58 protein-coding genes and 1 tRNA gene (1 of these 59 running past the window's edge) are annotated in these 57671 nt (G+C 44.7%); 23 read left to right on the forward strand and 36 right to left on the reverse strand.

From position 1 onward, the window contains the following. The 3 genes from GTU69_RS13820 to GTU69_RS13830 form a co-directional block, all read right to left on the reverse strand. Nucleotides 1-254, reverse strand: a 254-nt coding sequence (locus GTU69_RS13820; RefSeq protein WP_166169863.1) for a transposase, incomplete at its 3' end; no start/stop codon positions are given. Between the two features lie 132 nt (nucleotides 255-386). Continuing rightward, nucleotides 387-1046, reverse strand: coding sequence for a hypothetical protein (locus GTU69_RS13825; RefSeq protein ID WP_166171335.1), 660 nt, complete (start codon nucleotides 1044-1046; stop codon nucleotides 387-389). A gap of 171 nt (nucleotides 1047-1217) precedes the next feature. Beyond that, nucleotides 1218-1304: transfer RNA gene (locus tag GTU69_RS13830), tRNA-Leu, on the reverse strand. A gap of 194 nt (nucleotides 1305-1498) precedes the next feature. Here GTU69_RS13830 and queA point away from each other — a divergent pair. The 7 genes from queA to secF all read left to right on the forward strand — a co-directional run bounded on the left by queA (nucleotide 1499) and on the right by secF (nucleotide 8933). Then, the gene (gene queA / locus GTU69_RS13835) at nucleotides 1499-2536 is read left to right on the forward strand and encodes a tRNA preQ1(34) S-adenosylmethionine ribosyltransferase-isomerase QueA (protein ID WP_166171337.1); all 1038 of its coding nucleotides are present in this window, start codon (nucleotides 1499-1501) and stop codon (nucleotides 2534-2536) included. A 26-nt stretch (nucleotides 2537-2562) separates the two neighbouring features. Next, on the forward strand, nucleotides 2563-3591 hold the full coding sequence (locus GTU69_RS13840) for a hypothetical protein (RefSeq protein ID WP_166171339.1): 1029 nt from the start codon (nucleotides 2563-2565) through the stop codon (nucleotides 3589-3591). 29 nt (nucleotides 3592-3620) lie between these two features. Continuing rightward, the gene (locus GTU69_RS13845) at nucleotides 3621-4187 is read left to right on the forward strand and encodes a LemA family protein (protein ID WP_086195835.1); all 567 of its coding nucleotides are present in this window, start codon (nucleotides 3621-3623) and stop codon (nucleotides 4185-4187) included. 248 nt (nucleotides 4188-4435) lie between these two features. Further along, complete coding sequence (gene tgt / locus GTU69_RS13850) at nucleotides 4436-5566, forward strand: tRNA guanosine(34) transglycosylase Tgt (protein ID WP_086195836.1); 1131 nt, start codon at nucleotides 4436-4438, stop codon at nucleotides 5564-5566. Between the two features lie 105 nt (nucleotides 5567-5671). Beyond that, nucleotides 5672-6001 carry a preprotein translocase subunit YajC gene (gene yajC / locus GTU69_RS13855; RefSeq protein ID WP_086195837.1) on the forward strand — a complete coding sequence of 110 codons (330 nt, stop codon included), beginning with the start codon at nucleotides 5672-5674 and terminating at the stop codon, nucleotides 5999-6001. A 51-nt stretch (nucleotides 6002-6052) separates the two neighbouring features. Beyond that, nucleotides 6053-7954: a protein translocase subunit SecD gene (gene secD, locus GTU69_RS13860; protein ID WP_166171341.1), complete on the forward strand. Its 1902-nt coding sequence runs from the start codon at nucleotides 6053-6055 to the stop codon at nucleotides 7952-7954. 10 nt (nucleotides 7955-7964) lie between these two features. Further along, complete coding sequence (gene secF / locus GTU69_RS13865; protein WP_086195839.1) at nucleotides 7965-8933, forward strand: protein translocase subunit SecF; 969 nt, start codon at nucleotides 7965-7967, stop codon at nucleotides 8931-8933. 119 nt (nucleotides 8934-9052) lie between these two features. Here secF and GTU69_RS13870 read toward each other — a convergent pair whose 3' ends face one another. The 23 genes from GTU69_RS13870 to cysM form a co-directional block, all read right to left on the reverse strand. After that, a complete protein-coding gene (locus GTU69_RS13870) occupies nucleotides 9053-9487 on the reverse strand; it encodes an excinuclease (RefSeq protein ID WP_166171343.1) in 435 nt (144 codons plus the stop codon). A 22-nt stretch (nucleotides 9488-9509) separates the two neighbouring features. Beyond that, nucleotides 9510-10730 (reverse strand): beta-ketoacyl-ACP synthase, encoded by a 1221-nt coding sequence (locus tag GTU69_RS13875; protein ID WP_166171345.1) that lies wholly within the window; start codon nucleotides 10728-10730, stop codon nucleotides 9510-9512. After that, the gene (locus tag GTU69_RS13880) at nucleotides 10730-11455 is read right to left on the reverse strand and encodes a 3-ketoacyl-ACP reductase FabG2 (RefSeq protein ID WP_166171347.1); all 726 of its coding nucleotides are present in this window, start codon (nucleotides 11453-11455) and stop codon (nucleotides 10730-10732) included. Before GTU69_RS13880 ends, GTU69_RS13875 begins: the two co-directional genes overlap by 1 nt. After that, nucleotides 11452-11889 carry a 3-hydroxylacyl-ACP dehydratase gene (locus GTU69_RS13885; RefSeq protein WP_166171349.1) on the reverse strand — a complete coding sequence of 146 codons (438 nt, stop codon included), beginning with the start codon at nucleotides 11887-11889 and terminating at the stop codon, nucleotides 11452-11454. Before GTU69_RS13885 ends, GTU69_RS13880 begins: the two co-directional genes overlap by 4 nt. Further along, on the reverse strand, nucleotides 11886-13082 hold the full coding sequence (locus GTU69_RS13890) for a beta-ketoacyl-[acyl-carrier-protein] synthase family protein (RefSeq protein WP_166171351.1): 1197 nt from the start codon (nucleotides 13080-13082) through the stop codon (nucleotides 11886-11888). The genes GTU69_RS13885 and GTU69_RS13890 overlap by 4 nt, the downstream gene beginning before the upstream one ends. An 11-nt stretch (nucleotides 13083-13093) precedes the next feature. After that, nucleotides 13094-13657 carry a DUF3261 domain-containing protein gene (locus GTU69_RS13895; RefSeq protein WP_166171353.1) on the reverse strand — a complete coding sequence of 188 codons (564 nt, stop codon included), beginning with the start codon at nucleotides 13655-13657 and terminating at the stop codon, nucleotides 13094-13096. A gap of 1 nt (nucleotide 13658) precedes the next feature. Beyond that, nucleotides 13659-14957 carry an NAD(P)/FAD-dependent oxidoreductase gene (locus GTU69_RS13900; RefSeq protein WP_166171355.1) on the reverse strand — a complete coding sequence of 433 codons (1299 nt, stop codon included), beginning with the start codon at nucleotides 14955-14957 and terminating at the stop codon, nucleotides 13659-13661. A 19-nt stretch (nucleotides 14958-14976) separates the two neighbouring features. Next, nucleotides 14977-17301 (reverse strand): hypothetical protein, encoded by a 2325-nt coding sequence (locus GTU69_RS13905; RefSeq protein WP_166171357.1) that lies wholly within the window; start codon nucleotides 17299-17301, stop codon nucleotides 14977-14979. Continuing rightward, nucleotides 17276-17923, reverse strand: coding sequence for an outer membrane lipoprotein carrier protein LolA (locus GTU69_RS13910; RefSeq protein ID WP_166171359.1), 648 nt, complete (start codon nucleotides 17921-17923; stop codon nucleotides 17276-17278). The genes GTU69_RS13905 and GTU69_RS13910 overlap by 26 nt, the downstream gene beginning before the upstream one ends. 6 nt (nucleotides 17924-17929) lie before the next feature. Then, on the reverse strand, nucleotides 17930-18349 hold the full coding sequence (locus GTU69_RS13915; protein ID WP_166171436.1) for a thioesterase family protein: 420 nt from the start codon (nucleotides 18347-18349) through the stop codon (nucleotides 17930-17932). A gap of 19 nt (nucleotides 18350-18368) precedes the next feature. After that, nucleotides 18369-19901, reverse strand: a complete 1533-nt coding sequence (locus GTU69_RS13920; protein ID WP_166171361.1) for an aromatic amino acid ammonia-lyase — start codon at nucleotides 19899-19901, stop codon at nucleotides 18369-18371. Next, nucleotides 19901-20779, reverse strand: coding sequence for an acyltransferase (locus GTU69_RS13925; protein ID WP_166171438.1), 879 nt, complete (start codon nucleotides 20777-20779; stop codon nucleotides 19901-19903). The genes GTU69_RS13920 and GTU69_RS13925 overlap by 1 nt, the downstream gene beginning before the upstream one ends. Nucleotides 20780-20834: 55 nt before the next feature. Then, entirely contained in the window at nucleotides 20835-21569 is a 735-nt protein-coding gene (locus tag GTU69_RS13930) for a glycosyltransferase family 2 protein (RefSeq protein ID WP_166171363.1), read from the reverse strand. A 12-nt stretch (nucleotides 21570-21581) separates the two neighbouring features. Next, nucleotides 21582-23252 (reverse strand): AMP-binding protein, encoded by a 1671-nt coding sequence (locus tag GTU69_RS13935; protein ID WP_166171365.1) that lies wholly within the window; start codon nucleotides 23250-23252, stop codon nucleotides 21582-21584. A 12-nt stretch (nucleotides 23253-23264) separates the two neighbouring features. After that, complete coding sequence (locus GTU69_RS13940; protein ID WP_166171367.1) at nucleotides 23265-23819, reverse strand: septation protein IspZ; 555 nt, start codon at nucleotides 23817-23819, stop codon at nucleotides 23265-23267. Next, nucleotides 23816-24064, reverse strand: coding sequence for an acyl carrier protein (locus tag GTU69_RS13945; protein WP_166171369.1), 249 nt, complete (start codon nucleotides 24062-24064; stop codon nucleotides 23816-23818). Before GTU69_RS13945 ends, GTU69_RS13940 begins: the two co-directional genes overlap by 4 nt. A gap of 9 nt (nucleotides 24065-24073) precedes the next feature. Next, entirely contained in the window at nucleotides 24074-24334 is a 261-nt protein-coding gene (locus GTU69_RS13950; RefSeq protein ID WP_086195854.1) for a phosphopantetheine-binding protein, read from the reverse strand. Then, nucleotides 24331-25131, reverse strand: coding sequence for a lysophospholipid acyltransferase family protein (locus tag GTU69_RS13955; RefSeq protein WP_166171371.1), 801 nt, complete (start codon nucleotides 25129-25131; stop codon nucleotides 24331-24333). The genes GTU69_RS13950 and GTU69_RS13955 overlap by 4 nt, the downstream gene beginning before the upstream one ends. After that, nucleotides 25125-25763: a beta-ketoacyl synthase chain length factor gene (locus GTU69_RS13960; RefSeq protein ID WP_086195856.1), complete on the reverse strand. Its 639-nt coding sequence runs from the start codon at nucleotides 25761-25763 to the stop codon at nucleotides 25125-25127. The genes GTU69_RS13955 and GTU69_RS13960 overlap by 7 nt, the downstream gene beginning before the upstream one ends. 233 nt (nucleotides 25764-25996) lie before the next feature. Continuing rightward, a complete protein-coding gene (locus GTU69_RS13965; protein WP_166171373.1) occupies nucleotides 25997-28303 on the reverse strand; it encodes a bifunctional (p)ppGpp synthetase/guanosine-3',5'-bis(diphosphate) 3'-pyrophosphohydrolase in 2307 nt (768 codons plus the stop codon). Nucleotides 28304-28332: 29 nt separating this feature from the next. Beyond that, a complete protein-coding gene (rlmD, locus tag GTU69_RS13970) occupies nucleotides 28333-29724 on the reverse strand; it encodes a 23S rRNA (uracil(1939)-C(5))-methyltransferase RlmD (RefSeq protein WP_166171375.1) in 1392 nt (463 codons plus the stop codon). Between the two features lie 6 nt (nucleotides 29725-29730). Continuing rightward, the gene (locus GTU69_RS13975) at nucleotides 29731-30552 is read right to left on the reverse strand and encodes a 3'-5' exonuclease (protein WP_166171377.1); all 822 of its coding nucleotides are present in this window, start codon (nucleotides 30550-30552) and stop codon (nucleotides 29731-29733) included. Between the two features lie 19 nt (nucleotides 30553-30571). After that, nucleotides 30572-31492, reverse strand: coding sequence for a cysteine synthase CysM (gene cysM / locus GTU69_RS13980; RefSeq protein WP_166171379.1), 921 nt, complete (start codon nucleotides 31490-31492; stop codon nucleotides 30572-30574). 153 nt (nucleotides 31493-31645) lie between these two features. Between cysM and GTU69_RS13985 the strand changes: the two genes are divergently transcribed. The 5 genes from GTU69_RS13985 (at nucleotide 31646) to rsfS (ending at nucleotide 37586) form a co-directional block, all read left to right on the forward strand. Continuing rightward, complete coding sequence (locus tag GTU69_RS13985; protein ID WP_166171381.1) at nucleotides 31646-34456, forward strand: response regulator; 2811 nt, start codon at nucleotides 31646-31648, stop codon at nucleotides 34454-34456. A 128-nt stretch (nucleotides 34457-34584) separates the two neighbouring features. Further along, on the forward strand, nucleotides 34585-35373 hold the full coding sequence (locus tag GTU69_RS13990; RefSeq protein ID WP_166171383.1) for a crotonase/enoyl-CoA hydratase family protein: 789 nt from the start codon (nucleotides 34585-34587) through the stop codon (nucleotides 35371-35373). 36 nt (nucleotides 35374-35409) lie between these two features. Further along, nucleotides 35410-36276 carry an NAD(P)-dependent oxidoreductase gene (locus GTU69_RS13995; RefSeq protein WP_166171385.1) on the forward strand — a complete coding sequence of 289 codons (867 nt, stop codon included), beginning with the start codon at nucleotides 35410-35412 and terminating at the stop codon, nucleotides 36274-36276. Nucleotides 36277-36312: 36 nt separating this feature from the next. Next, entirely contained in the window at nucleotides 36313-37107 is a 795-nt protein-coding gene (locus GTU69_RS14000) for a TIM barrel protein (RefSeq protein WP_166171387.1), read from the forward strand. Nucleotides 37108-37184: 77 nt separating this feature from the next. Next, nucleotides 37185-37586, forward strand: coding sequence for a ribosome silencing factor (gene rsfS, locus GTU69_RS14005; protein WP_166171389.1), 402 nt, complete (start codon nucleotides 37185-37187; stop codon nucleotides 37584-37586). A 106-nt stretch (nucleotides 37587-37692) separates the two neighbouring features. On the opposite strand, the gene GTU69_RS14010 is transcribed toward rsfS, so the two are convergent. The 5 genes from GTU69_RS14010 to GTU69_RS14030 form a co-directional block, all read right to left on the reverse strand. Beyond that, nucleotides 37693-38301, reverse strand: a complete 609-nt coding sequence (locus tag GTU69_RS14010; RefSeq protein WP_166171391.1) for a hypothetical protein — start codon at nucleotides 38299-38301, stop codon at nucleotides 37693-37695. 21 nt (nucleotides 38302-38322) lie between these two features. Continuing rightward, on the reverse strand, nucleotides 38323-39657 hold the full coding sequence (locus tag GTU69_RS14015; RefSeq protein WP_166171393.1) for an ammonium transporter: 1335 nt from the start codon (nucleotides 39655-39657) through the stop codon (nucleotides 38323-38325). Between the two features lie 370 nt (nucleotides 39658-40027). Continuing rightward, nucleotides 40028-41482, reverse strand: a complete 1455-nt coding sequence (locus tag GTU69_RS14020; protein ID WP_086195868.1) for an NAD(P)(+) transhydrogenase (Re/Si-specific) subunit beta — start codon at nucleotides 41480-41482, stop codon at nucleotides 40028-40030. Between the two features lie 3 nt (nucleotides 41483-41485). Continuing rightward, complete coding sequence (locus GTU69_RS14025; RefSeq protein ID WP_086195869.1) at nucleotides 41486-41806, reverse strand: proton-translocating transhydrogenase family protein; 321 nt, start codon at nucleotides 41804-41806, stop codon at nucleotides 41486-41488. Between the two features lie 11 nt (nucleotides 41807-41817). Then, a complete protein-coding gene (locus tag GTU69_RS14030) occupies nucleotides 41818-42945 on the reverse strand; it encodes a Re/Si-specific NAD(P)(+) transhydrogenase subunit alpha (RefSeq protein ID WP_166171395.1) in 1128 nt (375 codons plus the stop codon). Nucleotides 42946-43918: 973 nt separating this feature from the next. Between GTU69_RS14030 and GTU69_RS14035 the strand changes: the two genes are divergently transcribed. Continuing rightward, nucleotides 43919-44845, forward strand: a complete 927-nt coding sequence (locus GTU69_RS14035; RefSeq protein ID WP_166171397.1) for a DMT family transporter — start codon at nucleotides 43919-43921, stop codon at nucleotides 44843-44845. A 189-nt stretch (nucleotides 44846-45034) separates the two neighbouring features. After that, on the forward strand, nucleotides 45035-46231 hold the full coding sequence (locus tag GTU69_RS14040; protein WP_166171399.1) for an MFS transporter: 1197 nt from the start codon (nucleotides 45035-45037) through the stop codon (nucleotides 46229-46231). 52 nt (nucleotides 46232-46283) lie between these two features. Here the strand turns inward: GTU69_RS14040 and GTU69_RS14045 are convergent, their stop codons facing one another. Then, nucleotides 46284-46928 carry a HEPN domain-containing protein gene (locus GTU69_RS14045; RefSeq protein WP_166171401.1) on the reverse strand — a complete coding sequence of 215 codons (645 nt, stop codon included), beginning with the start codon at nucleotides 46926-46928 and terminating at the stop codon, nucleotides 46284-46286. Between the two features lie 187 nt (nucleotides 46929-47115). Here GTU69_RS14045 and dusA point away from each other — a divergent pair, with 187 nt between their 5' ends. Continuing rightward, nucleotides 47116-48135 (forward strand): tRNA dihydrouridine(20/20a) synthase DusA, encoded by a 1020-nt coding sequence (dusA, locus tag GTU69_RS14050; RefSeq protein WP_166171403.1) that lies wholly within the window; start codon nucleotides 47116-47118, stop codon nucleotides 48133-48135. A 184-nt stretch (nucleotides 48136-48319) separates the two neighbouring features. Here dusA and GTU69_RS14055 read toward each other — a convergent pair whose 3' ends face one another. Together GTU69_RS14055 and coaBC are read right to left on the reverse strand one after the other, a co-directional pair. Then, the gene (locus tag GTU69_RS14055) at nucleotides 48320-48697 is read right to left on the reverse strand and encodes a cytochrome b562 (protein ID WP_166171405.1); all 378 of its coding nucleotides are present in this window, start codon (nucleotides 48695-48697) and stop codon (nucleotides 48320-48322) included. A 155-nt stretch (nucleotides 48698-48852) separates the two neighbouring features. After that, nucleotides 48853-50118, reverse strand: coding sequence for a bifunctional phosphopantothenoylcysteine decarboxylase/phosphopantothenate--cysteine ligase CoaBC (gene coaBC, locus GTU69_RS14060; protein WP_166171407.1), 1266 nt, complete (start codon nucleotides 50116-50118; stop codon nucleotides 48853-48855). A gap of 112 nt (nucleotides 50119-50230) precedes the next feature. On the opposite strand from coaBC, the gene radC reads away from it, so the two are divergent. Together radC and GTU69_RS14070 are read left to right on the forward strand one after the other, a co-directional pair. Beyond that, nucleotides 50231-50914: a DNA repair protein RadC gene (gene radC, locus GTU69_RS14065; protein WP_166171409.1), complete on the forward strand. Its 684-nt coding sequence runs from the start codon at nucleotides 50231-50233 to the stop codon at nucleotides 50912-50914. A gap of 82 nt (nucleotides 50915-50996) precedes the next feature. Further along, entirely contained in the window at nucleotides 50997-51908 is a 912-nt protein-coding gene (locus GTU69_RS14070) for a bestrophin family protein (protein WP_086195896.1), read from the forward strand. A gap of 94 nt (nucleotides 51909-52002) precedes the next feature. Here the strand turns inward: GTU69_RS14070 and GTU69_RS14075 are convergent, their stop codons facing one another. Next, nucleotides 52003-52854 (reverse strand): PHP domain-containing protein, encoded by an 852-nt coding sequence (locus GTU69_RS14075; RefSeq protein WP_166171411.1) that lies wholly within the window; start codon nucleotides 52852-52854, stop codon nucleotides 52003-52005. Between the two features lie 45 nt (nucleotides 52855-52899). On the opposite strand from GTU69_RS14075, the gene GTU69_RS14080 reads away from it, so the two are divergent. From GTU69_RS14080 to mnmC, 4 genes are read left to right on the forward strand one after another with little or no spacing between them, the layout of a single operon-like run. Further along, nucleotides 52900-53514: a septation protein IspZ gene (locus GTU69_RS14080; protein ID WP_166171413.1), complete on the forward strand. Its 615-nt coding sequence runs from the start codon at nucleotides 52900-52902 to the stop codon at nucleotides 53512-53514. A gap of 26 nt (nucleotides 53515-53540) precedes the next feature. Beyond that, a complete protein-coding gene (locus GTU69_RS14085; RefSeq protein ID WP_166171415.1) occupies nucleotides 53541-53843 on the forward strand; it encodes a YciI family protein in 303 nt (100 codons plus the stop codon). Nucleotides 53844-53847: 4 nt separating this feature from the next. Next, nucleotides 53848-54366 (forward strand): hypothetical protein, encoded by a 519-nt coding sequence (locus GTU69_RS14090; protein ID WP_166171417.1) that lies wholly within the window; start codon nucleotides 53848-53850, stop codon nucleotides 54364-54366. Nucleotides 54367-54422: 56 nt separating this feature from the next. Continuing rightward, a complete protein-coding gene (mnmC, locus tag GTU69_RS14095) occupies nucleotides 54423-56321 on the forward strand; it encodes an FAD-dependent 5-carboxymethylaminomethyl-2-thiouridine(34) oxidoreductase MnmC (protein WP_166171419.1) in 1899 nt (632 codons plus the stop codon). 162 nt (nucleotides 56322-56483) lie between these two features. Here mnmC and GTU69_RS14100 read toward each other — a convergent pair whose 3' ends face one another. Continuing rightward, nucleotides 56484-56798: a rhodanese-like domain-containing protein gene (locus GTU69_RS14100; RefSeq protein ID WP_166171421.1), complete on the reverse strand. Its 315-nt coding sequence runs from the start codon at nucleotides 56796-56798 to the stop codon at nucleotides 56484-56486. A gap of 92 nt (nucleotides 56799-56890) precedes the next feature. On the opposite strand from GTU69_RS14100, the gene GTU69_RS14105 reads away from it, so the two are divergent. Both GTU69_RS14105 and GTU69_RS14110 read left to right on the forward strand, forming a co-directional pair. Then, entirely contained in the window at nucleotides 56891-57379 is a 489-nt protein-coding gene (locus GTU69_RS14105) for a YajQ family cyclic di-GMP-binding protein (protein ID WP_166171424.1), read from the forward strand. Between the two features lie 32 nt (nucleotides 57380-57411). After that, nucleotides 57412-57671, forward strand: the 5' portion of a protein-coding gene (locus tag GTU69_RS14110; protein WP_166171426.1) for a DUF4442 domain-containing protein. 241 nt of this gene lie beyond the right edge of the window; only the first 260 of its 501 coding nucleotides appear in the window; it begins with the start codon at nucleotides 57412-57414; the stop codon falls past the right edge of the window.

A 57671-nucleotide genomic window follows, 5' to 3' on the forward strand; every position in this document is an offset into this window, starting at 1 on the left:
CTGATCCAGAATGCCTCGTAATCTAAAAAAAATTTATCCCATAATCCCTTACTTGCCCAGCGATTAAAGCGATTGTAAGCAGTTTGCCAAGGGCAAAGTTCTTGAGGAATATCACGCCATGTCGCACCCGTACGTAGTTTCCATAAGATAGCTTCCATGATATTTCTACTGTTTTTTGAACAGTAACAACCGTGTAATCGCATAGTATCTTGAATTTGCTGCCAAATATCATCAGTGAGAAGAGTACGTGCCATTGAAAAAATGTAGAAATGAAAAGAGCTTAAAGGAGGATTTTAAGCATTTAAAACCAATTCTTCAAATGAGGACACGCCCTAGAATATTTATTAATTTTTTCCATTTCCAAGAAATTTTTTGCCGCCTCGGGTCTAAGGCAATGCCACAACACAAGCAACGAAATCACAAAAAAGATTATAAAGAAAAAAAAACATAAGATAATTTAGATCATTAGATACAGTAAAATCCTCTTTTCTATAAGCAAATTTAAGATACGTAACAACAAGATATGGCGTTGAACCCAAAATATTAATCAAAATATATAAAATAGTTCCCAAATACCCATACCACTTTATTCTTTTTAGCGTGTATTTTGTCTTTAACTTATAATTATTACTTTCCTTATCTTTTTCTAAATAATCTTTCCCAAGTTTGTATAGCCTTACTGCCTTGTCTTTATCCCGACAGGATAAAATGTACTTAAGTAAATCTATATCTTTATTTTTTATATTTAAGTAATTCGCTAATTTAGAAACCTTTAAATGATATTGCAACTCATCAGAACACTCTAACAAAGTGTCACCCACTAAGAGTTTTTCCTGTTCATTAATTTGCTTATTCCTTTTTCTTCGCCTATGTTCACTAAATTCCCTCAAACCAGTAATTACCCCTGATTTAGCGATAAAGTAAATACTCGCAACCACAACAATTAGAAAAATAATTACGCATGTAAATTCTAATCCATAAGCACTTTCTAGTATTTTTAATGCAAACTGGTTTAGATTTAATTCTGCATTTAAATTTGCCGACATATTTCCCCTTTTCTATTCATTAATACTTTGTTAAATCAAACAACAATTTTTCAAATTTTTTATATAAAGTTCAAAATATATAATGCATATCCACGATACATCAAATCAATTTATTTTCATCAGGCAATAAAAAACCCCAAGACTTAATATGCTTGGGGTTTTTCAAAATCTTGGTCCCGAGGGTCGGACTCGAACCGACACGTCATCTCTGACAGCGGATTTTGAGTCCGCCGCGTCTACCAATTTCACCACCTCGGGAAAGGTGTTGCAAGCTGATTAGCTTGTGGTGGCTATATTACTCTCAAACTTGGAATTGTCAATTATCTAAATTAATCGATCGCTCAATTTTAAATCAAAATCAAAAACTTTGTTTTAAAAAACATCACATATCATCTGTTTTGTGCTTTTCCAGCCTATAATGCGGATGTTTTTCTTATTTCAATACATTGAAGATGCAACTTTCTGACTTTAACTTTGATCTCCCTGACGAGCTGATCGCCCGTTATCCACTTGAAACCCGTAGTGCTTCACGCCTTTTGCATCTTGATGCTCAAGGTCAATATCATGACCATCAATTTACAGATATTCTAAATTTACTGAATGAAGGTGATTTGCTGGTTTTAAATGACACCAAGGTCATGAAAGCACGTCTGAAAGGTAAACGTGCCACTGGGGGTGCGGTTGAAGTTTTAGTGGAACGCATGCTGGACAAGTTCATTGCACATTGCCATATTAAAGCCAGTAACTCGCCAAAAGAAGGCGCAGAACTGTTCATTGGTCCAGATGAAGTAAAAGTCACAGTCAAAGGTCGTCATGAAAACCTGTTCATTGTCGAGTTTTCTCAGCCCATTTTAAATGTTCTAGATTTATATGGTGCTTTGCCAATTCCGCCTTATTTCAACCGTGAAGCAGAATCAATTGATACCGAGCGTTATCAGACCGTCTTTAATGACCCAACTAAACTGGCCAGTGTTGCGGCCCCGACTGCCAGCCTGCATTTTGACGAAGCCCTGTTAAAAAAACTTGAAGAAAAAGGCATCCAGAAAACCTTTGTGACCTTGCATGTCGGTGCAGGAACCTTCCTTCCGGTACGGACTAACGATATTGAAAACCATATCATGCACAGTGAATGGTGTGATGTGTCTGATGAATCTATGGCGCTGATCAAAGCCACCAAAGCGCGTGGCAATAAAGTCATTGCTGTCGGTACAACTGCAACCCGTGCCACTGAAAGCGCTGCACAGGCCAATGGCGGTGAATTAAAAGGCTGGACTGGAGATACCCAAATCTTCATTTACCCGGGTTACGAGTTTAAAGTGGTTGATCGTCTGATTACCAACTTCCATCTTCCTGAATCAACATTATTGATGCTGGTTTCGGCATTGTCGAATCGTGATAATATTTTAGCTGCCTATCATCATGCTGTAGAAGCCAAATACCGTTTCTTCAGTTATGGCGATGCCATGCTGGTTGATAAAATCACACCTTAATTATTGTTGATAATAAGAAGTACGCCATGCCGCTCGATGCTGTTAAATATTCGATTCATATTCGACGTAAAAAAAATGAACGGGTTTTTAATAATATTGCGCGGCTTTGGGAGATTGCCCGCCAGGCTCAGACGCATCAGGATATTTTAGATGCCCTGCATCCCTGGAATGCCCCAATCGTGCTCAAATTTGAAAATGTTCTCCCGCTGCTTCTGGCAGCAGCAGGACTGTTTTTTATCCTGCTGATTTTTATCCATCCCGGTAATATCTGGATTCAGATCAGTCTGATCAGCGGTTTTTTTATGATTTTCTGGGCCTATATTAGCTACGAAGAAAGCAAGCCCGTTGATGAAGTCATCGAATATCTGGAACAGCAAAGTATTGCTAAAAAATACAATCTTGCCTTCCAGCAACAGCCACAACATTTTTCTGTGCCCCTGCAACCGGTTTTATTTATTGCCCATTTAAAGCGTTTATTTCCAGTCTTTCATCAGGGCAGCATTTCCAATGACTTTCCTTATTACGCCAGCACCCAATGGACTGATGATGAAGGTAAACAGCATCAGGTGATGGTATTTCAATATCATTATGTCAATGAAATCCGGATTCGTAATAAAGACGGCAATGAAGTACAGGTGAGTGAAGTACACAAAGATTTATGGGGTGTATTTGTTTTTGATGTGGAAGTACACGGTGTGGCAGTCACTACGGCCAACAAGGAGTTTTATTATCCTTACAGTTTTCCGTGGCATACCAGTGATATTCAAGTCAACCAGAAACTGAATATTTTTGGTAGCGATGAAATGCAGATGGCAAAACTGCTCACGCCTGCATTTGTGTTGAGACTGGATGAATTTTTTGCTCAGCGTCAAGGCGATTTAATTTTCCATCCCGACAGCCATATCTTATGTTTTTTAGGAACGGCCGATTTATTTCACATTTCAAGCCGGGCAAAAAATATTCACGATATTTCTGCATTACGTGGACACTTGCGTACTTTTAAACTACCGTATCTGGAAAGTTTACAGCGTGATTTAACGCAGTTTTTAAAATAACAATCTTGTAAATGTTTGGGGACAAATAAATGGGGTTATTGATTTTTTTATTGTTGATTATTGCCGTGATTGTAGCCTGTATCATGATTCGCAATAATATTGTGCGTCATCACAATGCTTCTATTCGTTCCTGGTCAGATGTGGCAACTTATGAGCGTCAGAAGATTAAAGTTCTGGATGGCTTGCAACCTTTGGTTGAACAATATTCCAATTTTGAACAAGGCACTTTGGAAAAAGTAACCGAACTGCGGCAGAATATTTTAAATCTCAATTTAAACAATGCTGATGTTGCCCAGTTGCAACGCGTTGAAAGCCTGAATAAGGAATTAATGCAGAGTCTCAATGTCGTGGTAGAGAACTATCCTGAGCTGAAAGCCAATGAAATTTATCTAAAAATGATGAATGAAATTGAAGAGCAAAATGAAAATGTCGGGGCAGCGATTACCATTTTTAACCGCAATGTTGAACTGTTTAATAACAATATTCAGATTTTTCCCAATAACATCGTCAATACCCTGTCACTCGGTAAAAAAGCCATTCGCCCCTTCCGCGATCTGGCAGCGACACAGAGTTTTGACTATCGACCTAATTTTTAAGTCATTGATATTAGAATAAATAAAAACATCGGCATGCAGAAAACCATCTTTTCTGTATGCCTCTCAGCAGGTCAAGCACAGCCTCACTTTTAGCTTATTTTCTTCGGCAAAAAAGAATCGAGTTAAAATTCGACAACACTGGCGTTTATGTGCGTAATCAAGGAAAATAGCGGACTTTTGGCGGCGAACTGTTTTTTCGCTCTTGCACTGCAACCAAAGCAGTGCTTTGCTCTCGTCCAGGATATTTTATGAAGTTTGAAAAATTAGGTCAGTCGGGCCGTGCCCGTCGTGGTCGCTTAACGCTGGAACACGGTGTGGTGGAAACCCCCGTGTTTATGCCTGTCGGTACCTACGGTACAGTCAAAGGCATGCTCCCACGTGATGTAGAAGATATTAAAGCCCAAATTATTTTAGGTAACACCTTCCATCTCTATTTGCGTCCCGGCCTAGATGTGATTCGTGAACATGGCGGTTTGCACGAGTTCATGAAGTGGAACAAACCGATTTTAACCGATTCAGGCGGCTTCCAGGTTTTCAGCCTCGGTGCCATGCGTAAGATTAAAGAAGAAGGTGTAACCTTCCGCTCGCCAATTGATGGTTCAAAAGTCTTTTTATCACCTGAAATTTCAATGGATATTCAACATACCTTGAATTCAGACATCGTGATGATTTTTGACGAATGTACGCCTTATCCGGCGACGCGTGAAGAAGCACAAAAATCTTTGCAGCTTTCACTGCGCTGGGCAAAACGCTGTAAAACCCATCACCATGATGTATTAAAAAATAAAAATGCCCTGTTCGGTATCATTCAGGGCGGTATGTATGAAGACCTGCGTGATGAATCGCTGGCAGGCTTAAAAGAAATCGACTTCGATGGCTTTGCTATTGGCGGTCTTTCTGTCGGTGAACCGAAAGAAGAAATGATCAAGATTCTGGATCATCTTCCACCGAAAATGCCGGAAAATAAGCCACGTTACCTGATGGGTGTCGGCAAGCCTGAAGATATCGTGGAAGGCATCCGCCGTGGTGTGGATATGTTTGACTGTGTCATGCCAACCCGTAATGCACGTAATGGTCATTATTTTGTGACAGACGGTCTGGTGCGGATTCGTAATGCCAAATATCGTCATGACCAAAGTCCACTCGATCCAGACTGTGACTGCTATACCTGCCAAAACTTCACCCGTGCTTATCTGTTCCATCTAGAAAAATGCGGTGAAATGCTGGGTTCCATGCTGGGTACTATTCATAACCTGCGTTATTACCAAAGGTTTACACAAGACATCCGTGATGCATTAGATAATGGTACTTTTGATGAATATGTACAGGATTTTTATGCGCGTCGTGGTCTAGAAGTCCCACCTTGTCCTGAAGATTAATCTTTCAGTATTTGCGCTGAAGAAAAAGACAAGGTAAATTGCTGAACAAGTTATCTTATTTATCATCATATTGTTGATATACATTTTTTAGTTTAGGAAATTGAAATGAGCCTTTTTATTTCTACTGCTCACGCAGCAGGTGAAGCTGCACAACAACCAAGTTTGGTAACCAACCTTTTGATGATTGCGGTATTTGTCGCAATTTTCTATTTCCTGATCTGGCGTCCTCAAGCGAAACGCGCGAAAGAACACCGTACCCTGGTTGAAAGCCTGGGTGTAGGTAGCGAAGTAGTTTTTGCAGGCGGCCTGATGGGCAAAATCACTAAAATTGAAGGCGATTTTGCAGTGGTTGAACTCAGCCGTGGCGTAGAAGTAAAAATTCAGCGCGCAAGTGTGATTTCAGTTCTTCCTGAAGGCACATTAAATAATCTCTAATCAAAATTAGTCGTGCCCTAGCACGACTTTTTCATTTTAAGAAGAAAACAGATGCGTTACCCAGCATGGAAATATCTGCTGATCCTTGTGGTTTTGGTGATCAGCACATTATACGCGCTGCCTAGTTTGTACCCCGATGAACCTGCTGTTCAAATTTCCGGTGCCAAAGCCGGCACCCAAATTGACCAGAGCATCGTACAAAAAGCAGAGCAATTATTACAAAGTGAAAAAATTTCAAGCCATGACAACAGCTTTAGCAATAATGCTGCCCTTTTACGTCTCGACTCCTCTGAAGCACAGTTAAAAGCCAAAGAAGTATTGCGTCGCGGATTGGGTGATAATTATGTTGTTGCCTTGAACCTTGCCCCAACCACACCTGAATGGCTGCAAAAAATTGGTGCCAAACCAATGAAACTGGGTCTGGACTTACGTGGTGGTGTGCACTTCCTGCTTGAAGTGGATATGGACAAGGCCATCAGTCAGCGTATGGAAACATCGGCGACTGATCTGCGTCGTCAATTGCGTGACAACAAGCTAAAATTCAACAGCCTGTCATTGAATAACAATACCATTACCGTTCAGTTTGCCAATAACGGTGACCGTGAAGCCGTGATGGATTTCTTGCGTCGTAATGGCAATGAATTCAACCAGCAAGCAATTGCCTCGGAGTCCGGTTCAACTTTACGTCTGAACTATACAGACGTGCGCAAGCAGGAAATTCAGTCTTATGCCGTTAACCAGAACTTAACCACTTTACGTAACCGTATTAACGAGTTAGGTGTAGCGGAAGCATTGGTTCAAACTCAAGGCAGCAACCGTATTGTAGTTGAACTTCCGGGTGTTCAGGACACTGCTGAAGCGAAACGCGTCTTGGGCCGTACAGCCAACCTGGAATTCCGTCTGGTTTCCGATTTGAATGACCAGTACATCGATCCGTATACCGGAAAGTCTACAGCTCAGGCTCTACCTCCGGGTACTGAAGCTTTTGCTTATGAATCGTTGGATAGCGGTCGTGAGTTATTACTGAACCGTAACCGCATTCTGACCGGTGAACGTGTTCAGAATGCCTCTAGCGGCTTTAGCCAGGATACTGGTGGTGCTGAAGTAAACATTACTTTGGACAGCGCTGGCGGTAAGTTAATGGCAGATGCTACCCGTAATGCGGTTGGTAAACGCATGGCGGTATTGTTCATCGAGAACAAGCAGAAAATCAGCTATGTTCCAGATCCTGTAACTGGTGCGCAAACTGAAGTTCGTACTCCTTATGCAGAGTCTGTGATTATCAATGCTGCAACCATTCAAGCGGTGTTAGGCTCTCAATTCCGTATTACCGGTCTGGATTCACCACAGGAAGCGGCTGAACTTGCCTTGATGCTTCGTGCCGGTGCACTTGCAGCGCCGATGTACTTCGTTGAAGAACGTGTGGTTGGTCCGAGCCTGGGTCAGGAAAATATTGACAAAGGCGTGTTATCGACTCAAATCGGCTTCCTTCTGGTTGCGATCTGGATGGTGGTGTTCTTCCGTCTGTTCGGTGTAATTGCCAACTTTGCACTGGTGTTTAACCTGGCTATGATCCTGACCGTCATGTCATGGATTGGCGCTTCCCTCACCCTTCCGGGTATTGCCGGTATCGTGATTACCATTGGTATGGCGGTCGATGCCAACGTACTGATCTGTGAGCGAATACGGGAAGAAATGAAATGGGGCGCCTCGCCCAAACAGGCGATTGTCGCCGGTTATGATCGGGCCTATAACACCATTTTTGACTCGAACTTAACCACCTTCCTGGTTGCATTCATTCTGTTTGCCATTGGTACAGGTCCGATTAAGGGCTTCGCGGTGACATTAATGATCGGTATTGTCTGCTCGATGTTTACAGCCATTACGGTAACACGTGCCATCGTACAGCTTATTTATGGCAAAAAACGTAACTTGAAAAAGTTGAGCATTTAGGAGATCGAAGATGACTGATATGACTCAACCGAAAAAGAAATACGGTCGCCCGGATGATGAGCGCATCATTGACTTTATGAAGATTGCCAAACCTGCGGCAATCATCTCTATTCTTTTAACCCTGGCCAGTATTTTCTTTATTGCCACCAAAGGTCTAAACCTCGGTCTGGACTTTACTGGCGGTGTTTCTGCCGAGCTGAACTATAAACAACCGGCCAATCAGGTCGAAGTTATTCAAGCTTTGAACCAGGCCGGTTTTAAAGATGCTGTGGTACAAACCCTCGGCAGTAACAAAGACCTCTTGGTTCGTATGCCTGTTCAGAACATTGAAGTAGAAGATCTGAATAACGCCATCACCAAAGCAGCACAATTACCGAATAACCCTGCTGAGGTCCACAAAGTGGATTCTGTCGGTGGACAGGTCGGTAACGAGCTGTATATTCGTTCGGCAGGTGCTGTAGCCTTGGCGTTACTGCTCATGCTGGTTTACGTGACCATTCGTTTTGAATTCAAGCTGGCGGTAGGTGCGGTACTTTCGTTATTCCATGACATCATTGTCACCATTGGTATTTTTGCCATGATGCAATGGCCGTTTGATTTAACCGTACTGGCAGCTATTCTTGCGCTGTTAGGTTTCTCGTTAAACGATAACATTGTGGTATCCGACCGTATCCGTGAAAATTTCCGCAAGATTCGCGGTGCCTCACCAGTTGAAATCGTCAATATCGCGTTGACTGAAACCTTACGTCGTACCATCCACACCTCCATGACCTTATTGCTGGTCGTTGTCGCGATGATGTTCCTGGGCGGTGAAGGTCTACACTGGTTCTCGATTGCAATGTTTATTGGTGTATTTGTCGGTACCTATTCTTCAATTTATATTGGTACTGCATTTGCCTTATGGCGCGGTCTGAACCGTCAAGACTTTATTGTACAGGTGAAACCTGAATTTGATGAAGAACAGGAAATTCCAAAGTAATTTCTGTGCTTTCTTTAAATTCGATAAAAAAGCCCATCATCTGATGGGCTTTTTTATGCAGGTCAAAAATATAAAATGCTGTACGAGATCTGAAATTTTATCCGTATGAATGCACAAGCTTATAGTTTTGCAAGATCCCCTTTTAAGGCTACACCGGCAACCGCAGTTCCTTTGGCACATTGATAAGTGGTGGTACTGCGGGTTTCATTGGACTTATAGAAACTCACGATATTGGTCACAGCGTTGGCCCCTTTGGCTTTTGCCGTGTTCTGAAATTGAATCAAGGCTGAACGCAAAACATGATCGCATGAGCTTTCAGCAGACTTGGCAAAGCCATTAGTTTTCTTGTTGCTTACCAAACCTTTTTGAATGACTTTTCCACCCGCACGTGTACCCGCCAAGTAAAACTTAACCGAACCATCCAGCGTACCGTCACCAACGGCACGACTCACCGCTTCCTGAAAGTTGAAGTCATGCATTTGGTCTGCAGCTTGAGCTGAAACCACTCCACCCAAACACAATGCAGCTGTAAGTGTTAATTTCTTCATCAACATGATGTATACCCTCTAGTTGTTGTTAGACACGTTTAAAGATCAGGGAGGTATTAATTCCTCCAAAAGCAAAATTGTTACTCATAACTATGTCGGCATGCATATTTCTTGACTGTTTGACAATGTAATCCAGATCGCCACAGACCGCATCAATTTCATCCAGATTTAATGTCGGTATAAACTGGCTACGCTGCATCATTTCAATACTGAGCCAGGCTTCAATTGCCCCACATGCGCCCAGCGTATGCCCGAAATAGCTTTTTAAAGAGCTGATCGGTTTTTTACCCAGTACGCGAGCAGTAGCTTGCGTTTCGGCAATATCACCCTGATCGGTGGAGGTTCCATGCGCATTGACATAGTCCACTTGGTCTGCTGCAATTTGCGCATCTGACAGAGCCAACTGGATACAGCGTCCCATCATTTCAGCATCTGGACGGGTGACATGCTGACCATCGGTGTTGCTGCCGTAACCGATGATTTCTGCATAAATTTTGGCACCACGTGCTTGGGCATGTTGATATTCTTCCAGAATTAAACAGCCAGCGCCTTCACCGACCACCAGACCATCACGTTTGCTATCGAATGGACGCGGCGTTTTTTCCGGATGCTCATTTTGACTACTGGTCGCCATCAGCACATCAAACACCGCGGAACCTGCGGCACTAAGCTCCTCGGCACCCCCTGCCAGCATTACAGTCTGCTTGCCATATTTAATGGCTTCATAGGCCTGACCAATCGCCATGGAACCTGAAGTACAGGCACTGGATGTCGGTAAAGTTAAACCTTTCAAGCCAAAATAAACGGTCATGTTGACGGCACTGGTATGCGACATCATGCGGATATACGTGGTGGCATTCAGCTTGTTCATGTTGTTATCAATCAACATGCTGCCAAACTCGCCAATTGCATCGACACTGCCGGCAGATGAACCGAAGGCCACACCAGTCTGGCCACTGTTTAAAATCGGGTTATTTAACAGACCTGCATCTTCCAAGGCTTTTTCAGCACAGACCGTGGACATTAAAGCCACCCGACCCATGCCGCGTGTCACTTTACGGTTAAAATGTTTAGGAATAGTATAGGATTCGACCGGACCACCCAGTTTGCTGCGCAAGTCGGTATACACTTCCCAGTCCGGCATATAGCGGATACCACTTTTTCCCTGTTCAAATTGACTAAAAATCTGATCTGCGGTTTCACCTAAAGAGGTGATTCCGGCCATGCCTGTCACTACAACACGTTTCATCAAATCAAGCCCCCATTGACAGAAATCACCTGTCGGGTGATATAACTGGCATCATCACTGCATAAAAATTTCACCACTTTGGCGACTTCATCGACATGCCCCATGCGTTGTAATGGAATCATTTTCAGGGCATGTTCTTTCACTTCTTCAGTGACCATTTCGGTTTCAATCAGACCCGGTGCCACACAGTTCACAGTAATCTTGCGTTTCGCCAGTTCCAGTGCCAAAGCCTTGGTCGCGCCAATCAGGCCGGCTTTGGCGGCACTGTAATTGACCTGTCCCCGATTACCCATCAAACCTGAAACCGAAGATAAAGTCACAATGCGGCCGCCCTGTTTCAACCGAATCATCGGCATCACCAAAGGTTTGAGTACATTGTAAAAACCGTCCAGTGAGGTCGAAACCACCTCATCCCAGTCACTGTCGGTTAAGGCCGGAAATGCCGCGTCACGGGTTAAGCCTGCGTTCAATACCACACCATAAAATGCGCCATGCTCGGCAACATCCTGTTCCAGCAATTGCAGCACTTTTTCACGTTCATTTACATCAAATAACAGTGCATGGCTGGCTTGGCCTAAAGCACGGATTTCTTCAACCACCTGTTCGGCTTCTTGTTGTCTGGAGCGTGCATGGACGGTTACATCAAATCCTGCCTGTGCCAGTTGCAAGGCAATGGCTTTACCAATTCCACGGCTTGAGCCTGTTACTAAAATTCGTCTACTCACACTGTATCCTTAAGTTTTTCTTTCATTTCTGGCGGCTCAAATACACTCAACATGGCACTAAAGCGATGTTCCCGGTATTCAATTTCACATTGAAACTGCCCCAGCCCCTCATGTAAATAACCTTGTTCCGCTTTAATCCTGACGGTTTCCCCTAAAGCAAAATAAGGCACAGGCAATTGCATTTTACGCGTGCCCAATAAAAAACCAATTTTAGGCGGCAAACCTGACATTTTCCCTTTATATCCTGCATAAGCACTAATGGTCTGCGCCATCAGTTCAATACTGCTCCAGGTCGGCAAGCCTTCCGCTTCACAAAACATCAATTCGGGACGAATCACCAGTTCGGCAATGGCAAACACGTCACTGGCTTCAATCAGATGATCGACAAACACCATCGGCTGTTCATGCGGGATAAACTGTACTACATCCATCATTTCAGTTTTGTTCCAAAAATTAGGCTGATATTGCTGCCGCCAAAGGCAAAAGAATTACTCATGACATATTCTATCGGTTGTTGCAACTGCGCATTCAGCACATAGTTGGCTTCATCCAGTTCCGGATCAATACTGCCTGAATGATGCAGCGGCAGCCAGGACTGATCGGCTAACACCTGCTGGCAAATTACGGCTTCAATAGCTCCTGCTGCACCCAGACAATGCCCGGTTTTATGTTTGCTGCTGCTGATCGGTACTTCATATTGCTGGAATACCGTCTGCACGGCTTTGATTTCCATGGCATCATTTTGCGGCGTTGCCGTTCCGTGCATATTTAAATAGCCAATCTCGCTGGCGCTAATGCCGGCCATATCCAGCGCCTTTTGCATGGCTTCGGCAGCCCCTTTGCCTTCCGGATGCGGTGCAGAAATATGCCAGGCATCCATCGACTCACCGGCGGACATCAGCATCACAGGGGCGGTTTCTTTGGACAATAAAAACAGTCCCGCCGCTTCGCCAATATTGATGCCGTCACGCTGTGCACCACAGGGCTGACAGAGACCATTGGACAGGCTTTCCAGACTGTGAAAACCATTTAAGGTCAAGCGGCACAAGGTATCAACACCACCGACCAGCACCGCATCTGCCAGACCAGCATTAATCAATCGCTGTCCTGCCGCCATAGCTTTGGCACTGGAAGAACAAGCCGTGGAAATGGTATATGCTGGACCTTCCCAGCCCAGATACATCCGTAGGCCTTTGGCCAGACTACCCATTTCCTGTTTATAGTGATTAATTTCAATTTTGCTGTGATGGTTAAAATACTGTTTCAACAATATTTCATTGTCAGCAATGCCGGAGGTCGATGTGCCGAGAATAATTGCCAGACGTTTGCGATCAAACTGCGCAGTATAATCTCGGATTTCGCTTTCAATCGAGCTTAACGCCGTTAAAGCAAAACGTAGATTACGCGAATCAACATCCTGCAAAAATGAGGGAACAGTTTCGATTAAAGGCTGCTGATAGGCGCCTACCCAGACCTGTTTTTCCGAAATAAATCCTGAACGAAGGCTCAAGGTATTTTGCTGCTTGGTCAGCGCCTGTCTGATCTGTTCAGCGGTATTTCCGAGTGCAGATAGACCGGCACTCAACTGAATGCCGACTGCAGGATATTGTGTGATTTTATCGCCCATGCTCATCCCCCTTATTCAGTGCTTTGCACATCCGGGTTTTCCCCCTCTGTGCTGGTCAGGCCTTCGCTGATAGGACTGATGACCATCTGGTACGGCACCTGCAGATTGTTCAGCTCAATGGCCCCGTCCTGCTGTTGAATATTCAGTACATACTGCTGATTGATCCATACTTTCCGGGTCTGAGCCGAAGTTTCAATGTGGACATTCTGCTGCAAGCGGGCAAAATCCGGATAGGTGGCATAGAGAATGTCGCGCACCACAAATTCAAATGGCAACAGCTTCATTGGTGCAATGCGCTGTTCGACATCAACCTTGCGGCCATCAAAACTGAGCTTGAATAACTGCTGCCCGGTCAGGGTCAAAGCCAACATTTCCAGCTTTTGACCTTTTTGTTGCTGATACAGTAAAAAGCTGAAACTGTGCGCTTTCCATTGAATTTCTAACTGATCCTGACGCTGGTAGTTTTGTGCAGTCCAGGTAGCCGTTGCCAGACCTGGTGCTTGAGGCAGCATGGACTGGCAGCCACTGCATAGCAGGACTGCACCAAGCAAAATCCCCGTCCATTTCAGTTTCATTCTAGGCACCGTTCATCTCGATGTGTTGTAACTGCGGATCACAGCAATATTCTGCCAGCGTGCTTAAACGCTTTTTGGCATTTTTATAAATTGGATTGCTGCTGTCCCAGGCATAGCCGGCCAGTAAGGAAGAGACCATGCGGCGGATTTTATCATCCTGATTTTTCGAGAACACCACATCCTGAAATTCACCGCTGTACCATGATTCCACATAGGCACGGAACACCTGAATACCGGCACGTAGCGGTTTTTCATATTGCTCCGTCCAGTCGACCGGCTGTCCTTGCAGCTGCTGATCAACCAGCGGAATGGCCAGACTGGCAGATTTCAGGGCAATGGTCACACCGGAAGAAAATACCGGGTCGAGGAATTCACCGGCATTACCCAATAAAGCATAGTTACGCTTGGCCAGATGTTTGACATCGGCAGAGTAGCCCACCAGGGTACGCACCGGCATGTCAAATTTGACATTGCGCAGCACATGCGACAGGCTTTCTTCATCTGCCAGAATCCGCGGCAACAAGGCATTCAGATCATAATCGGCACTGCCATCAAAGCCATAGCGTTCAAAGAAATCCTGCTCGGCTACGACCCCGAAAGAGGAACGGCCATCAGCAAATGGAATCAGCCAGTACCAGGCACGTGGGTCTTTGGCATGTACCGTAATCAGGATTTTTTCCCGGTCAAATTCCGGGTCATCCAGAATGCCATCTTCAATATGAGTAAACACGGCACGACGTACCGGAAAATCGGATGGGCTTTCCAGATCGAGGAATTTCGGTAAAATCCGGCCAAAACCGCTGGCATCGAGTAAAAATTTACCCTGAATCTGATAGACCTGCTGCTGTTCGTCTTTAACCGTGAGTACGGGATGTTCTGGTACCACATCAACATCAATCACTTCATGACCGAAACGGATGTCGGCACCGTATTTTTCTGCCTGCTGTGCCAGCAAATGGTCAAAATTGGCACGGCGCACCTGCCAGGTGGTGCCGGGACCATCACTAAATTTCTCTCGGAAATCATAAAAACTGCGCTGCTGCCCCTTTAAAAAAGCCGCGCCATTTTTAAACTGGAAGGCAAACTGTTCGACATGCTCACGCACCGTATCCAGCAATCCGGCTTCCTCTAAAAAAACCATCGATTGCGGCAGTAATGATTCGCCAATGGAAAAGCGTGGAAAATGCTGTTTTTCGATGATCGTGACCTGATAGCCTTTCTGGCGCAGTAATGCTGCTGCCGAACTCCCCGATGGCCCTGCGCCAATAATCAATACATCTGTGTGTTGCATGGTGCTCATTGCACTGTACCTTATTTTTTCAGCTCTTTGGCTGATACTGTTGAAGCACAACATGTTTGGCATCGGATGATGTAAACAATGTTGCATAGATAAATGAAAAAATAACCCCAAATAAAACCGTCAAACCAAAGCAGTGAATGGCATAAGTCTGGCTAAAGGATAATAACCCGAAACCTAATAAGGTCGACATCATACATAGGAATAAGGCCATGCCAACTACTTGTGGATGATCATGTCCATGGCGGTAAAAAATGGCATAGTCCACCCCAATCCCGATAATCAGGAAAGTGCCCATAATGCTGAACAGATTGATTTCCACTCCGAGCCAGGCCTGAATGGCGAAGGTGGTCATTAAAGCCAGACTGACCGGTAACACTAAAGGCAAAATCGACTTCAGCCCATACAGGATACCTAGACCAATCATCAGGCAGACTAAAGCAGATAACAGCAACCACTGTGCCTGAATACGGTGTTGCTGGAACAGCTCAGACAGCTGGTTCACCGGGCGCAATAACTGTACCTGTGGACTATTCAGCTGTTGCAGGGCAGATACATCATGTACATTTTGCAGCAGCACCAGACGCTCGGTTGGGCTCATTTGTAAAAAGGCCAAAGGATGCTGGCTCATTTCAGCTGGACTGAGTAAAGGCTGCCGGGCCAACTGTTTTTGCCAAGCCAGTACCTCTGCAGGATTCAGCTGCAATGCAGCAGCGTATTCATTTAAGGCGCTGGCTGGAATGGCTTGCAACAATTGAATATTGTGTTGCTGCTGCGCTTTGGAGGGCAGCCATTGACCTAAAGCCTGAACACCCTCCAGCTTGTTTTGCGCCTGTAACAGTTGCAGTTTTTGCAGCAATTGCTGTTCATTCTGTTCTAGCTGCTGCAGCGTATCGCCATGCACCACAAAGTATTCACTGCTTTGCTGCTGCATAAAGCGTTCACGCACATACTGGTCTTCCTGTTTCAGCTTTTGATCCATACTTTGCAGGTTACGGATATCATCATTGCTTTGCAGCAACATCAGGCTGCTGCCGGTGACGACCGTAATCACAGCGATCAAGCCATAACGCAGCCCCTTTCTGGTCTGAATAAAGGTTCGGGCTTGGCCAATAAAACTCAAGCGGCGAATTGCCGGTTCGGCATTTAATGCCGGCAGTCTTGGCAACAATAAAATGCTGGTAATCCATGCCGCAGCCAGCCCCACCATTGAGAAAACAGCAATCTGCCTAAAGCCTGGAAATGGGGTAAAGCTGAGGAAAATATAAGCGACCAAGGTGGTCATCAGCCCCATAAACAGGCTAGGCAACAGCGGTTTAAGTACGGCAAAACCATCAATATGCCGATGCTGTGATTGCATCGCCATAAAGTAAAAGGAAAAGTCGACACAGACTCCGACCAGACTGGCACCAAACACCAGGGTCATCAGGTGAATTTCCCCAAATACTGCATGGGTGATAGCAAAGGCCACCAGACAGCCGGTGCCTACAGCAATCATTTCCGTGAGCATGGGACGAACCGAGCGGAAACCAAACAGTACCAGGAAGAAAATTCCGATGGTCGAACCCACCCCAATGGTGGAAATTTCTTTTTCTGCCGAGGTGGTACCGAACTGGGCAAACAGCAAGGTGCCGGTCCAGTGCGGCTCAACTCGCATCTGTTTCAATTTTAAATTTAACTGCGCAATCCATGCGGCAGTTTTTTCCTGATAATCAATATTGTAAGGGCTATTTTTAAGCTGCAAGACAATAAGACGGGAAATGCCCTGCTCATCGCGAATGGTGGCAAAGCCATCTTCCAGCACAATATCTGGATTCGTCTGTAAACCGGATAAGCCGACAGCATAACGTGGAAATAATAAGAGCGGGTCTTGTTGTAACAGCTCTGCTGTGACCGGCATACCCGGACTCATGATCTGCAACAGGCCCTGTTCGTTCAGCGCGACATAATCCTGTTGCTCCAGCAGCTTTTGATCTGTAGATAACAGCAGACCGGCACGATGCTGATACAACACTTGGGCAAACTTCTCGCTGTCCAGCTGTGCATGTAACGGTTGCCATAAATCCGTTGCCGCCACGCTTTGTTTAAAAGTCGCTGTAGCTTTGTCTAAAGAGGCATCATCTTTAGCATCCAGCACCACAAAGACCTTGTCATTCAGCTGCTGACTGACATATTGCTGTGCCTGTTCCAACCGCGGGTCATGGTGGGCTTCCGGCAATAAGGCAAAGATATTGGTTTGAATATGAATGTCTTTTTTCAGCCATGCGCTACCCAGCGCAATGGCAATCACGCTGAGTACAATCAGCCACAGTGCGGTAAATTTATTTTGCCAGTTGGAAAAGTGCATTTTCCTCAGCCGTTAAGGTTTGGAGTTGGGTGGTTTGCTGGCTAAAGCGAATGCTGGTGCTGTTATTGGCTTTCTCGCGAATCACAATACGGTCCACATAACGCTGCCCTTGTGCATCGACCCGGACAAACAGTTTTTTAAATAAACTGCTTTTCGGGGTTAAGGCCACATTCCACTGTGCCGGACTATAACTGGCCGAAACAATATTGAAGTTTTTGGCCAAAGCCGCTTCATTCCCCGACATCAGCTGCAGGAACATAGTCGCGACCGAACCATAAGGAGATTTATCAATTTCAATCTGGCTATAGGTCCGCTGGGTTTTTTGCACCAGTTTCCGTGGGGTCACAATCAGGTCAGCCTTGACCGGATTCTGGATTTTCCAGATCACGCCCTGCGATTTGGAAAATAACACCGTGCCTTTAGAGACAAAGGTTTTGTTCATGCTCGCCAGTTTTTTTTGCTGTTCAAAATTGGCCCGCACCGTTGGTGTTTCGGAAAGTTGAGCAAAGATCTGTCGGAGCTGCGGATTTTGCGCATGTACTGCTTGTGACAGCAACGTGATCAGCAACAGTAGTCCAGCCAGGAATAATCCTACTGCTCGTGGTAGATTGAAAGATGTCATCTTGCTTTACTCCGGCTTAAATTCAGACCAGGCATTTAAACGCTGCAATAAAACTTGCGGCGACTGGAAACACATTTCCCGACTGGCAATATGGACCGCCACTTGCGTGGTATAGCCTTTGGTGAGCCTTTTTCCACTTTCCACATCAAAAATCTGGTATTCAATTTTCAGGCGGTTTTCCCATTCTTTTAAAATGGCGCGCACCCGAATTTTCTGCTCAAACAGGATGCCATGCGCATAACGCACATGACTTTCAATCACCGGCCAGGCATAGCCGGAATCACGCATCTGCTTATAGTTATACTGAAACTGGTCCAGCAACTTGCAGCGGGCAATTTCAAAATACTTTAAATAATGCCCATGCCAGACCACATCCATGGTATCTACATCATGAAAGGGCACTTCTATAATCACATCGGCATGCATCGTCTGTTTCCCATCACGTTTAGCGAACAAGTCCACTGTTCAATAATTGCAGATTTTCCAGTCGGTCGACCAGTTGCTGCAACTCCTGCTGCAATGGCCGGTCTTCAACCACATAATCAAAAGTCTCTAATACCCAGGCCTTAAATGTGGCGAGGACTTCAGACAATTTTCCATCCAGAGTTTTTAAATGAATGGCCTGTACACTGGCACAGCACAGGGCCGCAATGACCTGTTCGGTCAATACAATCACACGGCTGGCATCGCGTGCGGCAATGGTGCCCATACTGACCTTGTCCTGGTTATGACATTCGGTCGAGCGCGAGAAAATCGAAGCCGAAAGTGTCTGTTTCAAGGCTTCCGCGGTCCATGCCGACACGCCAATCTGCACCGCCTTAAAGCCATGATTCAGCGGTAGGCGCTCATCTGTTGCTCCGGTTAAGTTACGCGGCAAACCATTATTCATTTTATAGTCCACCAGTTGCGCCAATTGACGGTCCATTAAATCAGCAATATTGGCGATCATGATTTTCAGACTGTCCATGGCCTGGGCAATATGGCCACCATAGAAATGCCCGCCGTGCAATACACGCAAGTTCACAGGATCAATCAGCGGATTGTCATTACTGGAATTCAGTTCATTTTCAATAAACTGGCGCAGCCATACTTTAGAATCTTCAAACACGCCAATAATATGCGGTGCACAGCGTAGCGAATAACGGTCCTGCAAGCGTGAACTTTGATGTTCAGTCTGTACTTCACTGTTCAGCCAGTCACGCAGCTGTGCGGCAATATTTTGCTGGCCCGGATGCGGTTTTTGCGCAAAAAGCACTTCATCAAAATGGCTCGGATTACCTTCTAAAGCCAATACATTCAGCGCGGTAATACAGGTACTGGCCAAGCTGATCTGTTCGGCTTTTTTATAGTTCAGGCAGGCAATTGCGGTCATCACCGCCGTACCGTTCATCAGTGCCAACCCCTCTTTGGGACGCATCACCAAAGGTTCTAGGTCTTTTTCTGCATAGACCTGACTGACCGGAACAATCTGTCCCTGATCATACACATCGCGTTCACCGACCAAAGCCCCGGCAATATAGGACAATGGCGTTAAATCGCCACTGGCCCCCACCGAACCTTCAGAGGGAATCACCGGAATCACGTTTTCATTTAACATCCACACCAGACGTTCCAGCAGCGCATGCGAAACCCCGGAATAGCCACGTGCCAGCGAGCACAGGCGTGTCACCACTACTGCACGTGCGGTAATTAAATCCAGATTTTGTCCCAGACCACAGCCATGGAAACGCGATAAATGCAAAGGCAGTTCATTGACCTGATGTGCAGGAATTTCCACCAGACAGGAATCGCCATAACCGGTGGTCACGCCATAAATCACGCCTTCATCCTGCAACAGTTGATCCAGAAAATCAGCACCGCGCTGAATCAAATTGCGCCATTCATTCGAGTCCGGTAAAGCCACGCGTTTTTCCTGACGTGCGACTGCCACCACATCTTCAATTGAAAGTGGATGTTCCCCAATAACTAAAACTTGCATTAATCTTTGTTCCAAAAATTATAAAAATTAAACCATTGATACGGCGCACGAATACAGTGCTGCTCAAGGAGTGATACATATTCACGGATGGTCGTTTGCATGGCTTGCAGACGGTTGTTACGCGGAAAATTCAGTTGTTCAGCAATCGAATGGATATGTACTTCAAAATGAGTACCGACCCGATAACAGAACACGGCCAGCACTGGCACTTTCAGCAAACTGGCCAAAATCCAGGCCCCTTGCGGCCAGTTCGCCTGTTCAGCTAAAAATGAAACGGATTGAACCCGGTCTGACTGCACCGGTACGCGGTCTGCTGCCACAATCACCCATTCACCCTGATCAAGTTTTTCCTGCAAAATCAGGGCAGTTTCAATACCCAGTTCATCCACCGAGATCAAATTGACATCGGCATGATGATTGAGTTTTTTCAGGAACTGGTTAAATTTGGTGGCATGTTTTTGATAGACCAGCACATTAATTTTTTGTGGATATTCCGACTTGATCGCCCGCAGCAACTCGATATTGCCAAAATGCGACACCACAATGACAGCCCCCTTTTGATAGCGGGCACGAAAATGCTCATGACCATGCAACTGTAATTGCTGCTCGGGAATATTGCCCAGCCAGCCTTCAATTTTATCCAGAATACATTCACCAAACTGCATAAAATGCTGATAGCTATGGGTCAGACTCGGCGTATGCGGAAATGGAGAATTTTTACCTGCAAAATGGTGCAATCGGGTCAAATATTGCAGTGAAGCCTGACGTGCTGCGATCGCAAACAGCCAATACCACAAGATAATAAAATACAGCAATATGCGACACAGCCATCGCCCGCCTACGCGATAGAAAGCCAACATCAAAGTCAACGGTAACATACCGCCACGTTCTTTGATGTTATTCCATTGGGTCGGGTTCAGATCAGCCACAGTATCAACCTTGCATTTTTTGTCGCAATAATTGCGGCAAACGAATCAGCATCCCACCCAGCAATTTGGCATGGGTCTGACTCATTCCCCAGTTGTCACGCCAGGCGTTGAAATGGGAAATGCCATCTTCCGGATAAATGACTTTGGTCGGCACATTGATAAAAGATACATTGGCCCATTTCAGACGCACCAGAATCTCGCTATCAAAGCCCATACGTGGCTGAAATTTTGCAGAGTCTAGTACTTGAATCGTCTTGGCTAAAGGATAAACTCGGAAACCGCACATGCTGTCCTTGATCTCCAAGGACAGGCTGTTAATCCAGACCCAGATATGCGTGGCATAACGGCCATAAAGGCGTTTTTTCGGCACTGATGCATCAAAAACCGGCTGACCGATAACCATCGCGTCCGGGTGTTGCTGGGAAATTTGCAGGAATTTTTCCACATCCTGCCAGTCATGCTGACCGTCAGCATCGAGCTGCAAGGCATGACTGAAACCTAAAGCATACGAATGGCGCAATCCGGTGATGACAGCCTGTCCTTTGCCCTGATTATGCGTGTGTTCAACCAGATCCACCCGGGAATGTTTCAGCGCAAGATCATGTAAAAGCTGGGTACATGCGGCATCACTGCCATCATTCACCAGAATGATCGGCATTTGAAACTGATCCAGATGGGCGACCAAAGCTTCAATATAATGAGGATGGTTATATACCGGAATGACAAAACAATGCTGCATAAATCGTCCTTTTTAAGCCGATTCAGTAGGTATATGAAACAGCAATCGACCAGAGGCCAAAGTCTGCTCTGCATGGCAAAGCTCAAAACTGACTTTGTGCAATTTTCTGGTCAATTTCAGTTGCAACACCATATACGGTTGAATCAGGTCCTGAAATTTTAATTGCTCAAAACCGTTACACCATTCCAGCTCTGCCCAGCTCTGACGAGCAAAATGCTGGATAAAACCGATTTGTCCTACTCCCGGGAAAATAGGTTTGCCCGGGAAATGCCCTTTAAAGCATTCCAGTTCAGGTGAAAACTCCAAACGATAGCTGACCTGCTCTGACTCATGCTGCTGTTCCAGTACTATAGGCAACAACATCGGTTGAAATAAGGATTTCATGTAGTGTTTATTCAGCTTGGATTGGGCATTTTGCGGTAATTGTGTCAAAAAACGCCACTGTCTGGGAATGGCAATGCCTTCCAGCTTGGACTTTAACTGGTTTTTTAAGGCTGCCACGCATTGTGCCTTAGTACCTTGCTTTAACTGTAGTCTGGCTGAATCAGACAATACTGCCACACAGGCTAAAATCTGACGATGTTCCCGTTCAAGAATCAGCACATGACACTGTACGATGTCATCCAGCTCGATAATTTTCTGCTCGATGGCATCCAGACTTAAACGTTTTTCTTCCAGTTTGACGATCCGGTCCAAGCGACCCAACAAATGAAATGGACTTTTCAAATTGCCCGGCTCAATAACTTCGACCTTATCGCCAGTGAAAATCCAGTCTTCACTAAAGGCATGATTGGTTCTGACCTGGAGTTCCTGCTGCTCACTGGCCTGAATATCGACATTGGCAAAAGGCATCCACAAGGCATCATCCTGCTGGCGATGGGCAATGCCGCCAGTTTCCGAACTGCCAAACACTTCGGTAATGGGACGATTCAGATAGGGCCGTACGCTGGATTCCAGTTTCCCGCCGGATGAATAAACGGTGATGCAATCTTGCAACAAGACATCACGGGTCCAGCGCTTTAACAGGGCCGGACTGGAAATCACATAATTATCAATCTTGAAAGTGCTTAGTTTTTTCTGGATATCCGCTACATCTTCAGGAAAAGCCAGCTGTGCCTGATAAAAACAGCGACCGCTGGCTAAGGGCCAAAGCAACTTAAACAGTAGGCCATAGATATGCTGATGGCTCACTGTGGCAATCGCAATCGTCTGTTCAGGCAACTGAAAACTGGCATCCAGCCCCTGCACTTCATTCAGCAACTGGCGCAAGCTGCGCGGGATTTTCTTCGGCTGTCCAGTTGAACCCGAAGTATAAAAATAGATTTGCGCCTGATTTAAAAAGGCATCATCCAGATTGAGTTCAATCGGCTGGTTGTGGGAAATAGCTACAGGCTGACGCTGTAAAAAATAAATGTTCTGTTCAGCCAGTTCTTTTTCTAAGTCACTGACCCGGTGCGGAGGTAGTAATACCTGTTTTTTGGCCAGCAGTGCAGCGAACAGCAGTACTAAAAACTGGTAACTGTCAGGTTCCCATAAGGCCCAACTTTCTTGTTCTAGAAACTCAATTGCCTGGCTTTGTTGTATCACATCCTGCCAGAAATCCTGAAAGCGGATTTGGCTTAAATCAGGCTGAATGCACAGTGCTTTCTGTGAATGAAGATGACTTTGAAAATGACACAACATAATATTCTATTTTTATTCCTGAATTTGATTTAAGCGCTGGTGCCGCTTACGCAAGATAAATTCGCCCAGTAATAGTAGCCCCATCAACACATAGGAAATAAAGCCGTTATATAGCACCCAAGTCTGCATGGAAGCAAACAAGACTGTCGCCAAGGCAATCAAGGCATTCAATACAAAAAAACCGCACCACACCATGGTGACTTTACGGGTCCAGATCACACCTGCTTCGGGTAAATCTGGTTCAGCCAATCGGGCAAAACGCTCAATCATGGACGGTGGACGGATTAAGGTCGAGGCAAAAATCATACATGCCCCGACACTCATCAATACCGGATACAGTTTCAGCCAGGCATGATCTTTTAAAATCAGGCTCAAGCTACCACACAAAATGGCAAAGCCGGTTAAAGGCCACAGCAAGGTATTGCCCTTACTGAACAGGCGCAAGAGTCCCAAAACAATCAGCAGGCTGCTGACCCAGACATATTGTCCATGGGCCAAGCTATAGCCCACTAAAAAGGGATAAAGAAGCAAGCCAATTGCCACTATCCCTTTCAAGAGCCATTTCATGCAGCAGACATATTCTGAATTACGGTTACCACATCCTGCACCGTACGGACATTTTTAAAATCTTCAGGATTGACCTGCTTGCCGGTCAGTTCCTTGATTTTGACCACCAGATCAATCGCATCAATACTGTCGACATCCAGATCGGTGGCTAAATTGGCATCCAGCTGAACATCTTCAGGGCTAATTTCAAACAGATCTTCCATCCATTCTCTAAGTTTTTCCAGTACTTGTTCCTGAGTTAGCATGACTACCTCTTATACCTGTTGCTGTGCTTCAACCAAAGCAACCAGACTTTGAATTGATTTAAAATGTTGTTTGGTTTCTGCCGATTCAGCATTCAAATGAATGTTGTAACGCTTTTTCAAAGCCAGGCCAAGTTCCAGGGCATCAATAGAATCCAGACCCAAACCATCGCCAAATAAAGGGGCATCGGTGTCAATATCTTCTATGCTGATGTCCTCAAGGGCTAGAACATCAATAATCATTTGCTTTAACTCATCAGCAAGATTGCTCATTTTTTAGATAACTCTTGGTTAAAAAATTGGTGTAATTGATGATTGAGCTGACGCACATTTTTGGGATTTACGCTGGCATCTTCCAAAAGATCATCGACTTGAATGGCATCCAGTACCTTCACCTGAATATGAAAGGGCTGTGAAGGAATGTGATACCACTTTTCATTCTTGGTTAAGGTTGAAGGGGTACAGTTAATCAGCACCGGACGAATCGGCACATTGGCGCGAATAGCAATATTGGCCGCCCCACGCTGAAACTCATTCAGCAATTCTCCTTTGGCGGTCCGTGTTCCTTCCGGAAAAATCAGCAGCGATGCTGCCTGATCCTGCCGGAGCTTTTCCACGCAGTCATGAATAAATTGCTCAGAACCGGCATTTAAAATATAACCGGCACTCTGTACTGGACCTTTGGTAAAGGGATTCGACCACAGTGCTTGCTTGACCACACAGTTGGCCTGTTCCATCAGCCCGATCAGCACCACCACATCCACCAGTGTCGGATGATTGGCAATCACCAGTTCCTGCTGACTGTGCTGTAATTTTTCCAGACCTTCGATGTCATAGGTCATAATTCCCAGCTTGACCATCATTTCGGTAAAGCCCTTGAAACTATGCTTAATCACCTTTTGTGCACGCTGCTGACGCAAGTCTGGATTGCGGGTCGATAAATTTACCAAAGGGGCAACCAGTCCGCCAATGGCCACACCGCCAATACCAAAACTGGCAAAACTAAACCCGGTTGCGCCCACACGCCACAGGTAGTTGACTTTTTGTTTAAGTTGATATGGTTTTAACATGTTTGCCACGCCTGAGTATGCAGGGGAACTTGATTCTGTGCAGATTGCTGCCAGAAATCATGAAAATTGAGTGCGTCTTTATATTTATGGCAATGATTGCCTAGCGCTTGCATATCCAGTTGCAGGTTAGGTGCGTCAAGACCAACAATTGCCGACATGGCAAAGGCTGTAAAAGGCTCAGCTTCCTGATAAAGTGCCGGTAATGCCTCGTCATAATACACCACCAGAACGCGTGGATTTGGTTGCATTGTGGTTTTTAACCAGGCATAGGCTTCAATCAGCGCTTCACTCCACGAAGCCGCCAGACTGGTCGACGGGGTCGCATCCTGACACAAAATCGAATACAACCCGGCAATCGCATTATGCACCGACGTGGAAAACTGGGTGGGTGATGGCGTCTGATCTTGCAGCACATCGGCCAGAATGTTTAAAGTTTTATGTTCATCGCCATATTGAGAAGCCCAAACAATATAATCTGCCCGTTCAGCATTCAGCGATTGAATGGCACTGCTTAAAGCGAGTTTGGCAATCCCTGACAAACGTCTGCGCTGCATGGCTGGAATTTGTTCTAAGGCGGCAACGGTTTCATCGGCACGACTTATGCACAGTTGTGACACATTGATTTGAAGCATTGCCCTAATTTTCCATACCCAAAAATATTTTAGCTCGAGGCTATTTTAATTGGCGGGATTATAGCATTTGTAATAAAAATTACACAAAACGTATCTTGTATAATATCAATTATTTAAATTTATATTTTTGATTTCATTGTTTATTTTATTTAAAAACCCTTAAAAAATTGATCAAACATAAAAAAACCAGCAACAGGTGTTGCTGGTTTTTATTGCATCAGTGCAATGTTGAATTAATTTCCTTGTACCAAACGGCGCGCACTGATAATGCCCGGCTGTTGTTCCAAACGCGCTAACAGACGTGATAACTGGGCCAAACCTTTAACCTCAATCAACAGTTTCATGTTGGCAATACCATCCGCTTCAGAAATGGTATTTACCTGACGAATATTGATCTGATCCGAGAAAATCACTTGAGTCAGGTCTTTGAGCAGACCGCGACGGTCATAGGCTTCCACCACAATCTGTACACTTTGGCCGCGGGTCGGCTGCATTTCCCAATCCGCTTCGACGGCACGTTCAGGTTCCTGAGAAATCATGCGTACATAATCCGGACAGGCCACCTTGTGAATACTGACCCCACGATTCAGGGTAATATAACCGCCAATCGATTCGCCATGCACCGGCTGACAACATTGGGCAATATGCAGTTCCACATTGTCCAAACCATCAATTAAAATGCCATGTGCAGACAAGGTATGGCTAGCACGCGGATTCAAGGTCGGTTTGAGTACCAGTTCAGGCTCGTCCTGACCGATATGCATATGACGGTTGACCTGATTGATCAAGGAATGCAGGCTAATGTCGCCATTCACCAGACCAATCAGAATATCTTCACCCAACTTGACGTTGAAATGATTGCAATAGTCACTTAAATCAATACTTTTCGGGTGAATCGCCAGACGTGAAAGCTCTTTATTGAGAATTTCACGGCCTACTTCCAGATTTTTACTGCGGTCTTGCTGTCTAAACCAGTGACGTAACTTATCCCGTGCCCGGGCAGTTTTAATGTAGCCCAGTGAATTTACCAACCAGTCCCGGTTCGGCTCGCGATCTTTCTTGGTTAAGATTTCAACCTGCTCACCGGTTTTCAGAGTATAGGTCAGCGGCACATAGCGCTGGTTAACGCGTGCTGCATAACATTTGTTACCCACTTCGGTATGCACGTGATAGGCAAAATCTAAAACAGTCGAACCACGTGGTAACTCTTTGATATCCCCATCACGGCTAAACACATAAATTTTTTCAAAGCCTTCAAAATCTTGAATCTGTTCAAAATTCTCTAGTTCATCTTCTACTTTATGCGCGCTGGCATCATTACGTTCCTGATAATGTTCCAGTACAGCACGTAAAGAATGTAAACGATGATTGAAGGAATGATCGGTATTTTTAGCACCTTCTTTATAGTTGAAGTGCGAACATACCCCAAGCTCGGCTTCTTCATGCATATCCTTGGTGCGGATTTGCACTTCAAGCGACTTGTTCTCGGCAATCACGGCAGTATGCAATGAACGGTAGCCGTTGGCCTTCGGGTTGGTAATGTAATCATCAAACTGATGCGGAATATGGCGCCAGATTTGATGCACAATGCCCAAGGAGTGATAACACTCAGGTACAGTTTTAACCAAAACCCGCACTGCGCGAATATCATACAGCTGGTCAAAGCTTAAGTTTTTGCTTTTCATTTTTCGATAAATCGAATAAATGTGCTTCACCCGACCGCTAATTTCGGCTTCAATCCCATGGCTGGCCAGTTCAGTTTTCAGCTTATCAATCACAAACTGAATGTACTGCTCACGCTCCAGGCGCTTCTCATTCAGCAATGAGGCAATTTCTTTATAGCGCTCCGGGGCCAGATAACGGAAAGCGAGATCTTCCAGCTCCCATTTAAGCTGGGCAATTCCAAGACGGTGTGCCAAAGGCGAGTAAATGGTCAGAATTTCACGCGCAACCCGCTCCTGACGTTCTCGAGAAGCTTGAGTCAGTTCACGCAAGGCATAAGTACGTTCGGCCAGCTTGATCAGCACCACACGAACATCTTCGGTCACGGCAATCAGCATTTTATAAATGCCGCTTAAATGTTCGCGCTGGTTGTTATTAAAATGATCTTCCAGACGCTTGTTCTTTTCAATCAGCTCGGACAGCTTACCCATCGCCAGTGTCCCTTGCACCAGACTATAGACTTGCTCACCAAAATGTTGCTGTACTTCTTCCAGCGTCATCACACCTTCACGAACGCTACGATACAGCATTGCGGCAGACAAGGTCGCTTCATCGACATGCAGATGCGCCAGAATATCGGCCATTTCAATGCCGGTATAAAAGGTATTGGAACGATGGTTGACCGTACTTTGCAGTTCTTTCTGCAAAGTTAAATGCGCTACATCTTCGAGTTGTTTTAGCGCCGTATCATCTAATATGCCACGAACCCGATTTAACCATTCAGCCAAATCTTGTCGAGCTTGTTCGGCATGTTCTACAGTCGCTTCCTCCGACAACTCATTGAGACGTCCAGGAAGCTGCTCACGTACTGTGACCATACCCTACTCCTACTTTTTTACACTTCATATTATAAATCGTTTATTTCGTTGTATTTTTCGAATAAGGCAATAGATTCAACATGTCCCGTATGGGTAAACATATCCATTACCCCAGCCTTTCTTAATCGATAACCATGTTTCACCAGCACACCCGCGTCTCGCGCCAATGTGGCAGGATTACATGATACATAAACGATTCTTTTCGCACCAAATTTGGGCACATAATACATTATTTCCTCCGCCCCTGAGCGTGGAGGATCAATCAATAATGCATCAAATCCCTGATTTGCCCAAGAATGATGCGAAAAATCTTTTGTTAAATCTTGTGAATAAAATTTTACGTGATGCATACCGTTTTTCTTGGCATTTTCTGCACCGCGTCGAACCATTTCTTCACTTCCCTCCACAGCAACCACTTTTCCGGTTTCACCGACACAACGAGCCAAGGGTAAGGAAAAGTTTCCTAAACCACAAAACAGGTCGAGTACGCGTTCACCTTGCTGTAATTGAAGCAAATCACATGCCAGCTTCACCATCTGAGGATTAATGGTGGAGTTAACCTGAGTAAAATCAAGCGGATTAAAGCCAAATTTCACATCAAATTCATCTAAAGCGTAATGCAAACGCATGTCAGCTGTCGGATCATCGACACGATGCAAACTGTCGCTACCCGCAGGCTGCAAATACAGTTGCCACTGTCTGTTTAACGCAAACTGTTTTAATCGGTTGACATCATCGGATGACAATTTTTCAGTATGGCGAACCAGCAGTGCAATATCCTCATCACCCATGGCTAATTCTACATGACCAATCGCTGCTTTGCCCTTTAGACTTTCGAGTAACTCTCTCAAAACTCGAATAGAACCGAACTCACGATCTAACACCATGCAATGCTCAATCGGCGTCAGCTTATTGCTCTGGCGTTCACGAAAACCCACCACCAGCTGCCCTTTAGCCGGAATATAACGCACCCCGATACGTGCTTTACGGCGGTAGTCTTCACGTTGTGAGCGTAAGGGTGTCAACCATTGTTCAGGCTGGATGCCGGCAAAATGTTCCAGATGCGACTTCAAGACTTCCTGTTTGAGCCGAATTTGTTCATCTTCTTGAATATGCTGCATATTACAACCACCGCAGACACCAAAATGCGGGCATTGCGGCTGAACACGCAAATGTGAAGGCTCACTCAGAATCTCCACACAATCGGCTTCTTCTAAACGTTTCACTACATGGGTGATTTGCGCTCTAACCGTCTCCCCCGGCAAGGCATAGGCAATAAAAACTTTTTTACCGCACTTGTCACTCGGATGATCGGGATGCGATCCATAGTGCGCGATTCCCCGTCCTTCATGTGAAAGAGACTCAACCTGAAACGTGTAAATCGGATGCTGAGCTGGACGTGGCTTGGTTCTATGTTTCATGAATACCTAGGGTGTGGGAGAGATAAAATCTGTGGCGGTAAATTCGGTATGTTGTGAAGTTTCACGCCATACCTGAAGAAAATCTGCATGTTGCGGTTGATGCTGTAAATACTGGATAGTGGTTTGAACCCAATAACGGTGATCGTCACTAAGTAACTGCCCCTTGAGCAATAACCAGCGCAAATAGATCAGCCAAGTATTCAGCACATCACCTTCACAGTAGCTGGTCAAGTTTAACCACTGCTGTTCACGGACATATTCCGGAACATGGTAAGCACCATCACCACGCTTGCCCGGAAAACCCAGCAAATGTGCAACATCATCCAGTTTCTGGAAGTGACGACCATTGAACATCGCCATGACATCCATTAAATCGACATGACGCTGATGGTAACGGTTCTGGTAATTATTATAGCGCTTTTGCTGATCAATTTCGCCCTGATCAAACAAACTTGGTGCCGACAGACCATGATACATGGCGCGGAATAAAATCACCGGCAAATCAAACTGTGAACCATTCCAGCTCACCAGGGTCGGATGGCGCTTGTCAAAAATGGACAGGAATTTTTTTAAAATCTCTGCTTCGCCGTATTGCTCACGGCTAAATGAAAACAGTTTCATGACACCATTTTCGTCAATCCACAGTCCAGAAATACAGACAATTTCATGCAGCGGCAAACGCTGGAAATCCATGCCGGATTCCTGCCGGCGCAGTTTCATTAACGCCTGCTCAAGATCCGCTTCGGGCAAATCCAGATGATATAAATGCGCACCTGACTTTAAATCGGTCAGGGTTTCGATATCAAAAATCAAGACAGGTAGGCGCATTTCATCTCACAGTTTTTAATTATTCAGGGTCGACTACAGAGAATAAACCTGTAGATAGGTAGCGGTCACCACGGTCACAAACGATGCAGACAATTACAGCACCCGGATTTTCTTCCGCCAGTTTAATGGAAGCCCACACGGCACCGCCTGATGAGGTTCCGGCACTGATGCCTTCTTTGCGCGCCAGTTGACGTGCAGTTTTTTCCGCTTCAATTTGCGGAATATCGATAATGCGATCAACACGTTTCGGATCAAAAATGGTAGGCAGATATTCTTGTGGCCAGCGACGGATACCGGCAATATTGGAACCTTCCGAAGGTTGCAAACCGACAATCTGAATATCCGGATTCTGTTCTTTTAAGTATTTTGAAATCCCCATAATCGTACCTGTGGTTCCCATGGAACTGACGAAATGGGTAATTTTACCGCCGGTTTGTTGCCAAATTTCCGGACCAGTCGTCCGGTAATGGGCATCCACATTGTCCGGGTTGCCAAATTGGTTCAAGACCAGTCCTTGACCTTCTTTTTGCATTTGCAGTGCCATGTCTCGCGCCTGTTCCATATTCTCAGACTCGATCAGCTCGGCGCCATAAGCACGCATGGCATCTTTGCGTTCCTGACTTGAACCTGCAGGCATAATGAGTTTCATTTTATAGCCACGCATGGCCGCAACCATCGCCAAGGCAATTCCCGTATTTCCACTGGTCGCTTCAATCAATATATCGCCTGGCTTGATTTGACCACGTTTTTCAGCTTGCATAATCATATTATACGCTGGGCGGTCTTTTACCGAACCTGCAGGATTATTTCCTTCAAGTTTAGCCAATACTGTTGCTTGAGTATGACTTGCCAAACGTTGTAAACGCACCAGAGGAGTTTTTCCTACATAGTGGTCCAGTAAAAATTCGTCAGCTTGGAAATCGGGGGTAGTATTACTCATTATTTGCACCTATATCGAGGTGCGCCTATTGTATGAAAAAATGCTTCCTCCTGCACCCATTTAGCAGGCTTTTTATTGAAAGTGATTAAAGCACAGCCAGTTTTAAATAAAGCGTGCTAATATGCAAAGCATAGGGAATCAACTGCTTTAACCATGTCAAATATCAATAAAAAGTTATTTAAGCGTCTACACTTAAATCATGCTTATGGACAACTCATCGCCATGATTTTTGTCCCCATTATGGTTTTGGCATGTGTGGGGGCATTGCTGGTTTTATCCGAAACATCCAATGCCTCACGTGCACAGCAACGTCAGATGGCTATTGCGATTGTGACCCGCTATCAGCTGACCGCCGAAGCTGCATTCGATCTGCTCAATCGCTATCCCTGGCAATATGATCAGGCCCGTAATACCCTGCAAGTGATGCTGGATGAAAAACATCTCATTCGTGCCGCAATTATTGATCCCCAAGGCAGAAACCGTTTAAGTATTGGTTTTCAAGACCAGGAAGCCTGGCCCAAGATTGACGCTAAAGCCGATTTTGTCGGTCCCATCCTGCATAATCACAATCATATCTATGCCTTAAAAATTAATGAACATACCGATAACCCGGCCAGACTGGTGATTGAGCTGGATAACCAGCCCCTGGAAATTGCCCATTACCGGGTCATGATTGTACTGATTGCCACCGGCCTGCTGACTTTATTGCTACTGTTACTGTGCCTGAATTTCTATTCACGGCGCTGGATTGCGCCGATGTACGAAATCCGGATGCAGTTACAACGCCTGAATGCAGACACCCTTGATCAGCACATGGTGATTAACAGTACCGGTGAATTGCGTTTATTGCAGCGCGATATTGCCAATGTGGTGAAACGCCTGCACTTCAGCTTTCTGGAACTGAAAGAACATACCGAACAGACTGAAGATGATTTGCGCCGCACCCTAGACACCCTGGAAGTGCAAAACATTACCTATCGTCAGGCACGCGACCAGGCGATTTCTGCCAACCAGTCCAAGTCGGTGTTTCTGGCCAATATCAGTCATGAACTGCGTACTCCCTTGAACAGTATTGATGGTTTTATTCACTTATTGCTGCGTCAGGGCAATCTGAGCAACGAGCAGAACCTGTATCTGCAAACCATTCGCAAATCATCTGCCCATCTGCTGGCGCTGATTAATGATGTGTTGGATTTCTCCAAGATTGATGCCGGCAAACTGGAACTGGAAACAGCCCCCTTTGATCTGGAAGAAGCGATTTTTGATGTGATGGATATGCTTTCGCCATTGGCAGCGCAAAAGCATATCGATATGGCCTTTTATTATGCCGACAATGTGCCGACACAAGTGATTGGCGATGCCTTACGCTTCAAGCAGATTCTGACCAACCTGATCTCCAATGCCATCAAATTTACCCCGGATGGCGAAATTATTGTCCGTGCCCGCATGGAACATGATGATATCGGGCAATGTTTATTACACTTTAGCGTGCAGGACAGCGGTATTGGCTTAAGTGGTACGGACCGGAAAAAACTGTTTGAATCCTTCTCGCAAGGCGATGCGTCCGTAACCCGTCAGTTTGGTGGTACAGGGCTCGGTCTGGCCATTTCCAAACAGCTGGTGCATTTGATGCAAGGGCAAATCGGCTTTGAAGACAATCAGGAACGCGCACCGACCGAAAAAGGCTCGACCTTCTGGTTTACCGCCATGTTTGTGGTGGATGAAGAGATTGAAATTGTACATCCGCACTTTGAACAAATGCAGGTGGTTTCCTATTTGGCCCATCCTGCAACAGCCAACATTCTGCGCCATTATCTGGAAAATTATGGGGTGCATCATGTCGAAACTGGCTCGATTCTGGACCTATTCAGCCAGCTGAATAAATTCTCGAATAACGATGAAAATACCTGGCTGATTGTCGACCATAGCGGCGATGGCGAAGCCCTGCTGAAAGAAATCCGTCAACGCTACCATGGCAATATTGCCGTGTATGGCTATCAGATGGCGCTCGATCCAAGCATGCTGAATGAATACCGGGCCCGTCCACTATATCAACCTCTCAGCCGTAGTGCCTTGATTCAACTGCTCAGCAATCAGCCTGTTTTTGAACAGGATGTACATGAAGAATTTAATGGACAAGGTCTGCATGTACTGGCTGTGGATGACCATTTACCGAACCTGATTGTTCTGGAAGCACTGCTTGCAGAGCTGAATGTCACTACCACCAAAGCCTTAAGTGGCCAAGAAGCCATTGAAATTCTTCAGCAGCGCATTGAACAGGAATTACCTGCATTTGATGTAGTGTTTATGGATATTCAAATGCCGGTAATGTCCGGGATTGATACCACCCGTGCCATTCGCTCGCTAGAGTCGACCTTGGAAAATCATAAACGCCTGCCGATTATTGCACTGACCGCACATGCCCTGGCCGATGAAAAACAAAAACTGTTACAGGTCGGTATGGATGATTACGTGACCAAACCGATTCAGATGGAACAGATTATTCAGATTCTGACCCACTGGACTTCGGAAAGCTTTAAAAAGGCTAAAAGTATAGAGAAGTCCATTCTGATTGAAGCGCTGGATCCCAACATTCTGGATTGGCAACAAAGCCTGCAACTGGCAGCCAATAAAGAAGATCTGGCCATCGATTTACTGAAAATGCTGATCGACAGTTTCCCGACAGAATTGGATGAAATGCAGCAGTTGATTGAGATGGAAGATTTTCCACAACTGGAACATGTGTTGCACCGTTTATATGGGGCAACCCGTTATGTGGGTGTTCCTCGCCTTCAGGAAGCCACCGGTGGATTCGAACAGTTTGTTTCTGCTTTACGTAAAGAACGCCGCAAGGCGGATGAAGCCTTTATTCAGGAAACTTTGGAACGCTTTGATGAATTACAGTCGGTCATTCAGCAGGTTGAACAGGCCTCCCAACAAATTTTAAACAGACCAGGGATCTGATCAGGAGTTATCTGAATGTTGAAAGTCACGTCTATGTTTAGATGTGACTGTGCTGTCATGTATCGCGGCATGTATCAGAGAAATACCCATGTTATGCTCAAAACAATAGAAAAATACAGGTCTCTACAATGGCGTTACTTCGCATAGAAAAAAATAATGGCATCGCAACCGTTTCCTTAAACCGTCCAGAAAAGCGTAATGCCATGAGCTTTGCTTTATTACGCGAACTGGTCAATGCTGCCAAACAAATTAAAAAAGACCGCTCCATCCGCTGTGTCATTTTAACTGGCGAAGCACATGTCTTTAGTGCCGGCATTGATCTGGCCGATTTAAACGCGCCGAAAAATACCGCTTACGCCGCTTGGGAACTGCTAAAACCGGGACAAAGCCTGTTTCAGAAAGCATTTCTGATCTGGCAGGAACTGCCTGTTCCCGTTATTGCTGCGATTGAAGGCTATTGTCTGGGTGCCGGTATGCAACTGGCTTTGGCTGCGGATATTCGTATTGCCCATCCGGACACCAAAATGTCGATTATGGAAAGTCGCTGGGGATTGGTGCCGGACATGGGACTCACCCGTTCCCTTAAAGGCATTATCGGTCTTGATCTGGCCAAAGAACTGACCTTGACCGGGCGTATTTTTGATGCCAATTATGCCAAACAGATTGGTTTGGTGACACATCTGGATGAATCCCCAATGAGCAAAGCACAAGCGATTGCAGAAGAAATGTTGCAACGCTCTCCAGATGCATTGGCGGCCGCTAAACGGGTTCTTGATGCCATGGAACACGAACCGAAAAAATCATTACGCCTGGAGAAAATCTGGCAACTGAAATTACTGTTGGGTAAAAACAGTAAATTGGCGCGTAAAAAAGACAAAAACCCGGAAGTTCAGTTTTTACCACGGCAATATAAGTAAAATAGCGCAATAACAGGATCGTTTAGAGAAAAACACATGAGTTTTGATCGTAATACAAAAATCGCATTCTTAGGCATGGGGCTGATGGGCAGCCGCATGGCGACCCGGCTGATTCAAGCCGGTTTTGAAGTGGCTGTATGGAACAGAACAGCATCCGCCTGTGACGTGCTGATTGATATGGGTGCTACTGGCCTAGACTTGCAAGAGATTGGGCAATATCCGGTGATTCTGACCTGTCTGGCCGATGATGCTGCCGTACAGGCAGTGTTTGATCAAATCCAGAATCAACTCACTGCTGGTCAAGTGATTGTGGATTTTTCCAGTTTATCTGTGGATAAAACCAAAGCGCTGGCACAGCAGGCACAAACCCGTCAAGTGCAATGGATTGACTCGCCTGTTTCGGGTGGCACGGTAGGTGCCGAACAGGGCACCTTAGTGATTTTCGCCGGTGGCGATATCAACACCATTCAAAATTTATCGCTGATTTATAATGTGCTTTCACAACGCGTGACGCGTATGGGCGAAACAGGTACCGGACAAGCGACCAAAATTTGCAACCAACTTATTGTGGCCGCCAACAGCACCTTGATTGCCGAAGCAGTGGCCTTAGCTGGACAAGCCGGTGTAGATACCACCTTGCTTGCTCCTGCTCTTGCCGGTGGTTTTGCTGACTCGAAACCTTTCCAGATTTTAGCTCCGCGTATGGCAACGCATACTTTTGAGCCGGTGCAATGGAAAGTGCAAACCCTGTCCAAAGACTTAAATAATGCCGTGCAGCTGGCCAAGCAGTTCAATTTAGATATTCCTGTGGCAAAACAGGCGCTTTCGCAATTGAAAACCCATCAAGATAAAGGCTATGCTGAAACAGATCTGGCGACTGTCATTCAACTGGTTGAATCTTGAGCAGACCATTTTCTTTAACGAGCAAGGAGTAAAGGCATGATTAAGCTGGCGGTCAATTTATCCATGATTTTTACTGAAGTGCCTCTGATTGAGCGCTTTGCTCTGGCGCAGGCTCATGGTTTTCAGCATGTAGAAATCCAGTTTCCCTATGAACTCAGCATCGAACAGATTCAGACCCAACTCACTCTGCACGACCTGAGCTTATGCCTGATTAATGTCCCTGCAGGCGACCTGATGCAAGGCGGTAATGGTCTGGCTGGCGTACCGGGTCAAGAAATTGCATTCCATCGTGCCCTGGAAAAGGCAATTCAATACGCCACAGCACTGAATGTATCCAGTGTGAATATTTTGGCCGGTAAGCAACCGCTTGATTCCGATTTGTTGCCTTGCCTCAATACGCTGGCAAAAAATTTAAAACTGGCGTGTTCCATGTTTGCTGTACACAACATTCAGCCGGTGTTTGAAATGATTAATGGCACCGACATGCCCCGCTTTCTGGTACAAAATATTGCCCAAGCCCAAGAAATGCTGGAAGCAGTACGACACCCGGCGCTAAAAATGCAATATGACTGCTATCATATGGAGATGATGGGTGAAGATGTACTACAGGGCTTAAAGGAAAATATTCAGGATATTGGACACATCCAGTTTGCAGACTGTCCGGGACGTCATCAGCCTGATACTGCACAAATTCCCTATGCAGAAATTTTTCAGTGGTTAAACCAAAGTACCTATACAGGTTTCACTGCAGCAGAATACAAGCCACAAGCGCATTCCAGCCATTCTTTTGCCTGGAAAGATAAATATTTTGCAAAACATCCACAAAGTTAAATTATGAACAGATTTGAAATTCAGCCCCAAAACCGCTATATTACACAGTGAGATATTGTCCGGAAATTAAACCTTTTATGAATTTAGAACCATCGCCCAGCGCTTCTAATTCTCTCGAACACGCAATGAATGCTCATGCTAACGATGTACAAGCTTGCTTAAAAGTTGTACATGAAGCCCTATTAGATGTAAAAGCAAAAGATATTCTAGAACTTGATGTCAGCTCAATCAGCAATGTGGCAGATGCCATGGTCATTGCCAGCGGCACATCAACCCGTCATATTAAAGCCCTTGCAGACAATGTTGCTGAAGAAGCACGTAAAGCGGGTTTCCGCCCTCTCGGCGTTGAAGGTGAACGTGATGCCGAATGGATCCTGATCGATCTTGGGTTTGTTGTAGTTCATGTCATGCTTCCAACAGCACGTAAATTTTACGATCTGGAAAGCTTATGGCGCGCAACTCCAGAATCAGTAGCCTAAATAAACTAAAAAAGCGACCTTCAGGTCGCTTTTTTAGTGCTGCTGTTTTTAGGATGCCCAGCCTAAACTTAAGACTGAACATGCATTCAATCAAGATTGCTGCCAACTATAATAAATGATGTAAATCCACGGACGGATATTTGTTCTTGATATCCATTTTCACCCGCGCATAGACCTGATCGGCTTTACTTGGGCCATAAAATTCGCAATAGCATTCATATGATGCAGTAATCACCTGAGCATAACTGGTGAGCGGTAAACATTCTGCAAAAGCAGCGTCATTCAGATTTGCAGATTTCTCAATCGCAATGCCCAAGGCTTGGACATGATTTTTAACTTCCGCATTAAAATCATTCAGATCAGCTCTAGCTACTGTCTGTAGCACGCCATTAATCAAATCAAAAAAAGCATCGGCAAAATCGGCTGAAATCAGCACCTCCATTTGCACTTTCGGCTGGGTATCCAGTAGTACCTGTTTTTCAACCGCCGACATCTCACATAACACCTGTTTCAACATTTCTTTGCGATGAATACGCAATTCATCGGTATTGCAAATGTCATTCATAAAACGATTGAGTACAAATGAAGGTTTGTCGCCATACTCCTGTTCCCAGTAACTCAATACCCGTTCCAGTACAGTTCCTTGCAAATAATGACTTAAACCGCGTTCAATCGCCTGTTTCTTTTGCATCACAGTGAGTAATTCATTTGGCATAGCGAAACTCCCCTTCTTGGTTTAGTGGCGTTTGGTAATATCATCTGTTTCAAAAGTCACATCACGCTGAAATTCAGGATAGGACAGCTCGGCATGTTCGGTATAATCCAAACCGCGTTGTTCATGTTGCGTGCTGACACGCAAGCCACCCAATATTTTCTCCAGCAGCTTAAAAGTAATCAGCGCGATTCCGAATCCCCAAGCAAATGCTGCCAGCACACCTAAAACCTGAATAGACACAATTTGTGAGTTAAACATATCGGCTTCAAAAAACAGGCCTGCAGCCACGGTTCCCCACGCCCCACAAAAACCATGAACAGTAACGGCATCCACCACATCATCCAGTTTTAATTTTTCCATGACGCTTGGCATGACGCTGACAATGAGCCCGGCAATGAGTCCAGTAATCACGGCAAATAAAGGTGACATGGTGGCACAACCCGCCGTAATCCCCACTAAACCGCCCAATGAAGCATTAATTGTGGTCTGCATTAGAATTGCCTTACCACGAATTAAGGCATACAGCATATAAGCCACTGCAGCAGCACAGGCCGCCAGATGGGTATTTAAAGCAATACGACCGATACTGACACTGGCATTCACGGTGGATGCAGCATTAAAACCAAACCATGCCAGCCAGAGAATAAAACCACCCAAAGCCACCAAAGGCAGGTTATGCCCTGCCAGATGGTGAGTTTGTCCATTACGCCCGAAACGTCCCAAGCGCGGACCTAGTACAATAATACCGGCCAATGCCACCCAGCCACCGATTGAATGCACTACAGTTGAACCGGCAAAGTCGATAAAACCCATTGCTTTTAACCAGCCTGAGCCCTCAAAAATACTGCCCCACGCCCAACTGCCAAAGACAGGATAAATAAGGCCACTGACCACAGCCGCCCCTACAATATAAGCAACAAAGTGAATACGCTCTGCCATGGCACCACTGGCAATTGTAGTTGCAGTAGCGGCAAACATCATTTGAAAGAACAACAGATTCCAATGCCAGTCATCCAAGTCATTGGGCGCAAAATGACTGGTGCCCATCCAACCTGAAGCGTTGACCCCAAACATTAAACCAAAACCGACTAACCAGAAGACCAATCCCCCCAGACAAGCATCCATATAATTTTTCATGAGTACATTGACGGTATTTTTACTACGTACAGAACCACTTTCCACCAGTGCAAAACCGGCCTGCATAAAGAATACCAATATACCGCCCATCACCACCCAGACACTGTCGAGCGATAAGCGTATTTCCTGAATATTCGCTGCGTTTGTCGCAGCTTCACTTGCAAATGCAGGTAGTGAACATACACATAACAGCAATGCAAGATACTTTATTATTTTCATGAACAGTCCCCCTAAAACTGAATCACAAAAATGCAAAAGAAATGCCAGATTATCGAAATTTATCTTTTTATTTAAAAAGACAGGCAAATGCCAGTTTTAACACAACTTAATTTCTAAAAATATCCCTCATCGGCAATACCTATTTAGAAATAAACAGTTAATTGCCATTTTATAAAGCATTTTTGCAATATCGCTTGATCAGGCAGCACCAAATAAAACAAGAAACCATAGCCTGATAAAAGTGTGCTCTGCACTATTCTTCAATTTAATTGTTGAAAAGTCATATATTCTAGAATTAAAAAACCACCCGAAGGTGGTTTTAATCTCCCTAAATCCCTCTTTATGAAAGAGGGACTTTTGAAGCGTGGATTTAGTGACCGCCGCCGTTAATGGCTTTAGTCATGTCTTCTACGACTTTCTTGGCATCGCCGAAAATCATCATGGTTTTTTCATTATAGAACAAGTCGTTATCCAGACCCGCATAACCGGTTGCCATAGAACGCTTGATCACCATAATAGTACGTGCTTTATGTGCTTCCAGAATCGGCATGCCGTAAATTGGTGAACTTGGATCATCTTTCGCTGCAGGGTTAACGACGTCGTTTGCACCAATGACTAACACAACATCAGTTGCCGGGAAGTCCGAGTTGATTTCATCCATTTCCAGAATGTCTTCATACGCTACATCAGCTTCCGCAAGCAATACGTTCATGTGACCTGGCATACGACCTGCCACCGGGTGAATCGCAAAACGTACTTTCACGCCTTGTTCTTTCAGGATTTCACACAGTTCTTTCACGGCATTTTGCGCACGGCCTTGAGCCATACCATAACCTGGAACAATCACTACGCTATCTGCATTTGACATCAGGAAGCCTGCGTCATCTGCTGAACCAGAACGGTGGTTACGTTGAACTTGCTCACCTTTATCTGCTGATGCAACTGCTGCACCGCCCATCGCACCACCAAACAAGACATTGATGATTGAACGGTTCATGGCTTTACACATAATGTAAGACAGAATCGCACCTGAAGAACCCACCAGTGAACCCGCAACAATCAACATATTGTTTTCTAAAGTGAAACCAATACCTGCCGCAGCCCAGCCAGAGAATGAGTTCAACAGTGACACCACCACCGGCATATCGCCGCCACCGACCGGTGCAATCCATACCCAGCCAAATGCAAGTGCCAGAGCAGTCATTGCCCAGAAAGCCTGCATGTTACCTGTTGAGAAGAAGATGAAACCACAGCTTAACATCGCCAGGAAAATAATCGCCTGTAGCGGTTTAACCCAGCCACCCGAAATGGTTTTCGCCCATTTTTTCGCAGCCAGTTTACCGTAAGCAAATACTGAAGCGGTAAAGGTAATCGCACCAACGAAACAACCTACAAATAATTCAAAAAGATGAACTTTGCTCATGTGGGCATGTTCAACACCCGCAGCTGTTAACGCCGCTTCATTTTGTGCAAATAGTGCCGTTAACTGGTTGTTATGCAGAATCGCAGCAATAGCAATCAGCACTGCAGCCAAACCGACTAATGAGTGCATCAATGCAACGGTTTCCGGCATTTGCGTCATCGGAACGGTACGTGCACGAGCAATACCTACGATTGCACCTAACACCATTGCGCCGCCAATCATCCAGACCACAGGATGATCAGCAACAAAGAAGGTGGTGATCACGGCAATGGCCATTGCAATCATACCGTAACGGTTACCGGCAATTGCTGTTTTAGGACCAGACAAACCACGTAAAGTTAAGATAAAAAGAACGGCACCCACCAGGTAGAACCAATCCGCATAGTCTCGAATGAATTCCATGTTTTAGCCCTCTTTTTTCTTTTGCTTTGGCTTGAACATTTCAAGCATACGTGCAGTTACGGCGAAGCCACCAAAAATGTTGATACTTGCCAGAAATACTGCGACTGCACCCAAAATACTGACCACGTTGATGCTCTGGAATTGCACATTGGCTTCAACCAAACCCGGAATGCCAACCGTCTGCAACATCGCACCCACCACAATAATCGATGACAAGGCGTTGGTTACCGCCATCAATGGCGTATGTAATGCAGGTGTAACGCCCCAAACCACGTAGTAACCTACGAAAATGGCAAGGACGAAAATTGTAATCGTTTCAACCATGATGACTCTCCTTAACCACGCTTCAGCAGCACTTGACCGCCATGAGTTACTAGCAGGGCTTTTTGAATTTCTTCTTCCGGATTGATGGCAAATTTTTTCTCTGCATCAAAAAGGGTATCGAGGAAATTAAAGACATTACGTGCATACAGTGCTGAGGCTTCGGTCGCAACTGTAGATGGGATATTCGGAATACCCAAAATGGTCACGCCATTATCCGTCACGACATTTTCGCCGCACTTGGAACCTTCCACGTTACCGCCTGATTCAACCGCCATATCCAGAATGATTGAACCCGGTTTCATTTTGGCCACCGTTTCAGCACGAATTAAACGCGGTGCATCACGGCCGGGTAACAGTGCAGTGGTAATCACGATATCGGCATTAGAAACAGCTTTATCGACAATGGCCGCCTGGTCTTTGATATATTGCTCACCTGGCATCCAGCCATAACCATTTTTAGCAGCGTCCGCAGCTTTTTGCTTTTCTTCATCCGACATTGGTACGTCTAGCCATTTACCGCCAAGTGATTCGACCTGATCACGTGCAGTTGGACGTAAATCGGTGGCTTCAACCACAGCACCTAAACGTTTAGCAGTCGCAATGGCTTGCAGACCGGCAACCCCAACCCCCATGATGACCACACGGGCCGGTTTTACCGTACCCGCAGCCGTCATGAGCATTGGGAACATGCGTTGATATTCTGCTGCCGCCAAAAGTACCGATTTATAACCGGCCAAGTTGGCTTGAGAAGACAGCACGTCCATGTTTTGTGCACGGGACAACGTACGTGGTAAAAGTTCCAGTGCAAATGCAGAAACCTGCTTTGCTGCAAACTTATCAAGTTCAGTGTTGCGATACGGGTCAAACATTGCAATCACTGCGGTGTTTGCTGCAAGTTTTTGAATTTCATCACCTTGAGGGGCACGAACTTTCAAAATAATCTGACTGCCGGTATAGGCATCATCGGTAATTTTGGCGCCGACCTGTTCATAGGCACTGTCAATATAAGCAGCTTTTACCCCTGCTCTACGTTCAATGACTACAGTATGACCAGCACTGATCAACTTCTTTACTGTTTCTGGCGTTGCAGCCACACGATTTTCACCGACCACAGTTTCGGTTGGGATTCCAATCTGCATGAGCGTTCCTCAAGCTAATTTTTCTTCAGTAAACATCGCGGTGAGCAATGTTTCCCCCAGGATGCGTTTTTGTTGAATTTTTGGATTCTAATTGAACTTTTTTAAATTACTACCCAATATTTATTTAATAAATACCCATATTTTGAACTGATGATTCATAAAAATAATAGTTTCATATAGGATTCGTCGGTTTTACTTTAATTTTAGCTCGTCTTCATGACTTTAAATGCCAGCCTGAAAAAGCCATGAATCTTTATCTTGACCTTCCCGCTCACCATTTCCAGCCGGCTTGTCCCACAAAATTGATCTTTCTGACATTCTTCCTTTAATCAGAATTTAAATAAATACCCAGAAAGTTGCTTGATTTACTTATCGACTAATTAAATTTAAATAATTTTCTCCCCCTTTATTGGCCAGAATGACATCTTGAATGGACTTGTTCCCTTAAAAAATAAGTGATTGTCTATCTGGTTTTGCCTAAATCAAGTCTGGAGCTGCATATCAGAAAAAATGCTGATTTTGCTTATTTTTATGTTTTTTTGTTATTTAATGCTTATTCACCCTAAGTCTAAGGTAATTCAAAAAATTAATTAAAAAAAATTTTACAGCCATTTCGCTTGATGATGTTTTACGCTAAATTTGTCTCAATTCAACATTTTATGCACAAATTTAGTGCATAAATTTATTTTTGATACTCATCTTCTTGTTTTTATTACTTTTAAAAGAGTAGGCATAGCGATATAACGTTTCTAAACAAACGTGTTTGAATAAAATTTAGACAAAAACAAAACTCACTTTCCAGAGAAGCCAAGCCAGTTGTCATTAACCTCTAAAAAATAACTCCAAGCATCAATCATTCCTAATTGGAATTATAATTCGCATCTTTTGGCATTTAACCTCGGGGCTTAAAAACTTTATAATTCAACTTTGTCTCGATCTTTTTCGGATCAGAAGCCCTAATCAAGCAGGTAAAATGAAACCGACTCTAAGCCAAACACAATTAGGTTCATTATTTGCGATTGGTGCTGCTTTCCTGTTTAGTACCAAAGCCATTTTTATCAAGCAAACCTATGCCTTGTCGCCTTTGGTCGATGGCACGGTACTGATGGCTTTGCGTATGGCCAGTGCCTTACCGTTTTTTTTGCTGCTGTGCTGGTTCAACCGTCATCATAATAAAGAACTGGCAGCGAAAGACTGGGGTTTGTTGATTGTTGCAGGGCTCATGGGTTACTACTTTTCAAGCTGGCTGGATTTTGTTGGTCTGATGTATATCAGTGCCTCACTGGAACGGATTATTTTATTTCTCTATCCCACACTGACGGTTCTGGCTTCCAGTGCCATTTATAAGCAGAAACTTAGCCTGAAAAGCATGCTGGCCATCGCCTTAAGTTACGGCGGTACGGTCATTGTGATGCTACAGGAACAAAGCAACGTTGCACATGAAGGTCATTTCTGGCTTGGGGTCAGTCTGGTCTTTGCCAGTGCAGTATGTTTTGCCGGGTACTTATTGCTTACTCCACGACTGATTCAACGTTTTGGTTCCTGGAATTTTACCGGTTTGGCACTGAGTATTGCCTGTATCGGCACCCTAACCCATTACATGATTGCCATGCCGCAGCCTTTGCATTTATTCACCCAGCTACCTGTCAGTGTAATTGGGTACGGCATTGCCTTAGGCCTGCTGGTCACAGTTTTACCGACGGTACTGATGGCACAGAGTATTGTCCGCTTGGGTGCTGCACAGTCTGCCATGATTGCTTCAATTGGCCCGATTCTGACCATTATCTTGGCCACTATTTTTTTAGGTGAACATCTAAATGCCATTCAATGGCTAGGCTGTATGCTCAATATCATTGGCGTCATGATGATTACTCTTGCTAAAAAGAAATTCTCACATTAGTTTTTGCCTGGTCTGATTCAAGCCTGCCGCAAACTAAAAAAATACGGCTTTTAAAATAGCCACAGAACGCTGAATAGAGATTGCTTTCGCCCTATATTTGTACGTCCAGACTGATAGGGCTTGCTATACTCTGCATGTACATTGCAATACCGGCAAACTTTGCCTACCTGAAACAAAACAAGGATGGTTATGAAAACTTCTCTCGACATCAGCCAGGATAAATCTTTACTCTGGCTCATGGCCATAGCCTGTGGTCTGTGTGCGGGAGCCAACTATTATTGCCAGCCTTTAATCCATTCCATCCAGCAATATTTTCATGTTCCTGAATCACAAGTCGCCTTAACCGTGACGTTTGCCCAGGTATCCTATGCACTGGGTCTATTGTTTATTGTTCCAATGGGTGACATTGTCAATAAAACCAAATTTATTCCTTTACTGATGGTCATGACTGCCATTGGTTTATTTCTATGTGCTTTTGCCATCAACTTACCCATGCTTTGGCTGGGAACCATAATTACAGGGCTATTTTCAGTCGCAGCACAGGTCCTGATTCCCCTAGCCACCATGGCCGTCAAACCTGAAAAAACAGGTGAAGTGGTGGGCTTCCTGATGAGTGGACTTCTGGTCGGACTACTGCTATCCACTAGTCTTGCGGGTTTAATGTCCAACCTGTTCAACTGGAAACTGATCTATATGCTCAGTGCCATATTGATGCTGATGTTAGCCTTTCTCCTCAAAACCAAACTGCCCCACATCAGCATACTAAAAATGAGCTATACGCAAATTTTTAAATCCATGGCGATTTTACTGAAACAGGAACCGCGTTTAGGATTTCGTTCATTGATTGGTGGTTTTGTATTTGCTTCCATGAGTACCCTGTTTTCGACCATTGCCATTTTACTGACCTCATCCCCGTTTCATCTTTCCGATGTATTGGTGGGTGTTGTAACGCTGGCGGGAGTGTTTGGTGCATTGTCTACAACGAAAATTGGCAAAATTGCCGATCAGGGCCATACCCAGTCACTGACCTGGATCGGCCTGTTAACGCTGATTGTGAGCTGGTTTTTTCTTTATTTCGGTGGGCAGTCTTTGCTGAGTTATATGATTGGCTACGGCGTAATCAGTCTGGGGCTCACCATTGTGCACACCAGTAATCAAAATATTATTTTCCGTCTACGTCCAGATGCCAAATCGCGGATTAATTCTATTTATATGACTTCTTACTTTATTGGTGGAGCCTGTGGTTCTGCACTCGGAGTCTATGCATGGCATCATGGCGGCTGGAAGATGACCTGTATTGCAGGAGTGAGTCTGGTACTCTGCGCTGCTTTTTTTGCATTTCTGGATATGCGTTATCACGCTCGCAGCGTGCCTCTTTCAAAATAAAATTGCAAATGAAACAGTTTTTGATCTTGCTGTCTATTTCAAATCATTCACCTCAGGATACTTGCACCACGGGATAAAATGGCTGATTGAACTCTATATTTTCGACATTTTCCAATAAAATTTGGATAAAGCTCGGCACCAATACAGATAAAACACTCCAAGCATTGGCTAATTGTTTCCGGTTAATAGCACTATTGTAGGTCGCTCCGCCTCGACTTAACTGTTGATATAAAGTCGTCAAGCGACTAAACAGGGATACCAACAGGCTGACTGAATCATGGTTTTGCAAGATGTGCTGGAGCTGTTGCTGTTCTGTGGCAAAAGCTGAGCGCCATGTTGCCTCACTGATTTTCTGATTACGCCAGTCCCAAAAACTTTGATAAAGATATGGATTACTCAGGAGTAATCGAATGCTTGAATGCTTTTTTTCCCAGAGGATGTGAAATATTTTTTGATCAACATCTTTATGGCACATCGAGCTGAGGAAATGTCTTAAGGTGTACTGTTCCTGATCGGCAGCTTGCTCCTGTGTATACAATGCATTAAATGCCACCCATACCGTAATAAACTGTAGATCAAGATCATCATGAAGTATCAGGGCTTTTTTAAACCAGCTTAAACTGCGCTGGATACGTAAATTAAAAGGCTTAGAATGTTCATTTTTTTTACTCCTATATATTTCTTCTAGAACCAACATATTATTTTCCCTGTTGTGGTCATATCTCCAACATACTAAAAAGTTAAATTACATACAAATTCTAAGCTGACTGCACAGTTGATTTTAAGACTTTAATAAAGGCAATGATCGCTGCAAGCGACTGTCGATTTTTCATCAAACCCCGTATAATCCGCGCTTCGGTTTTTCATTATTTCAGGTTTATGCCATGACTGCTCTGCAATCTTTACAGCCTCGCATTTCGGTTGCGCCGATGATGGATTGGACCACACGTGACTACCGTTTTTTTGCCCGCCTGTTTAACCCAAATATTATTCTGTACACCGAAATGGTGACGACTGGTGCCATTCTATTTGGTGGTGCAGAACGTCATTTGGACTATAACAATGAAGAACATCCAATCGTGTTACAGCTTGGCGGTTCAAATCCAAAAGACTTGGCAACCTGTACTAAAATGGCTCAAGACTGGGGATATGATGAAGTCAACCTGAATGTGGGCTGCCCCAGTGACCGCGTACAAAACAACAAAATTGGCGCGTGCTTAATGGCAGAACCTGACCTGGTTGCTGAATGTATTGGCGAAATGCGTAATGCCGTGGATATTCCTGTCACTGTCAAACACCGTATTGGTATTGACGACATGCAGTCTTATGAAGAAATGCTGCATTTTGTCGATACTGTGGCAAAAACCGGTTGTGACAATTTCATCGTACATGCACGTATTGCCTTGCTTCAGGGCTTATCGCCGAAAGAAAACCGTGATGTTCCGCCTTTACGTTATGAAGATGTGTACCGTTTAAAACAAGACCGTCCAAATCTGCTGATTGAAATTAACGGTGGGGTCAAAACCTTTGCCGAAACCCAAGTGCATTTAAAACATGTCGATGGGGTGATGATTGGTCGTGAGGCTTATCACAATCCATATTTATTGGCTGAACTGGGACAATTATGGAACCTGGAAGCGCCTGACCGTTTTGATATTATGGCGCAAATGATGCCGTATATTGCTAAACGCATGCAGGAAGGTGCTCCACTTTCGATTATCACCCGTCATATTCTCGGGTTGTTCCAGAACTTGCCGGGTGCACGTAAATGGCGTCAGGCTTTAAGTGGCGGCAATGCCAAAACCCTAAAAGATGTAGAAACAGCCTTGATTAATATTCAGGAAGCCATGCAACGTACTGAAGAGTATGTCAGAGAAAATCAGGCACATCTAGCATCAAGTTGATTGCAACTATCCTCATAAAAAGTAATGCCAGCCTATTGCTGAATGGGCTGGCATTTTTTATTTAAATTATGCATAAGGCTTGCTGAAGCAAGATTTACACAGTTCATCTGACAATCACGAGATAAAACGATGTGCTTAATCTAACTTCACCCTTCCAAACCTTAAACGGTAAATGTACATTAAATTAGTGATGATTATAAACCGCATGTCCCTGATCTTTCACCAGAGCAATTTTTTTGCCTTCTACTTTGGCTTGGTCCAATTTACCACTTTGAACCAATAATCTGGTTTTTTCAATCTCCACCAGCAATTGACTGTATAAAGCATCTGAGCTTGGTGCTTTTGCATCATGAGCTTTTAACTTCACTTTTTTTGCATCTAAAGCAGCAGCCTTCATATTATCCAGTGCTTTCAGTGCATCTTTCTGATTATCAGCCTTGTTAAACATTTTAAAGTTTTTTCCAAGCGTCATCATATTTTGTTCAAGCGCACCGGCAAAACTCAGGCTACTGAACGACAAAGCGGCAGAAAACATCACTGTGGCTACAGTTTTTTTCATCATGTTGATGTCCTTGTAAAGATCCGTTTCAAAAAATAGGAAGCTTATTGTTACAGTTAAATTATTCTGAACATTTGCGCTTTAAGCATTAAACATAGTGTAGATGCCATAAAAAATGCAACGGAAAGGTTGCATTTTATTCAATGGCCTCGCTTTTTTTAAACAGGCTGCATTTTATGATGCAATGCATCATGAATCGCTTCCACCAACTGCTGGGCGATTTCCTGTTTCGATGCTTTTTCCAGATCACGCTGCTGCATTTGATACTGCTCAGCAAAGAACACAATCATGGCATTTTCATCAGAGGCAAAACCGATGTCAGGACGTGAAACATCATTACAGGCAATCATATCCAGTTTTTTCGCCACCAGCTTACCAGCTGCATATTCTTCAACATTGCGGGTTTCAGCAGCAAATCCCACCATAAATGGACGTTTTTGTTGCTGGGCAATGGTTGCCACAATATCCGGATTTTTAATTAAAGCCACATTCAGCTCATCACCAGCTTTCTTGATTTTATGCTCGGCAACTTCTGCCACGCGGTAATCCGCCACCGCAGCCGTGGCAATAAAGATGTCACAACCTTTATCCAACTGATCCATACTATGTTCCAGCATCTGCATTGCAGACTGTACATTAATACGGCGCACACCATTTGGGGTATCCAGACTGACCGGTCCTGCAATTAAAGTGACTTTAGCACCAGCTGCATAACAGGCCGCAGCAAGGGCAAAGCCCATCTTGCCGGTACTATGGTTAGAAATATAACGGACCGGATCAATCGCTTCACGTGTAGGTCCTGCTGTGATCACTACATGTTTACCGGCCAGCATGCCAAACTTTTCTGCAATCGCACGCTGCGCCTTGTGGAAGTATTCGGTGACTTGTCGCGCTAAATCTTCCGGTGCAGGCATACGTCCCAAACCGACATCGCCACAGGCCTGTGATCCGGCATCCGGCATAATCACATGCACGCCATCTTCGACCAGGGTATTTAAATTACGCTGTGTGGCTTTGGCTGCCCACATTTGCTGGTTCATTGCCGGGGCTACCCAAACCGGTGCTTTGGTTGCCAAATATAAAGTACTGAGTAAATCATCAGCCAAACCTGTCGCAAACTTTGCCAACGTGTCACAAGTTGCCGGGGCAACCAGCAGTAAGTCAGCCCAACGCGCCAATTCGATATGGCCCATGCCGGCTTCGGCTTCAGGATTGAGTAATTCAGTATGTACCGGATTTCCAGACAAGGCCTGGAATGTTAGCGGGGTAATAAAAGCTTGTGCCCCCTGCGTCATCACCACACGGACATTAAAGCCCGCATCTTTTAAACGACGGACCAAAATGGCACTTTTATATGCCGCAATACCACCAGTTACCGCTAAAACAATGTTTTTATTTGGAATCACACTCAAATCGAAGCTCACGAACAGGCTACCTTTCTGTTGCAGTGGCGCTCACAATAGCATTAAATAAAGACATCCCCAAGTCGGCAACTTGGTTAATAATCATTACTAATAACAAAAAAGTCTAAAAACAATGAATTTATCGATTAAACACTGGCCTGAACAGGAACGTCCACGTGAAAGGCTGATTCAACAAGGTGCTGCCAGTCTGTCAGATGCGGAACTGCTGGCCATCTTTTTACGCTCCGGTTCCAAGCAACATTCTGCCGTGGAACTATCCCGCCTGTTATTGCAACATTTTGGTGGGCTGAACTCTATTTTAGATGCCGAGCTTCAGGATTTAAGCCAGTTTCATGGTATCGGGATAAGCAAATATGCCCAACTGATTGCAGTGAAGGAATTGGGACGACGCTATATTTCCACCCATTTACAGCAGGAAAAAATAGAATTAAGCAATTCAAAAATACTCCTGGATTTTTTGAAATTCGAATTACTGGGTGAAATGCAGGAAGTTTTTGCGGTACTTTGCCTTGATGCGCATTTAAGAAAAATTAGCTTTAAAAAAATGTTCTACGGTTCGCTTAATTCGTGTGAAATTTCTACAAATCAATTGCTGCGCTATGCGATCCATCAACATGCCAGTAGCATCGTGATTGCACACAATCATCCTTTGGGAATAGCTCAGCCCTCCCATGCCGACATTGAGCTTACCCGGCGTATTCTAACGGCCTGTCAATTATTGGAAATCAAGCTGATTGACCATTGTATCGTGTCACCAAAAGGAACCTGCTCATTGGCTGAACTGGGGCTGATTTAAACGCAACAATTATGCTGACAAATATTGACAAAAGACCTGCTAACACTGAAGATCAACAAAAAATTTTGCTGATACTAATAACATGATTGTTCGTGATCAACCTAGTGTATTCAAGCTGCTCTTTTCCTGGCGCGGAACCATCCTGCCCAAGGTTTTGCCGCCTTTAGGTGTGGTCATGCTGATCTCCTCAGTGATTGGCGGTCTGTCCTATATTGGTTACTTTCATTTTCCGGAACTTCCACTGGTAGGCTTTACCTTAATTGGGGTGGTGCTCTCGATTTTTCTCGGCTTTAAAAACACCGCCTGTTATGACCGCTGGTGGGAGGCCCGTAAACTTTGGGGTATGTTGATTGCCAATGCCCGGCATTTTGACCGTGATTGTCGCATGCTCAGCCAAGGACGTCGTGAACGCATTATTCAGCACGTGATTGTGTTTGCCAATGTACTGCGTGACCGTTTGCGTCACCAGACAGCTAATCCTAAGGCACTAGTAGAAACCAGCGGCATGAGCCAACAGGCTATAACCCAGCTTTACCAGCAGGCCAATGCACCGCAATACACCTTGAGCCTGATTCAATGGGAATTAATGCAGGCGCTGAAAGAAGGTGAAATTTCCGACATTATTTATACTCAAATGAACCAGCATGTGGCTGAATTGAGTCGGGTTCAAACTGGTTGTGACCGTATTGCCACCACCCCTTTGCCTTTTGCCTATTCGGTGCTGCTGAATCGTACCGTGTACTTTTTCTGTTTTATGCTACCGTTTAGCCTGGGTTCAACCTTGGGTTTGGCGACGCCTTTAATGGTCGGTATTTTGGCTTATACTTTTCTAGGTCTGGATGCTTTAAGTTCAGAAATCGAAGAACCGTTTGGTACTCAAAGCAATGATCTGCCCTTAGATTCATTGGTACGCACCATCGAAATTGAATTATTGAGCACCTTAGGTAAGCCGACCCCGCCACCTATTCAGGCACAAGATAATAATCTGCTTTAATTTATGACCTCTCTCTAGCCCTCTTCTTATAGGAGAGGGAACTCCTTTTCCCTTTGGGATGAGGAATATTGTTCTGTAAGGGAATGAGGAATAACTAAACAAAACTCTCCCAAACCCCTACCTGTCCTTCCTTAACGCGCGGAATATTGCCCAGCTTGATCCACGGCATATTGTCACCATGAAAATCACTGCCCACAGATACCTTAAGCCCAAACTGTTCAATCATCCGATCGACCATCTGACGGGTTGAAGCCGGCTCAATGGCAGGTGGAAGCTCCACGGCATCACCACCAAACTGGGCAAAAATTTCAATCAGATAACGGATATTAGTTGCTGATAAATCATATTTTGTCGGATGCGCCAGCACGGCGAAACCCTGACTCTCATGAATCACCTGAATGGTTTCTTCTAAGCCTAGGCCATCAAATTTCACATAGGCCTTTTTGCCTTCTTTAATATATTTATCAAAGGCCTGTTGGGCTCGATTCACATAACCTTTTTCTACCAGGGTTTTAGCAATATGCGTTCGGGTAATCCGGTCTGCAACACCCTCCACTTTGGCAATCACATCGGCATAAATATCCTCACCAATCAGCGGAACTAGCAAATCACAAATCTGTTTGGCACGAATTGCACGAATCTGTTTTTGCTGCTCCAGTAAGGCAAGTAACGGTTCTGGATTTTGCATATTCAATGCAACCACATGTACAGCATAGTTTTTTTTCGTTGCCGGACGTGACCATTGGCTGGAAATTTCCACACCGGAAATAATCTTCAATGGTAAATCCTGTGCAATATTTTCAGCTAATTTTAAGCCATCCATGCTATCGTGGTCAGTCAGCGCAAGGGTATGAATGCCTTTTTCCACGGCTGCATGCACAAGTTGTTCTGGAGACAAAGTTCCATCAGAAATATTACTATGTGTATGTAAATCTACGCCTTGCATCACTTATACTATGTCATTTATTTGATCAGATTTAGATACTCTAACATGAAAGCACTTTTAGACTTTGTGCCACTCATTATTTTCTTTTATTTATATAAAACTGTTGATCCAAAAGATACCGAGCATCCGCTATTACATTTGATCGGCTCAGCGGGAGGTATTGATAATAATAATATTTTGGTGGCTACCGCAGGTCTGATCATCTCAATGCTGGCGGTGTATGGCATCTTATTTGTCAGCCAGAAATTCCGCCTGGATAAACAGCAATGGATTGTGCTGTTTATGACGGTCATTTTTGGTGGTATCACCTTAATGCTGAGCGATGATTTTTATATCCGTTTAAAAGCCGCTCTTTTAAATATCGTTTTTGCGGGTGCCTTCCTGCTTTCACCTTATTTTACCAAAGATAAGAAACCTCTGATTCAGCGTTTATTTGGTCCCATCTTTAATTTAACCGCCCAAGGCTGGAAAAATTTAAACTTTGCCTGGGCTGGCATGTTCGCATTCATGTCGTTCTTGCATGTTTTCTTCGCATTTTTATTTGCTGGCGGAAAATATTGGGGCGAATTTACCGCATTTGGTGACATGATTGTGATGTTTTCATTTATCATTGTTCAGTTTATTGTCTTGCGCAAATATTTTAAGTCGCCTGAAGCATAATTCAGGTCAACTGATCGAGAAAGAATATGCCTTTATTCGTCGTAACCTGTACCGATAACGAGGGTACAGTCGAAAAACGTCTAGCTACACGTCCAAAGCATTTGGAACGTCTGCAAAAATTAAATGATGAGGGTCGTTTAATTGTGGCAGGTGCCATGCCTAAAGATCCCGGCAATCCACAGGCAGGTTTTTATGGCAGCACGATTATTGTTGACTTTGAAAACCGAGAATCCCTAGATGCATGGCTACAAGATGAACCTTTCTTAAAAGAAGGCGTCTATGCTCATATTGATGTGAAACCTTTTAATAAAGCTTTCCCTCAAGGATAAAATCATGCGTGTTGTAGTTTCAAGCTTATTGGGTTTCTCTTTAATCTGTTCAACAGCTTGGGCGGTGGAATCTGCTCCTGCTCCGACACCTGCTGTAGCCCCTGCTGCTCAAGCAACGACTGCAACACCTCCACCACAAACCACCCCACAAACTTTAGCTGCAAATAAGCCGGGTACTGTTCCTGCTACCAAGCTGGATGCCAATGGTTTACCCTTGGAGGCTAAACCTCTGACTGCAGAACAAATTGCCAAGAATAAAGCAGTGCAAGATGCCAAAGTGAAGGCATTAGTTAAAGATCAGGCCACGCGTTTACAGCAACTGGAAAAAGCCAATTTAGATGCCTTGTCACAAAACCAGGAACTGCAATTGAAAAACGACAGTTTGGGCGTTCAGGTGCAGGTGTTGCAAAGCGAACGTAGTGCCCAGATGTTTTTATACGGCGCAGCGACGATTGCCGTCGGCGTGTTGTTGGGCTTCCTGATTGCCAGTTATGTCTATACCAAACGTCGTCGTCAGTGGTGATGACGATGTTTACTGCTTCATTTAGTTTTACAGCTTGATTTAAAGGTTATTTAGGTTTGTCTCATCCTATTCAAACTGCCGATCTGGATTGGCAACACGTCGATGGCATTGAGGTTCCCGTTTCCAAACAGTTTGGCGATGTCTATTTCTCTAAAGATAATGGCCTGCTTGAAACACGGCATGTGTTTTTAAACGGCAACGATTTATCGGCCCGCCTGGCAAAGCTGAATGATTTTGAATATTTCTGTGTTGGTGAAACCGGTTTCGGTACTGGCTTAAATATTCTGGCCTTATGGCAGCTTTGGCAACAGATTCGTCCGGACAATCATAGCCATCTGCATGCCATTTCTGTAGAAAAGTTTCCCTTATCCAAAGATGATCTGATTCGTGCCTTAAATGCATGGCCTGAACTAAAACCTTTAGCTGATCAACTGATTGCACAGTACCCAATGCCGATAGCAGGCTGTCATCGTTTATCCTTTCCAGATGAGCGTTTTAGCCTGGATTTATGGCTAGGCGATGCCCATGATATTTTTCCCGTGATGGAAAAAACAGCAGTAGTCAACGCATGGTTTTTAGATGGCTTTGCTCCTTCCTGCAATCCGGATATGTGGGAAGAAAACGTTCTCAACAACATCGTGCGTTTATCAGATTTCGGCAGCACTTTTGCTTCATTCAGTGTGGCTGGTGTACTGAAACGTGGTCTGAAAAATCATGGCATTTCAATTTCCCGTCCGCGCGGTTTTGGACATAAACGGGAAATGCTTAAAGCCATCTGGAATGCGCCTGAAGATCAGGTTGAATCTTGCAATGATTTAAATTCCACTGAAAAACAAACTGAACTAAGCACTGCGATTTTTAAACAGCGCCAGATTGCGATTATTGGCGCAGGAATCGCAGGTTTAAGCTGTGCCTGGGCATTTGCTCAGCGTGGCCATCAAGTGACAATCTATGACCAAATAGCACCTCTTTCTGGTGGGTCTGGCAATCCTTTGGCCTTGCTCAATCCGAAACTATGTCCGATTGAACAAAGTTCAGATCATTTAATGACTTTAGCCTGGCAGCATGCATTAAATCATTATGTGAAATTTAAAGCCTTCCGTCCGATGCAGGTCAGCCAGTTAGCACTGAAAAATCCTGAAATCTTATTAGGTTTGGCCGATGAATATCCGGCAGGGATTGTTGCGATACAAGCAGCCGATCAACAAGAGATTGAAACTGATTTTCCGAGCCTAAACTTACTCGAAGCAGGTGCTGTTTCACCGCATCAACTGCGTGATGAAATTTTGGCAGATGCTCAGATTGATTATCAGCAATCCAAAATCACGAGCATCCAACAACATGACAAAGTTAAACTCTTTACCGAAGAAAATTTATTAGGTGAGTTTGATCATGTAATTGTGTGTACTGCACGTGAAACAGCACAATTCTTTGAAAATTTCCCAATACTCAAACCGATTCGTGGACAAGTCAGTTGGGTAAACAATAAAAATCATCCCCTTAGCCAAGACACGGCATACAGCTACGGTGGTTACTGTATGCAGCTCGACGATGAGCATTTAATCCTCGGCGCATCCTTCTATCCAAACCGGGATGATGCTGAAATTCTGTTGGAAGATCATGTACATAACTACGATCTTATCCACAGTGTATTTCCAACTTATGCACAATCATTAAACGATGTGCATACTTGGCAAGGTCGTGCTTCAGTACGTGCACAGAGTCAGGACTATTTTCCTCTACTCGGCAAAATGAAAGCGAATGAGGAAATTTATAGCTTTGCTGGCCTAGGTTCGAAAGGCTTTTTATTTGCGCCACTGTGCAGTGAAATGTTAGCAGCGCAAATCTTAGGGGAAGCCTGCCCTGTGCCTGCAAACTTGGTCAAAAAATTGAACGCGACACGGTTTCAGAAGAAAGTAAAAGCCAAGAAACCATATTTTAAGCCTCAGGTCTAATCCTCCAGCCTTTAAAAAAGGGGGGCATTCCCTTCTGCTAAGCAGATTCTAAAGCACTACTTTTAAAATTCTGTACAAGTAAGGGTTAGGGAGAGCATTCTTTTATTCAATCATTGCCAATAAAAAAGCGCCTTTCGGCGCTTCTTTTTTTGCAGCTGCAAATTATGCACCCTGCTCCAGTGCTAAGCCAGCATCGCGTGCTGCACGCGTACCACCCATTAACACCACATATTCACGTGAGCTATCCAAGCTTTCCAACTTTTCAGCCGCACGTGGCGCTTTACTGCCACCACCGCATAAAATGTAAATAGGCTGATCCGACTCCACCTGAGTTAAGCTGTCTGCACTTAAGCCATTAATGGGCTGGTTAACAGCACCTTTCACATGACCTTCAGCAAAGGCTTTTGTATCACGAACATCCCAGATAATTGCATTTTCTGGGAACTCAAATGTTGTAATTTCTTGTTTACGGATCATTGCGCACTCCTTTGATGTAAAACAACACTTGGCAAATGAAGAAAACATCCCTAGCATCTCAGATATTCTTTCCCTTTGTAAAGGTCTAAACCATGCCTTCTTTCGATATTGTATCTGAATTAGAAATTTTTGAAGTAAATCATGCTGTTCAAAACACGCAAAAAGAGATTGCAACCCGTTTTGACTTCCGCGGACAAGACGTTTCTATTGAACTGAATGAAAAAAACAAGGAAATCAAGATTTCGACTGAAAGTGATTTCCAATGTGAACAAGTCTACAGCATGCTGGAAAATCATTTCTTCAAACGTAAAGTGGATATTCAGGCGCTTGATCCGCAAAAAATGACCGCTTCTGGCAAAAACGTGATTCAGGTAATCAAGCTTAAAGATGGTCTTGACTCTGATACCGCAAAAAAAATTAATAAAGCCATTAAAGAAAGTGGCGTGAAAGTGCAATCATCTATTCAAGGCGACAAAATTCGTGTGACGGATAAAAAACGCGATACCTTGCAACAAGTGATGGCATTTTTAAAAGAACAACAATTTGGTGTGCCTTTGCAGTTTAACAACTTTAAAGACTAAGGCATTGCTGCCATAACACGTCGAGGACTTCCATGACACCGACCAATCGCTTATCGAAACTGGTAAAAGCTACTGCTAAATTACCTAAAGCTATCCGCAATAGACTGTGGAGCAAAGTGTTTGGTCGGGTCGTGCCGATGGTGGGTAGTGCGCAAATCCACTACCTTGAAGTCAGCCACAGCAAAGTAGTGGTCAAGATTGAAAACCACCGTGCCATGCAAAACCATATTGGTCAGGTTCATGCCTGTGCCATGGCACTGATTGCGGAAACTGCCACAGGTTTTGTCACCGG

Source organism: Acinetobacter sp. SA01 (assembly GCF_011319235.1).
In the GTDB taxonomy this organism is placed as follows: Bacteria; Pseudomonadota; Gammaproteobacteria; order Pseudomonadales; family Moraxellaceae; genus Acinetobacter.

Bases quoted from the DNA above. Each gene is read 5' to 3' on its own strand.
- GTU69_RS13825 (WP_166171335.1), bottom strand. From the start codon at position 1,046: ATGTCGGCAAATTTAAATGCAGAATTAAATCTAAACCAGTTTGCATTA.
- queA (WP_166171337.1), top strand. From the start codon at position 1,499: ATGCAACTTTCTGACTTTAACTTTGATCTCCCTGACGAGCTGATCGCC.
- GTU69_RS13840 (WP_166171339.1), top strand. From the start codon at position 2,563: ATGCCGCTCGATGCTGTTAAATATTCGATTCATATTCGACGTAAAAAA.
- GTU69_RS13845 (WP_086195835.1), top strand. From the start codon at position 3,621: ATGGGGTTATTGATTTTTTTATTGTTGATTATTGCCGTGATTGTAGCC.
- tgt (WP_086195836.1), top strand. From the start codon at position 4,436: ATGAAGTTTGAAAAATTAGGTCAGTCGGGCCGTGCCCGTCGTGGTCGC.
- yajC (WP_086195837.1), top strand. From the start codon at position 5,672: ATGAGCCTTTTTATTTCTACTGCTCACGCAGCAGGTGAAGCTGCACAA.
- secD (WP_166171341.1), top strand. From the start codon at position 6,053: ATGCGTTACCCAGCATGGAAATATCTGCTGATCCTTGTGGTTTTGGTG.
- secF (WP_086195839.1), top strand. From the start codon at position 7,965: ATGACTGATATGACTCAACCGAAAAAGAAATACGGTCGCCCGGATGAT.
- GTU69_RS13870 (WP_166171343.1), bottom strand. From the start codon at position 9,487: ATGTTGATGAAGAAATTAACACTTACAGCTGCATTGTGTTTGGGTGGA.
- GTU69_RS13875 (WP_166171345.1), bottom strand. From the start codon at position 10,730: ATGAAACGTGTTGTAGTGACAGGCATGGCCGGAATCACCTCTTTAGGT.
- GTU69_RS13885 (WP_166171349.1), bottom strand. From the start codon at position 11,889: ATGATGGATGTAGTACAGTTTATCCCGCATGAACAGCCGATGGTGTTT.
- GTU69_RS13890 (WP_166171351.1), bottom strand. From the start codon at position 13,082: ATGGGCGATAAAATCACACAATATCCTGCAGTCGGCATTCAGTTGAGT.
- GTU69_RS13895 (WP_166171353.1), bottom strand. From the start codon at position 13,657: ATGAAACTGAAATGGACGGGGATTTTGCTTGGTGCAGTCCTGCTATGC.
- GTU69_RS13900 (WP_166171355.1), bottom strand. From the start codon at position 14,957: ATGAGCACCATGCAACACACAGATGTATTGATTATTGGCGCAGGGCCA.
- GTU69_RS13905 (WP_166171357.1), bottom strand. From the start codon at position 17,301: ATGCACTTTTCCAACTGGCAAAATAAATTTACCGCACTGTGGCTGATT.
- GTU69_RS13910 (WP_166171359.1), bottom strand. From the start codon at position 17,923: ATGACATCTTTCAATCTACCACGAGCAGTAGGATTATTCCTGGCTGGA.
- GTU69_RS13915 (WP_166171436.1), bottom strand. From the start codon at position 18,349: ATGCATGCCGATGTGATTATAGAAGTGCCCTTTCATGATGTAGATACC.
- GTU69_RS13920 (WP_166171361.1), bottom strand. From the start codon at position 19,901: ATGCAAGTTTTAGTTATTGGGGAACATCCACTTTCAATTGAAGATGTG.
- GTU69_RS13925 (WP_166171438.1), bottom strand. From the start codon at position 20,779: ATGTTACCGTTGACTTTGATGTTGGCTTTCTATCGCGTAGGCGGGCGA.
- GTU69_RS13930 (WP_166171363.1), bottom strand. From the start codon at position 21,569: ATGCAGCATTGTTTTGTCATTCCGGTATATAACCATCCTCATTATATT.
- GTU69_RS13935 (WP_166171365.1), bottom strand. From the start codon at position 23,252: ATGTTGTGTCATTTTCAAAGTCATCTTCATTCACAGAAAGCACTGTGC.
- GTU69_RS13940 (WP_166171367.1), bottom strand. From the start codon at position 23,819: ATGAAATGGCTCTTGAAAGGGATAGTGGCAATTGGCTTGCTTCTTTAT.
- GTU69_RS13945 (WP_166171369.1), bottom strand. From the start codon at position 24,064: ATGCTAACTCAGGAACAAGTACTGGAAAAACTTAGAGAATGGATGGAA.
- GTU69_RS13950 (WP_086195854.1), bottom strand. From the start codon at position 24,334: ATGAGCAATCTTGCTGATGAGTTAAAGCAAATGATTATTGATGTTCTA.
- GTU69_RS13955 (WP_166171371.1), bottom strand. From the start codon at position 25,131: ATGTTAAAACCATATCAACTTAAACAAAAAGTCAACTACCTGTGGCGT.
- GTU69_RS13960 (WP_086195856.1), bottom strand. From the start codon at position 25,763: ATGCTTCAAATCAATGTGTCACAACTGTGCATAAGTCGTGCCGATGAA.
- GTU69_RS13965 (WP_166171373.1), bottom strand. From the start codon at position 28,303: ATGGTCACAGTACGTGAGCAGCTTCCTGGACGTCTCAATGAGTTGTCG.
- rlmD (WP_166171375.1), bottom strand. From the start codon at position 29,724: ATGAAACATAGAACCAAGCCACGTCCAGCTCAGCATCCGATTTACACG.
- GTU69_RS13975 (WP_166171377.1), bottom strand. From the start codon at position 30,552: ATGCGCCTACCTGTCTTGATTTTTGATATCGAAACCCTGACCGATTTA.
- cysM (WP_166171379.1), bottom strand. From the start codon at position 31,492: ATGAGTAATACTACCCCCGATTTCCAAGCTGACGAATTTTTACTGGAC.
- GTU69_RS13985 (WP_166171381.1), top strand. From the start codon at position 31,646: ATGTCAAATATCAATAAAAAGTTATTTAAGCGTCTACACTTAAATCAT.
- GTU69_RS13990 (WP_166171383.1), top strand. From the start codon at position 34,585: ATGGCGTTACTTCGCATAGAAAAAAATAATGGCATCGCAACCGTTTCC.
- GTU69_RS13995 (WP_166171385.1), top strand. From the start codon at position 35,410: ATGAGTTTTGATCGTAATACAAAAATCGCATTCTTAGGCATGGGGCTG.
- GTU69_RS14000 (WP_166171387.1), top strand. From the start codon at position 36,313: ATGATTAAGCTGGCGGTCAATTTATCCATGATTTTTACTGAAGTGCCT.
- rsfS (WP_166171389.1), top strand. From the start codon at position 37,185: ATGAATTTAGAACCATCGCCCAGCGCTTCTAATTCTCTCGAACACGCA.
- GTU69_RS14010 (WP_166171391.1), bottom strand. From the start codon at position 38,301: ATGCCAAATGAATTACTCACTGTGATGCAAAAGAAACAGGCGATTGAA.
- GTU69_RS14015 (WP_166171393.1), bottom strand. From the start codon at position 39,657: ATGAAAATAATAAAGTATCTTGCATTGCTGTTATGTGTATGTTCACTA.
- GTU69_RS14020 (WP_086195868.1), bottom strand. From the start codon at position 41,482: ATGGAATTCATTCGAGACTATGCGGATTGGTTCTACCTGGTGGGTGCC.
- GTU69_RS14025 (WP_086195869.1), bottom strand. From the start codon at position 41,806: ATGGTTGAAACGATTACAATTTTCGTCCTTGCCATTTTCGTAGGTTAC.
- GTU69_RS14030 (WP_166171395.1), bottom strand. From the start codon at position 42,945: ATGCAGATTGGAATCCCAACCGAAACTGTGGTCGGTGAAAATCGTGTG.
- GTU69_RS14035 (WP_166171397.1), top strand. From the start codon at position 43,919: ATGAAACCGACTCTAAGCCAAACACAATTAGGTTCATTATTTGCGATT.
- GTU69_RS14040 (WP_166171399.1), top strand. From the start codon at position 45,035: ATGAAAACTTCTCTCGACATCAGCCAGGATAAATCTTTACTCTGGCTC.
- GTU69_RS14045 (WP_166171401.1), bottom strand. From the start codon at position 46,928: ATGTTGGTTCTAGAAGAAATATATAGGAGTAAAAAAAATGAACATTCT.
- dusA (WP_166171403.1), top strand. From the start codon at position 47,116: ATGACTGCTCTGCAATCTTTACAGCCTCGCATTTCGGTTGCGCCGATG.
- GTU69_RS14055 (WP_166171405.1), bottom strand. From the start codon at position 48,697: ATGATGAAAAAAACTGTAGCCACAGTGATGTTTTCTGCCGCTTTGTCG.
- radC (WP_166171409.1), top strand. From the start codon at position 50,231: ATGAATTTATCGATTAAACACTGGCCTGAACAGGAACGTCCACGTGAA.
- GTU69_RS14070 (WP_086195896.1), top strand. From the start codon at position 50,997: ATGATTGTTCGTGATCAACCTAGTGTATTCAAGCTGCTCTTTTCCTGG.
- GTU69_RS14075 (WP_166171411.1), bottom strand. From the start codon at position 52,854: ATGCAAGGCGTAGATTTACATACACATAGTAATATTTCTGATGGAACT.
- GTU69_RS14080 (WP_166171413.1), top strand. From the start codon at position 52,900: ATGAAAGCACTTTTAGACTTTGTGCCACTCATTATTTTCTTTTATTTA.
- GTU69_RS14085 (WP_166171415.1), top strand. From the start codon at position 53,541: ATGCCTTTATTCGTCGTAACCTGTACCGATAACGAGGGTACAGTCGAA.
- GTU69_RS14090 (WP_166171417.1), top strand. From the start codon at position 53,848: ATGCGTGTTGTAGTTTCAAGCTTATTGGGTTTCTCTTTAATCTGTTCA.
- GTU69_RS14100 (WP_166171421.1), bottom strand. From the start codon at position 56,798: ATGATCCGTAAACAAGAAATTACAACATTTGAGTTCCCAGAAAATGCA.
- GTU69_RS14105 (WP_166171424.1), top strand. From the start codon at position 56,891: ATGCCTTCTTTCGATATTGTATCTGAATTAGAAATTTTTGAAGTAAAT.